Genomic DNA, 57,671 nt, shown 5'->3' on the forward strand with positions numbered 1-57,671 from the left:
GCCATTGCCTGACTTGTACATGCCAATAGTTCCGCCAGTATAAATAAGTAGTACAGATTTTAAATGTGTCATAATTTAAATAATGTATTAGCATTGTGAGTGGTCCTTTCGGCAACTTCTTCTATGTTAATCTCATGAATGTCTGCCAGTTTTTGTGCCATTAAAGGTAAAAATGAGCTTTCATTACGCTTGCCTCTATGTGGTGTAGGAGCGAGGTAGGGACTGTCGGTTTCCAAAATAAGATGTTCTAAGGAAAACTCTTTTAGAGTCTTGTCCAGTCCGCTATTTTTGAAGGTAGCTACTCCTCCAACCCCTAGCATAAAGCCTAGCTCTATGGCTTTTTTTCCTTGTTCGACGGTGCCAGTAAAGCAGTGAAAAACGCCTCTTAACATGTCGTCATTCACCTCTTCAATAACTTCAAATACCTCATCAAAACTTTCTCGTATGTGAATGGCTACTGGCAAATTGTACTTCTTTCCCCACATGAGTTGTTGATGAAACGCCTCTTTTTGAATGTGTAAAGTACTTTTGTCCCAATACAAATCGATGCCTATTTCGCCCACCGCGACATATTTTCCTTTGTCTAAATGAGCTTTGATGATCTCCAATTCCTCCAAATAGTTTTCCTTTACATCGCAAGGGTGAAGACCCATCATTGGAAAGCAATGTGAAGGGAAATCTGCACATAGTTTATGCATAGCATCAATGGTTTCGCTACTGATGTTGGGGAGCAACATTTTGCTTACGCCTTTGTCAATGGCATTTTGAACAACTTGATGTCTGTCTTCATCAAATTGACTGCTAAACAAATGGGTATGTGTATCAATCAGATTCATGGGGGCAAAATTAGGATAATTTATTTAGCTTTGAACGATGTCTAAACCAATGAAAATATTAGTTATTCGCTTGAGTTCTATTGGTGATATTGTATTGACATCTCCTGTTGTTAGAGTATTGAAAAAGCAGCTTAATGCTGAGGTTCATTTCCTTACAAAAAAGGCATTTGCAAAATGGCTATGCCATAATCCATACATAGATAGGATTCGCCATTATGAGGATGGCACAGAGCCTTTGCAAACTGAAGGCTATGATTTTGTGGTGGATTTGCATCATAACTTACGTACTCTAAAAATAAAACGGGCATTGAAGCTACCGTCTACAAGTGTTAATAAATTGAATATTAGAAAGTTTTTATTGACAACTTTTAAGATAAACCTCATGCCTCCTATACATATGGTAGATAGAAACATAGCTACTGTAGAGCATTTGGGCGTAAAAAACGACATGCAGGGCTTAGATTTTTTTATTCCTGAGACAGAATCTTTACCAAAGGCCTTTCAATTAAAAGACCCATTCGTTGCTGTAGTTATTGGGGGGCAACACTCTACTAAGATACTACCAACCTTCAAACTCATTGAATTGTGTAAGCAACTAAACCGAAAGTTTGTTTTGGTTGGTGGGTCTGAGGATGCTGAACGTGGTAGAGAAATTATAAGTCAAACGGAATTTGGACTAAATGCTTGTGGAGAATTATCGCTTACCCAATCGGCATTATTGGTGAAAGGGGCAGAATTTGTAGTATCACACGATACAGGAATGATGCATATTTCAGCAGCTTTAAAGAAAAAGATTTTTTCTGTTTGGGGCAATACGGCACCCCCTTTTGGGATGGTTCCTTATCTTCCTGACCCTGAGTCAGTAATTGTAGAAAATAAAGAACTAGGCTGTCGCCCTTGTTCAAAAATTGGCTATTCGAAATGCCCAAGAGGACATTTTAAATGTATGAAAGAAATAGATTTATCGCCTATTAAGTAAATAAGGCTTTCAGTTCAGAAGCTTCTTCTGGCTTCATTCTTCCCGATAAAATAAGACTTAATTGTCGTCTTCTCAAAGCCCCTTCAAAGCGTTCTTTTTCCAATTCAGATTCTGGTGCGATAGATGGAACAGCAATAGGACTTCCTAATTGATCTACAGCTACAAATGTATAAATGGCTTCATTGCATTTTTGTCTGCCTTTAGTCGATTGGTTTTCCATCCACACATCTACAAATACTTCCATAGAGGATTTGAATGCTCTGGAAATTTTAGCTTCTAATGTAACAATACTTCCTCTAGGAATTGGTTTTTCAAAGGATACGTTATTGACTGAAGCAGTTACTACGATTCTGCCACAATGGCGATGTGCAGAAATAGCGGCTGCTATATCCATCCAATGGAGCAGTCGACCTCCCATTAAATTATCTAAATTATTGGTATCGTTAGGAAGAACCATCTCTGTAAGAGTGGCTAAACTTTGTAAAGGTTTTTTAGAAGACATTGTTTAGTGTGTTGAAAGAAGCCAAGCGCTAGGGTTGGTCTTCTTAATTTCTCGTAAAGCCAAAATTGCATCGGATGAATTTACGAATCCATCATAAGATACTCTGTAAAGTCCAGACTTACTTTTGCCTACAATTTTGGAAGTTGAAAAGTTTGATTTCTTTAAGCTTGAAATCATTTTGTTAGCATTTCTTTCAGAAGAAAAAGCCCCTGCAATAATGAAGTGTTTTGGAACCTCATTTACTTCTTCAACAACAGTGGTCATAGAATTCTTTGCTTCATAAAAAGATAATACAGCCTCTTCAATGTTGTTGGTTGGACTTTCTACATCGAATGTAGATGAATGGGTAGTTACAGTTTCTGCCACTTCCACAACTGTTGAGTTTGACGACCCAAAAGGGGATAGGTTAGCATAGACAGAGTGTATCTTGCCTTTATTAGAAATGCCTAAAGCACTCACCATCAAAAGTGGAATGAGGACTGCTGCTGCTCTAAGCCAAGGCTTTTTGTTGCTTGGTAAATGAGCTTTATCAATATGTTTGATTTTCTCCTCAAAACGTTCTTGAACAGAAGTGCGCTGAATAGCTGGATATTGAATGGTAGAAAAGCCATAACTATCAAGCAAGTGATTCCTTGAATTTGATTGAACAAACAACACTTTATTTTCAGAAGTTAGCAATAATGTTCCAAGCTCATCAATGAATACCTTTTTATGTAGTGATAAAGATTCATTTAAATTAAGGACGTATTTGTCCAGTTCTTTTTTAGCTTGTTTGAAGGTTAGACCTTCTCCAACTGCAATTTCATTAACAAGTAGTCCGTCGTTATTTTTAAGACTTCTATTGAAAACAATAGACTTCTTTGGAGCAAACATATGATTCGTTCTACTATCGATAAAAGCAGATTCGTAGTTGGCTACAAAGCCGCCAAACTCTGGGATAATCACGCAGTTATGTTCGCAAAGTAAATCTGAAATATGCTTGTTAATGTTTGTTTTCATCGTGTTGCTAAAATATTATTTTCGATAAGTCTACCCAAATCTTTCAATAATTTTTTTCAAATCTTCTTTAGTATCTACCGAATAGGTGTCAAAAGGCGTTATTTTAACCGTAATATTATAGCCATTTTCTAACCATCGCCATTGTTCTAATTTTAACTCAATTTCTTTTGGAGACGGCTTCAGTTCAGATATTTCTTTCAGTATATCAGAACGAAAAGCATACAGTCCTATATGTTTGTAGAAAGTATTCGCCTTGAATGGGCTACTGACGATTCTATCAAATGAAACCGCCATTTCATTTTCATCAAAAAGAACCTTTGGCTTATTGTAATTTTGTAGTTCTTCAGCTTCTTCAATTCGCTGAGCTAGGGTAGATATCTGCGTATTGGCGTTTTCAAAAGTATCAATAAGTTGGTTGATCTGTTCTGCTTCAATGAAAGGCTCATCACCTTGAATATTTACCACAACATCAAAGTCATTTGAAAACCCTTCAAAAACTTCTTTACATCTGTCAGTGCCGCTGAGGTGTTTATCAGAAGTCAGTTTTACCTTACCTTTAAATGATAGAACTTCATGTACAATTCGTTCATCATCAGTCGCAACAAATACATCATCTAATCTTGATTTTTTAGCTTGTTCATACACGCGTTGAATCATGCTTTTGCCAAGTATATCGGCTAGAGGTTTTCCTGGAAATCTACTGGACTGGTATCTGGCAGGGATTATACCAACTGTTTTCATATCTTAAGACTAAATTTTACAGAAAGGGAACGAGGAGGCATCATGTTTGATGGTCTGGTTTGATATTCTCTGTTTAGTAGATTGTTAGCGATTAATGACAGAGATAGTTCGTTTGAAAGTTGATAAATTAACCTGGCATCAACAATGAAGTCGCCATTTTTTAATTTTTCTCTTGATTCAGCTATTCCAGGCACTACCGTTTCAAAAATAGGGGAGACAAAGATATAGTCGATATTTTGCATGAAGCTGTTGTATCTAAAGCTTGTACCAAAAGACACTTTTTCTCTTTTAAATTCGATGTCTAATTTGGCAATGTGCTTGTGTCTATATTTTAGAAATAGGGTGTTGGAGTCTAGCGAACTGGTATTGTAGTAGTTTAGTTCCAAACCGTAAATATCTTCTCCATATGGTTTCTCAGGGTTTTTTGGAATAGCATCAATGTAAGTGTATCCACCTAATAGGTTGATTTCTGTATTGTTTATTTTACCACTAGCAGCAGTTGAGAATTCGATACCTGATATTTTTGTGTCACCAATGTTTATGGATTTAAAGCCAATGCCTAAACTTTCACTACTAACTTCTTGCCACTGTCCAAAGCTAAATTCCATCATGTTTTCATATTCCATAATAAAGGCAGCTACATCAATATATCCTTGCCATTCACTTATTTGATAACCCTGCTTTATGGCTATTTCTGAACTCCATCCTTCTTCTGGCTTTAGCTCAGGATTTTGAAACACGTATATTCCTCCTGAAACCTCGGTTTCAATAAATAATTCTGCAATACTTGGAAATCTATACCCTTGACCTATTGACGATCTCAAAAAAGTACCTTCACCAATTTGGTAATTTACACCTGCTCTGAAAACAGGTTTCGCTGCTTTGAATGAATTTATCGAGTCACCATCTATTAAATACAGTTCACTAGTTTCTAATTTAAATTGCTCGTACCTGGCTCCGAAGGATAAATTAATTCGATTTCCAAACTTTTTATCCAATTGGGTGAAAATAGCATTGTTTAATCTGAAGTTTTTTCCATTGAACAAATCGGCTTCGGCATCAACGTATTCGTTCATCAATCCGCTAGTCCAATTAAGCCTAAGAGGTTCTATAGTTTTTTGATATTGGTATTCAGTATAATAGGTGGAGGACTCATTATCTTGACCGTCAGGGTCATCTTTAGTGTCGTTATCGTTTATAACTCTCATGTAGCGAGTTCTTAAATTATGTTTGTCACCATTATTTGGATTCACATAGGTTATGAAAGGGTCAATATTGTAGACATCTCCACTAGTTTTTGTTACGGAACTATCCAAAGGAATATAGGCTTCGTCATAACTTTGCCAAATTAGCGCTGAAGCTGTTTCGTTGAACAGAAAATTAGCATTAACACCATACGATAGCCCCTCTATTTTTTGATTTTTATAACGCGTATTAAAATTAAAACGTTTTCGACTTGTTTCCTCATCATACCTATATCCTTCATCTTCCAAAAGAAAACCGCCTAATACTAAGTCAAGATTGCCAACCTTTTGTTTATGTAAAAAGTCAACACCATGTATAGTTCTTTTATTATCTCCCCACCAGTTAAGACTTTCACGACGGGCATCGTCATAGTAGCCAATATGAAAATTCACTTTTGTTTCTGGCCTATTAGTAGGGTATGCTGTTCGAATATTTATAACACCATTTAAAGCAGAAGAGCCATAAAGCGCTGAGGATGCTCCTTTAATAATTTCTACTTGATTGATGTTTTCTGTAGAAATTAAATTCCATTGAGCTTGACCGGCATCGCCAGAAATTAGAGGCATATCATCTACTAATACTTGAACTCTTGTTCCAGCACCATAGCTCCATCCACTTCCTCCCCTTATGTTGGCTTGTCCATCGGTAATATTTACACCTGGCACTTGATCAATCGCTGTTTGAATATTTGTTGTGTTTTTATTGGCAATAAAAATGGGTTTAATTACTTCAACAGAAACTGTAGTTTCTTCAAGGCGTTGCTCGAACTTGCCCGCCGAAACAACAACAGTTTCTATAAGTTTAGCATTATCTGACATTTTGATTGTCTCTTGCCTAGACTCTCCATTTTTCAGCTGAATGTTTCTTACTTCATCTTCAAAGCCTATGTAACTAAAGGCAATAGAGTGTTTTTGTTCTGTAAGTGTAACCTCAAACTTACCGTCAATATCTGAAGTTGTAACACCTTTGTTATCCAACAGTATATTAACCCCAATGAGAGGTTCAGAATTAGACTCATCAACAACACTTCCATAATAGACTTGTGCATACAGTTGAAAACAATTCAAAAATAAAAGCGTCAGTATAAACCTAATCAGGGTCATTAAATTAAAGTTTAGATTTGCAAAGTACAAATTTATTGCCATGACACAAGAACTCATATTCCATATTGGTCTCAATCAAATTAAAGGGATTGGACCGGTCAACACTAAAAAAATAGTTGCCTATTGTGGAGGTTTGGAAGCGGTCTTTCAAGAAAAACAATCTAATTTAGAAAAAATACCAAATATTGGTCCAGTCTTGGCTAGTCAAATTAAAAAAAGTTCTGTTCTTTCAAGAGCCGAACAAGAGTTGATTTTCATTCAAAACAACAATATTAGATGTTTATCATATTGGGGAGAAAATTATCCGCAAAAATTAAAACATTGCAAAGATGCTCCGACATTACTATTTATGAAAGGAAAATTTAATCTTGATAATCCAAAAATAATTAGTGTTGTTGGAACAAGAAACGCGACCTCTTATGGTCATTCTTTTTGTAAAGAGTTCATTCAAGACTTAGCGCCTTACGCTCCACTCATTGTGAGTGGTGTAGCTTATGGTATTGATAAATTTGCTCATAAGGAGTCCGTAAAAAACAATCTTCAAACAGTAGGTGTATTGGCGCATGGCTTGGACACCATCTATCCAAAATTAAACAGAGATTTGGCTTCTAAAATGATTGAGAATGGGGGCTTACTTACGGAGTTTGTCAGTCAAACAAAGATTGTGAAAGAAAACTTTGTAAGAAGAAACAGAATCATTGCGGGCCTTTCCGACGCTACGGTTGTAGTAGAAAGTAATGTTAAAGGGGGCGCAATGATAACTGCACGAATGGCAAACTCTTACAACAGGGAGGTGTTCGCAGCGCCTGGCAGAGTCAATGATAAGTACTCATCAGGATGTCATAATCTCATAAAAAACAATGAGGCACATCTAATAACATCTGCAGGAGATTAAATAAAAAATTTGGGTTGGAACAACGTCGATTCCCCTACTCAGCAGTCGCTATTTAGTTGCAGCCCAGAAGAAAACGATTTATTAAACATCATTACATCAAATCAAGGGATACATATTGATAAAATTCATGCCTTAAGTAAGATGCCATTTCAAAAAGTAAATGAAATGCTTATGAAATTAGAGCTTGAAGGCGTAATAAGTGCAAAGCCTGGAAACATCTATTTCAATTAATTTGATTAAATTTGGTGTGAACATATTAATAAAACCCATGAAAAAACTAACACTACTTATGTTGGCTATGCCTTTTTTGGTATTTAGTCAAAACTATATGAGGTGCGGAAGCGACCTTGTTAATCGTCACCATCAACATATAGATCATTCATACTCAGATAGGCAGCAACAAATATTTTCTCAGGCTAAAGAGTGGGCAGATGCTAATCAACGAAGTATTTCGCAAACAGATGAGGTATTACAAATTCCTGTTGTAGTACATGTATTGTATCAGAATGAGGAAGAAAACTTGAGTGATGCAGTTATCAAATCCCAAATATGATGTGCTCAATGAAGATTTCGGAAGAACAAATGCTGATACAACAGAAACAAGAGCTGTATTTGACACCATAACTGGCAAAGCAAAATTTCAATTTTATTTGGCAACAGTTGACCCTCAAGGAAATACAACTAATGGAATTACCAGAACATCAACAACGGTTTCATCTTTTATGACTGTTCAGGAAGTGCAAGGTGGCCAGCTAATGGAGTCGATGAAAAAACCAAGCAGTGGTGGTATTGCTCCGTGGCCAGTTGAGGATTATTTGAATATTTGGGTGTGTGACATTTCTTTAGATGGTCAAATTGCACTTTTAGGATATGCTACACCGCCTAATAATTTACCAAATTGGCAGGGGGATCCCCCAACAGACCCACAATATGATGGGGTAGTAGTTCATTATGCTGTTTTTGGAAGAGATGCTGCGCCAGATATGGGAGGAGGTCAAACGGTCAATTTTTTAGGTCGGGTTGCTACACATGAAACAGGCCATTATTTTGGACTAAGACACATATGGGGCGATGGCGATTGCTCTCAAGAAGATGGAATTGACGATACGCCCAACGCCGCTCAAGATGGACAAAGTCAATGTAATCACAATAGCAATACATGTACCGATAGCCCATATGACTTTCCAGATATGGTAGAAAATTATATGGATTACTCAGATCCATCTTGCCAAAATATGTTTACCAAAGGTCAAGTTGATTTTATGTATTCGGTAATCCAAAATAACCGTTCTAATTTGCCAGATACAACAAATAATGGTGGAGGATCAAAGCCTGACACAACATCTATTGAAGCGTTTAATTCGGCAGACTTGTTTATTTATCCAAATCCAGCCAATGATAAATTTACCATCGATTTAAGTAAAGTAAATGAAATTACACATATCCAATTTATTGATGTTACAGGAAAAATTGTTTGGGAAAGAAAACATTTACCAACTGATGGCTCAACTCAAATTAGTGTGTCAACAATTGATTTTTCTAGAGGAGTTTACTTTTTAAATACCACTAGAAAAACGGAAGTAAGCTCTCATAAAATTGTTCTCCAATAGCACTCTTTATTTTTTCATTTTTCAAAAAGGCCTTTATTAAATTTTTATAGAGATCTTTTGATGTTTAAATATTTAAAAAAAAAAAGCAATTGAATATTGAAAAATTATACTTTTGTCAACACTAATATTAATCTAATGTCTACAAAGTACCAAGAAAAAATAGACGCGTTTATGGCGGATGTTATCGCTAAAGACGCACATGAGCCAGTTTTTATTCAGGCCGTACAAGAAGTGGCAGAAGCCATTATTCCATTCATGGAAAATAATCCAAAGTATAATTCCTCAAGATTATTGGAACGCATAGTAGAGCCAGAGAGAACAATTATATTCAGAGTTCCTTGGCTTGATGATGAAGGAAATACGCAAGTAAATAGAGGGTTTAGAGTAGAATTTAATTCAGCGATTGGACCTTACAAAGGAGGATTGCGTTTTCACCCATCAGTGAATTTAGGAATTCTTAAGTTTTTGGGTTTTGAGCAAGTCTTCAAAAACTCACTTACAACTCTTCCAATGGGAGGCGGCAAAGGGGGCTCAGACTTTAACCCTAAAGGTAAATCGGACAATGAGGTGATGCGTTTTTGTCAATCATTCATGACTGAACTCAGCAGACACATTGGACCGAATACAGACGTTCCAGCAGGTGATATTGGAGTCGGAGGAAGAGAAATCGGCTATTTGTTCGGGCAGTACAAACGATTGAAAAATGAATTTACAGGTGTTCTTACAGGTAAAGGAATCAATTGGGGAGGCTCTTTAATTCGTCCTGAAGCGACAGGTTATGGAACAGTATATTTTGCGCAGAACATGTTAGCTACTAAAGGCGATTCTTTTGAAGGTAAAACCGTTACAATTTCGGGTTCTGGAAATGTGGCTCAGTTTGCATGTGAAAAAGCTACTCAATTAGGAGCTAAAGTGGTAACCCTTTCAGATTCTTCAGGTTATATTTACGATAAAGACGGTATAGATACTGAGAAACTAGCATTTATAATGGAACTCAAAAATGTAAAAAGAGGTCGTATAAAAGAATATGCCGAGCACTTCAACTGTGAATTTTTCGAAGGACAAAGACCTTGGGAAATTCAATGTGATATCGCATTACCCTGCGCTACCCAAAACGAACTCAACGGAGAGGAAGCAGCAAAGCTACTTGCTAACGGATGTATCTGTGTTTCAGAAGGAGCTAATATGCCTTCAACTCCAGAAGCAATAGAAGCATTTCATAAAGCGAAAATATTATTTGCACCTGGCAAAGCGTCTAATGCCGGCGGTGTTGCAACTTCCGGACTTGAAATGTCACAAAACTCTATTCGTATGAATTGGACTAGAGAAGAAGTTGATGAAAAACTCAAGCGAATTATGAACGATATTCACGAGTCGTGTGTGAAGTATGGCGCTGAAGGAGAATTCGTTGACTACGTAAAAGGTGCTAACATTGCTGGCTTTGTAAAAGTTGCTGATGCAATGCTAGACCAAGGCGTTGTCTAAATAATTTTACCAATAATTTAAAGGGGAGGCAACTCCCTTTTTTTAATTCAACAATATGTACGGAAAGTTAAAAAACCAGTTAGAGACCGAATTACAAAACATAAAAGACTCTGGTTTATATAAAGAAGAACGTATTATCGTTACTCCGCAAGACGCTGATATTTCGGTAAGTACAGGAAAAGAAGTCATAAACTTTTGTGCAAACAATTACCTTGGATTATCATCAAATAATGAGGTCGTTGAAGCAGCAAAACGTACTCTTGATACTCATGGTTTTGGCTTATCCTCTGTCAGATTCATCTGTGGAACTCAAGACATTCATAAAACATTGGAGAGAAAGCTTTCAGAGTTTTTAGGTATGGAAGACACCATATTATATGCAGCTGCTTTTGACGCTAATGGCGGAGTGTTTGAGCCATTATTTGGAGTAGAAGATGCTATAATCTCAGATTCACTAAACCATGCCTCTATTATAGATGGTGTTCGATTGTGTAAAGCCGCACGTTATAGATATGCAAATAATGATATGAATGACCTAGAGCAGAAGCTCATAGAAGCACAATCTCAAAGAAATCGAATTATTGTTACTGACGGTGTCTTTTCAATGGACGGATATATTGCGCAATTGGACAAAATATGTGATTTGGCTGAAAAATACGATGCTTTAGTGATGGTCGATGAATGTCATGCCTCAGGCTTTGTTGGAAAAAATGGACGTGGTACTCATGAATACCATAATGTTATGGGTCGTGTGGATATTATCACTGGCACATTAGGTAAGGCACTCGGCGGTGCAATGGGAGGGTTTACATCTGCCAGAAAAGAGATAGTAGATATGCTTCGTCAACGTTCAAGACCCTACTTATTTTCAAATTCATTAGCGCCGTCTATTGTTGGTTCAGCCATAACAGTTTTAGATTTGATTAGTAATTCTACAGAGCTAAGAGATAAACTTGAAGAAAACACATCTTACTTTAGAACTAAAATGACAGAAGCAGGTTTTGACATCAAAGAAGGGGTTCACCCAATTGTTCCAGTGATGCTATATGACGCAAAAACCTCTCAAGTAATGGCCGATAAACTTCTAGAAGAAGGAATCTATGTTATTGGCTTTTTCTTTCCAGTAGTTCCAAAAGACCAAGCACGAATTCGTGTACAGTTGTCGGCTGCTCATACCAAAGAACATTTGGACAAAGCCATAGCTGCATTTACTAAGGTTGGAAAGGAAATGAAAATTATCAACTAAATATGGGTAATAAATTTTTGTTGGATTAAAATAAAAATCCTACTTTTGCCACCCCTTTAGATTAAGGGGTTTAAAATGAACGTTATTAACTAAAACGATCAATAGTGGACACACTAAGTTATAAGACAGTATCGGCAAACAAGGAAACATCCAACAAAGAGTGGGTTTTGGTAAATGCTGAAGACATGGTATTGGGTAGATTAGCTTCTCAAGTTGCTTCTATACTAAGAGGAAAGCACAAAACAAACTTCACACCTCATGCAGATTGTGGAGATTATGTAGTAGTTGTCAATGCTGATAAAATTCGTTTGACTGGTCAAAAGTGGACGGATAGAGAACACTTTAAGCACACAGGATATCCTGGTGGGCAGAAAAGAATCTCACCAAAAGAATTATTTGACAGAGATCAAACGTCCTTAGTAAAGCAATCAATTAAAGGAATGCTTCCAAAGAATAAGCTTGGAAGAACCATATATTCAAACTTGTTTGTATATGCTGGAACCGATCACAAGCAAGAAGCACAACAACCAAAAGAAATTAAACTTAAATCATAACGATGGATACAATTCACACCATTGGTAGAAGAAAATCAGCAGTTGCTCGAATTTATTTGAGTAAAGGCAAAGGAAACATTACTGTTAACAACCGTGAAGCAAAGACTTACTTTAGTACGGCAACACAACTTTACAAACTTAACCAACCATTCAGCTTAGTTGAATTGGAAGGAAAGTATGATGTGAAAGTTAATGTAAACGGTGGTGGTTCAACCGGACAAGTAGAAGCTATTCGTTTAGCAATCTCTCGTGCACTAATCAAGATTGACGAAGAAAATCGTCCTACTCTAAAAGCAGAAGGACTATTAACTCGTGATCCAAGAATGGTTGAACGTAAAAAACCTGGACAGAAGAAAGCTCGTAAGAAATTCCAGTTCAGTAAGCGTTAATATCTTAGGATATTGTTTAGTATCAAAATCTCTCAGACTATATTTAATATACTACTGATAGATTGCGAAGAATTATGAATGTAAACAATTTAAAAAAAATGTCAAAAACAAATTTCAAAGACTTATTAGAATCTGGTGTTCATTTTGGACACTTAACTAGAAAATGGAATCCTAAAATGGCTCCTTATATCTTTATGGAGAAAAACGGAATCCATGTAATCGACCTTAATAAGACGATTATGAAACTTGATCAAACATGTGCTGCACTTAAGCACCTTGCAAGGTCAGGAAGAAAAATCATGTTTGTTGCTACTAAAAAGCAAGCTAAAGAATCTGTTTCAACTCATGCTCAAAGAGTGAATATGCCTTACATTACTGAGCGTTGGTCAGGTGGTTTGCTAACGAATTTTGCTACAATTCGTAAAGCAATAAAGAAAATGAATTCAATTGATAAGATGAAGACCGACGGTACTATCGATACCCTATCTAAAAGAGAACGTCTTCAAGTATCAAGAACAAGAGATAAACTAGAAAAAAACCTTGGAAGTATTGCTTCTATGAGTAGAATTCCAGCAGCTTTATTTGTTGTAGATATTCACAGAGAACACATTGCTATAGCTGAGGCAAAAAAATTAGGTATACCAACATTTGCAATTGTCGATACTAATTCTGACCCTAACTTAGTTGACTTCTGCATCCCTGCTAACGACGATGCAAGCCGTTCAATTGAGAAGATCGTTTCTTTAGTAACTGACGCTATACAAGAAGGCCTTTCAGAAAGAGAAACAGCTTCTGCAAAGAACGAGGAAAAGCCAAAAGCTAGTAAAGAAAAAGAAGTAGAAACTACTACTAAAGAAAAGTAATAACACTAAATTTTATTTGAATTATGCCAAAGATTACTGCTGCTGATGTAAATGCACTAAGAAAGCAAACAGGTGCTGGAATGATGGACTGTAAGAAAGCTTTAGTTGAAGCTGAAGGAGACATGTCTAAAGCGGTTGACATTTTAAGAAAGAAAGGTCAAAAAGTTGCTGCTAATAGAGCGGATAGAGACGCTGTTGAAGGTGTTGTTATTTCGGCAACTGATGGAAACTTTGGAGCATTAATTGCTCTTAATTGTGAGACTGATTTTGTAGCTAAAAATGAAGGATTTATTTCATTAGCACAATCATTCTTAGATGCTGCAATGTCAAACAAGCCATCTAACCTGACTGAATTGAAAGGATGTGTTGTTGACGGAATGACAATTGAAGAGAAAATTACTGAGCAAACAGGTGTAATTGGTGAAAAGTTAGACTTATCATCATACGAAACTGTAGAATCTGCACAAGTTTCTTCGTACATACACGGAGGAAACCGTCTAGCTACATTAGTAGGTTTGTCTAAATCTGTAGATGACCAAGTAGGAAAAGACATAGCAATGCAAGTAGCTGCTATGAATCCAGTAGCTGTCGACAAAGATTCAGTATCTCAAGAAACTATAGACAAAGAATTAGAAGTAGCTAAAGACTTAGCAAGACAAGAAGGTAAGCCTGAAGAAATGCTAGAAAAAATTGCTATGGGTAGACTTAATAAATTCTTCAAGGAGAATACCTTGTTAAATCAAGAATTTATTAAAGAATCAAAAACGTCAGTGTCACAACACTTGAACAAATTTGATAATGAACTAACAGTGACTGAATTCAAAAGAGTCGGTCTTGGCGTCTAGTTAAAAAACTAATGATTTAAGAGAGTGTTTTTCACTCTCTTTTTTTTGCCTTAAATTTGCTAACTATGAAATATAAAAGAATTCTTTTAAAACTTAGTGGAGAAGCCTTAATGGGAGATAAACAATTTGGTATAGATACCGAGAAACTGACCTCCTATGCAAATGAAATTAAAAACGTTGTTGATCTAGGAGTAGAAGTTGCTGTTGTAATTGGTGGCGGTAATATATTCCGAGGTATACAAGTAGAAGGAGAAGGCTTGGATAGAGTTCAAGGCGACTACATGGGTATGCTTGCTACCATTATTAATGGGATGGCCTTACAATCTGCACTAGAAAAAGCAGAAGTAGAAACGCGATTACTTACTGCTATAAAAATGGAGCAAATCGCAGAGCCTTTTATTAGAAGACGCTCAATGAGGCATCTACAAAAAGGCAGAGTTGTTATTTTTGGAGGAGGAACAGGTAATCCTTATTTCACTACAGATACAGCAGCTACACTAAGAGCCATTGAAATCGAAGCCGATGTTATCCTTAAAGGAACTCGCGTAGACGGAATATATAGTGCTGACCCTGAAAAAGATAAATCAGCAGTTAAATACGATAATATTTCATTTAAAGAGGTGTACGAAAAAGGCTTGAACATTATGGATATGACGGCTTTCACTTTGTGTAATGAAAATAAATTACCTATTGTTGTCTTTGATATAAACAAAAAACAAAACTTGCTTAAAATGTTGCAAGGTGAGTCAATAGGGACTTTAGTTAATTTTTAGATTAAAAAAAATGGAAGAAATTCAATTTATTATGGATTGCGCCAAAGAGAAAATGGATGGCGCGATAAAGCATTTAGAAATCGCTTTTTCAAAAATTAGAGCAGGAAAAGCTTCACCTCAAATGCTAGACAATGTAAGTATTGATTACTATGGTGCACAAACACCTCTAGCTCAAGCATCAAACATTAATACTCCTGATGCAAGAACAATTTCTGTTCAGCCTTGGGATAAATCAATGTTGGAAGTAATGGAGAAAGCCATTATTGACGCCAACCTAGGTTTCAATCCTATGAATAATGGTGAAATGATTATCATTAACGTACCGCCATTAACAGAAGAACGTCGAGTTCAGTTGGTAAAGCAAGCCAAAGCAGAATCTGAAAATGCTAAAGTGAGTATTCGAAATGTAAGAAAAGATGCCAATGATGATTTGAAAAAGTTAAGTGGAATATCCGAAGACATTCTGAAAGACTCAGAATCAGACGTTCAGAATTTAACAAACGATTTTACGTCTAAAATTGAGGCCTTTTTCTCTTCCAAAGAAGCAGAGATTCTGACAGTATAATCGTATTTAAGAATTCATTAAAAAAGCGCGACAAAATGTCGGGCTTTTTTTTGTCTCAAAATATTAATCAGTACTTTTACACTCCCTTTATATTTGATATGTGGTTAACTATTGCTAAAGTAATTTTAAGATTTCGTTCAGTTTTCATTTGGCTGATTTTGGTGACCACCTATTTCATGATTCAGCAATCTTCAAATGCTCGACTGTCTTATTCGATGGCAAACCTTTTGCCAATCAAATCAACGGAACAATTAGATTATAATTTTTTCCTTGATAAGTTTGGTATAAAAGACAATATAATGATTGTTGGAGTAAATGCCGACTCATTCTTTCATTACAATAATTTTCAGTCATGGGAAAAGTTGCAGAATGAAATAGAAAAAATTGACGGTGTTAAGTCGGTATACTCCATTTCAGATGCAGTAGATCTGCAAAAAGATAAAAAAGAAAAACGATTAATTATTGAGTCTTTATTTGACTCTATTGACAGTCAATCACAATTAGATGAGGCCTTTAATAAATTAAAAACATTACCCTTTTTTAGAAATACGCTATACAACGACAGTGCTTCTGTAATGCTATTGGCGCTTGATAATGATTTTATTACAAGCGATAAGCGTATTAATTTAATTGATAGCATCATTGAATTAGGAGATATCTATGAGTCCGAAACATCCAAAGTCATTAGATACTCAGGCTTACCATACATAAGAACGGTCAATTCTGAACTCATCAAGAAAGAAGTGGGTTTATTTATTTTCCTAGCTTTATTTGTTACAGCTTTAATTTTGTATTTCTTCTTCAGGTCGTTAAAAGCCATGTTGATTTCTGTAATGGTAGTTACTATAGGCGTTATATGGTCTTTTGGTACACTTGGAGTTCTAGATTATAGAATTACAATTCTAACCGCACTAATACCGCCATTATTAATTGTTATTGGCGTTCCAAATTGCATCTTTTTAATAAACAAATATCACAATGAATATAGACGACATGGAAATAAATCTAAGTCGTTAGTTCAGATGATTAGAAGGGTAGGAAACATCACTGTTCTTACTAATGCAACTACCGCTATGGGTTTTGCGACTTTTGTGCTAACATCTAGTAAAGACTTGCGTCAATTTGGACTAGTAGCGTCCTTAAATATTTTTGCAGTTTTCATCCTATCATTATTGCTAATCCCAATAATTTTTAGTTATCTGAATCCTCCAAAAGCAAAACATACAAGTCACTTGGAAAGAAGGTGGTTGAACAAACTTATCAAACGAATAACCTTCATTGTGTTAAATAAAAGAACTGCAATTTATATTTCTACCATAGCCATAGTTGCAGTAAGTCTTTTTGGACTGTTCAAAATGAATATTGCGGGTAATATTACAGATGATATGCCTAGTGAATCATCTCTTTATCAAGACATCAAATTTTTTGAAAAGCATTATAAGTCTGTATTGCCATTTGAAATAGTCATTGATACACACAGAAAAAACGGTATTACTAAATTATCTACCCTAAAGCGTATAGATAAATTAAGCGATACTTTGAGCCTTTACAAAGAATTTTCTAGACCAGTATCCATAATAGATCCTATAAAATTCTCAAAGCAAGCTCTCTATAACGGCAATATAGACTTTTACGAATTGCCAAATTCTCAAGAAAAAAGATGGCTTTTAGACTACACCATAAAAAGCGAATCCCCAAACGAATGGATGAATTCCTTTGTTGATGAAAATAAACAAATAGGGCGTGTTAGTTTGTACGTGGGAGATATTGGCACAAGTCGAATGAAAGAAATTAAGTTGAAACTTCGTGAGCAAGTTGACAAGATTTTTGATCCCGAAAAATATAATGTAGTCCTCACTGGAACAAGTATAGTGTTTTTGGAAGGCACTTCCTATTTAGTAAAGAATCTATTTACTAGTTTAATGCTGGCGGTTTTATTAATTTCCATCTTTATGGCATGGATGTTTAATTCTTTTAGAATGGTAGTGGTTTCACTTATTCCTAACCTTATACCGCTCATAATTACAGCCTCAATAATGGGATATTTTGGCATTTCGATAAAACCGTCTACCATACTCGTTTTTAGTATAGCCTTTGGTATTTCTGTAGATGATACCATTCATTTTTTAGCAAAATATAGACAAGAGTTAAGACATAGAAACTATAACATCAAGGACTCTGTTGTTGCGGCTATTAAAGAAACAGGTGTTAGTATGTTTTACACTTCAATTGTATTATTCTTTGGATTTTTTATCTTTATAGCATCTCAATTTGGTGGCACAATAGCTTTGGGCTTGTTAGTTTCGATTACATTACTCATTGCATTACTTTCTAATTTGATAGTTTTACCAGCCTTGTTGTTGAGTCTAGAAAAATCATTAATTGTAGAAGCATTAAATGATCCTTTATTAGATGTATTTGACGAAGAGGAAGACATTGAGTTAAAGGAATTGACCTTAAATAACAAATAATGAAAGGAATAATTTTAGCTGGAGGTTCAGGGACACGACTGCACCCTTTAACGTTGGCGGTTAGTAAACAAGCATTGCCGGTTTATGATAAACCGATGATTTATTATCCACTTTCGACACTAATGTTTTCTGGTATTCGAGAAATACTTATCATTTCCACGCCTAAGGATTTACCAATTTTTCAAAGGCTATTAGGCGATGGCTCTTCATTAGGCTGTCGTTTTGAATACAAAGTGCAAGAAGTTCCAAACGGATTAGCTCAAGCTTTTGTTTTAGGAGAAGAATTCATTGGAAACGACAAAGTATGTTTAGTACTAGGAGATAATATCTTCTATATAAAGCGTAAAATCGTTGAAGCATGTGTTGATGTAGAAGGAGCAAAAATATTTGGTTATCACGTCAATGACCCCGAACGCTATGGGGTTGTGGAATATGATGAAAACAATAATGTAATTAGTATTCAAGAAAAGCCAAAAGTACCTAAATCTAATTATGCTGTTCCAGGATTATATTTTTACGATAATGATGTAGTAGAAATTGCAAAAAATATAATTCCATCAGCCAGAGGTGAGTATGAAATTACGGATGTAAATTCAGAATACCTAAAGAGAGGGAAGCTGAAAGTTCAATTGTTAGGTAGAGGCTCAGCCTGGCTAGATACAGGAACTTTCAGGTCTTTAATGCAAGCCAGTCAGTTCGTGCAGGTAATTGAAGATAGGCAAGGGCGAAAAATTGGCTGTATTGAAGAGGCCGCTTACAAAATGGGTTTTATCGATGATGAACAGCTTAAGAAATTGGCAGTGCCTTTACTGAAAAGTGGATACGGCAATTACCTCTTGTCATTAATAAAATAATTATGAAATCAATAGATCAGTTAAGAACGTTAGTCGAGCAGGAGTTGTTAAGCTTGAAATATCCAAGCACACCAGCCGATTTATATGCTCCAATAGATTATATCTTATCGTTAGGAGGTAAGCGTATGCGTCCTATACTCTTGTTGCTGTCTTATCAATTGTATAAAAAAGATATTAAGGCAGCATTGCGACCTGCTATTGCTATTGAAGTCTTCCATAACTTCACATTACTGCACGACGATATCATGGACGAAGCACCTGTTCGCCGTGGACAAAGCACTGTGCATACAAAATGGAATGAGAATGTTGCTATACTTTCAGGTGATGCCATGCTCATACAGTCCTATCAGTATTTGTCAGAACTTCCGAAAGAAAGTTTGATTGAATGCCTATCAGTATTCAATACTATGGCACTAAAAGTATGTGAGGGGCAGCAGTACGATATGGATTTTGAAATACAAGCAGAAGTAGATTTGAAGTCGTATTTGAAAATGATTGAATACAAAACAGCTGTTTTACTTGGTGCCTCATTAAAAATGGGAGCGATAATGGGAGGTGCAGATAAAAAAGATGCTGAAAATCTCTATGAATTTGGACGTAAAATTGGCATTGCTTTTCAGCTCAAAGATGATTTGCTAGATATCTTTGGCGATACTAATGCTTTTGGAAAACAATTGGGGGGAGACATCATCGCCAACAAAAAAACATGCTTATACCTCAAAGCACTATCTCTTTCTGATGGAAGCGAAAAAATGGAGCTTGTAAATTTATACAGTTCAGAAACCATAAATTCAACTGAAAAAGTAGAAAAAGTAAAGCAGATTTATGCCTCTCTTGAAATAGAGACACACATCAACGCGCTTATCAATGAGTATTACGAAAATGCTATGAAGTCGTTGAGTGCTATCGACAAAGATATTCTTGAACTTGAAAAGTTTGCAGCACTTCTGAAGATTAGAGAAAGCTAAAACGTAAAATTCTATCTGAAAAATTGCTTACGATTAAGGCTAAAAAATAAATAAAATTCAATAGTTTTGCCATAACCATAAAATCTGATGGCAAATAAATTTTCTTTTCTAGGAGCTATTCATACCAACATGATTGAAATCATGTACGATAATTATGTTGAAAATCCTGAATCTGTAAATGAAGAATGGCGAAACTTTTTTACTGGATTTGATTTCGCTAGAGAAGTGTATTCTGATGAAGACGAAATTCCAGAAACCTTCAAGAAAGAATTTCAAGTAATAAATCTAATTGACGCTTACAGAAAAAGCGGCCATTTATTCACCCATACTAATCCAGTACGTGAAAGAAGGCAATATACCCCAACACTTGATATTGAAAACTTTGGGCTTAACCAATCGGATTTAGATACCGTCTTTCAAGCAGGTACTCAAATAGGTGTTGGTCCATCTTCTTTGAGAGATATAGTAGAACACCTAAAGGTCGTTTACTGTCAATCTATAGGAGTGGAGTATATGTATATCCGTAAACCTGACCAGGTGGAATGGATAAAAAACCGTTTACATAAAAATAGTAATACTCCCAATTTTAAGTTAAACGAAAAGAAGCAAATACTCCGCAAACTTAACCAAGCAGTAGCTTTTGAAAATTTTCTACACAAAAAGTTTGTTGGTCAGAAACGCTTTTCGCTAGAAGGCGCCGAATCGTTGATACCTGCTTTGGATATTCTCATTGAGAAAGGTGCAGAGTTGGGAGTGGAAGAGTTCGTAATGGGGATGGCACACCGAGGAAGATTAAATGTCCTTGCCAATATTTTTAACAAGACATACAGAGATATTTTTTCAGAATTTGAAGGTAAAGAATATGAAGATAATTTATTCTCTGGCGACGTAAAATACCATCTTGGCTTTACTTCGGAACAAGTTTGCAACAATTCAAAAAAGGTAAAGATGTCGCTTTCGCCAAACCCCTCTCACTTAGAGGCGGTTGACCCTGTTGTTCAGGGAATAGCACGAGCGAAAATAGACCAACAATATAAAGGTGATAATTCTAAGGTAGTACCTATCCTCATACACGGAGATGCCGCACTAGCCGGTCAGGGTGTTGTTTACGAGGTAATACAAATGGCACAATTGGACGGTTACAAAACTGGTGGAACCATTCATATTGTCGTAAACAATCAGGTAGGCTTCACCACTAATTATCTAGATGCCCGTTCGAGTACTTACTGCACGGACATAGGTAAAGTAACTTTATCCCCTGTTTTTCACGTTAATGGCGATGATGTAGAAGCTGTTGTTCATGCTATGCAAATTGCTACAGAGTACCGTCAGAAATTCAATAAAGACGTATTCATTGATTTGCTATGTTACAGAAAGTACGGACATAATGAAGGCGATGAGCCACGTTTTACACAACCTAAGCTGTACAAGGCTATTAGCAAGCACCCTAACCCTAGAGAAATATACAACCACAAACTGATTAATGAAGGCGTTGTAGGGGCGAATATCGTTAAAGAAATGGAGCATGAGTTTAAGCAGTTGCTTCAAGATAGATTTGACGAATCAAAAGAAATCGAAAAGGCAGAAATTACGCCTTTCATGAAAGCCGAATGGCAAGGCTTTAGAAAATCTAAAGACGCTGACTTTGTTAAGTCACAAGATACCGCAGTAGATTTAGAAGTACTTAAAGAAGTAGCTTCCAAGCTGTACAATGTCCCTGAAAAGGACAACCTATTTAAAAAGACGCAGCGTTTGCTGAACGACCAAAAGAAGATGGTAGAAGACAGCAACCGTTTGGATTGGGGAATAGCTGAGCTTTTGGCATATGGTACACTCTTATATGAGGGTCATCCTGTTCGAATTAGCGGTCAAGATGTTGAGAGAGGAACTTTTTCACACCGACATGCCGTTTTAAAAGCTGAGGAATCAGAGAAAAAGATAATCCCTCTTAATGCCGTTAACCCTAATGTGAAATTTGAGGCTTATAATTCACTCTTATCAGAATATGGTGTGTTAGGCTTTGATTATGGTTTTGCTATGGCGAGTCCCAACTCATTAACCATTTGGGAAGCACAGTTTGGTGATTTCAGCAATGGTGCTCAAATTATGATTGACCAATTTATCTCGTCAGCCGAAGACAAATGGAAGACCTATAACGGACTAGTAATGCTCTTGCCGCATGGCTATGAAGGGCAAGGTGCAGAACATTCTAGTGCACGTATGGAGCGATACCTACAGATGTGTGCTTTACATAATATGCAAATCGTTAACTGTACCACACCGGCAAACTTTTTCCATGTTTTAAGGCGACAGCTTAAACGAGAATTTAGAAAGCCTTTAGTAGTGTTTACGCCAAAAAGTTTGTTGCGTCATCCATTGTGTGTTTCCACGCTTGAAGACCTGTCCACTGGACGCTTCCAAGAATTGTTTGACGATGAGGTCGTTAAACCATCAGAAGTTAAAAAGGTCGTATTCTGTAGTGGAAAACTATACTATGAGCTTTTCCAAGAACGCGAAAAGTTAGGGCGAAAAGATGTAGCTTTAATCCGATTGGAGCAACTGTACCCTTTACCAGAACAAAAGATAAACGACGTACTCAAGAAGTACGATACGAAACAATTGATATGGGCTCAGGAAGAGCCACGAAATATGGGGGCTTGGACTCATATTTTAAACCGACTAAGACATATTCCCTTTGAATTAGTTTCTAGAAGGGCAAGTGCTGCAACAGCTAGTGGTTCACCTAAGTTTGCAGCTACAAGACAACGATTAATAATTGAAGAAGTTTTTAAATAGAATATTATGCTATTAGAAATGAAAGTTCCTAGTCCGGGAGAATCCATCTCCGAAGTTGAAATTGCTCAATGGTTGGTAGAGGACGGTGACTATGTAGAAAAGGATCAAGAAATTGCTGAGGTAGATTCAGACAAAGCTACTTTAGCCTTACCAGCTGAAGAAAGCGGTACTATAAAATTGGTGGCTGAAGAAGGCGATACGGTGGCTGTAGGTCAAGTCGTATGTATCATTGATACGGATGGCGTTGGCGAAGCCAAGCCAAGCGCAACAACTAAAGAAGCAAGTCCAGTTTCAGCTCCGGTGCAGGCTACTAAACCTGTGGATGCCAAAGCCACACCACTCGCAAAGGCTATCATTTCTCAGAACGATTTGTCCGCAAAAGACGTTAAAGGCACTGGTGAAGGCGGTAAGATTTTAAAAGAAGATGTTATAGAAGCTATGGCATCTGTAAAGACCGACGGTCCACGTGGCACTGAGCGTAAAAAAATGTCAATGCTAAGACGAAAAGTGGCTCAGCGTTTGGTATCTGTAAAGAACGATACTGCTATGCTAACTACTTTCAATGAGGTAGATATGTCGGCTATTTTTGCTATTCGTAAAGAATACAAAGAGATTTTTAAAGAAAAATACGGTGTAGGTTTAGGTTTTATGTCTTTCTTCACAAAGGCCATTACTACTGCACTTAAGGAATTCCCAGATGTAAATGCTCAGATTGATGGTAAGGAAGTCATTTACCACAACTATGCTGACATCAGTATTGCAGTAAGTGCCCCAAAAGGTTTGATGGTGCCTGTTATTCGTAATGCAGAGCTTATGAACTTTAAAGAGGTTGAAAGCGAAGTAAAGCGATTAGCTATTAGAGCAAGAGATGGAAAAATTACGCCAGACGAAATGCTTGGCGGCACCTTTACCATTACCAATGGTGGAGTGTTTGGCTCTATGCTTTCAACACCTATCATTAACCCCCCACAATCGGCGATTTTAGGGATGCACAATATTGTAGAACGCCCTATGGCTGTGAACGGTAAAGTAGAGATTAGGCCCATAATGTATGTGGCACTTTCCTATGACCACCGCATTATTGACGGTAGAGAATCGGTTGGCTTCTTGGTAAGAGTAAAAGAATGCTTGGAAGACCCAACGACTCATTTACTTGGCGGAGACGCTAAGAAGTCTTTAGGACTATAAATTCAAAAAGCCAGTGTTTAGCTGGCTTTTAGTATTAAAAAATATTTTTTAATGCATAAGATGCACGTCACCGAGTTTTACTTGGTTGTGTTTTGCACCATTGTATTTTGCCTTCCATGAGTATACACCTACTGGGCAAAGTTTTCCTTTAAAGGTACCGTTCCAGCCAACATTTACATCATTGGAGTAAAAAATAACTTCACCCCATCTGTCCATAATCCAAAATTCAAATGAATCGGTACAACCCATATACGGAACAAATTCTTCATTCAGTTGGTCACCATCTGGGGTAAAGGCGTTGGGAGCATAAAAAGGGATACTGCTCGTCGGTTTTATTTCTCTGTTAAATGAGTTTTCGCAACCAAACTCATTAATGAGTTTTAGATTAATTTGGTATTGACCCACTTCATCATAGGTATAGCTCGTTACGGTATCTGCCGAACTGACAAAGCCATTGCCAAAGTCCCACACTAAAGAATCGTAATCTGTAGAAAAATTAATGATTTGAATGCTTTTATCACAATGCCCTATCTCATCAGGTTCGGTCATAAAGTTAGGACTTGGCACATCCAACACATTAAGGTAATTGGATAAGCTAAGGCTAGTACTACAACCTAGTTGAGTAGTCACTTCAAGTGTAACACTATAGCGTCCAGTATTGGGCAGGTTCACATTCGAAGATATTCCATTAGACGTTTGCCCATTTACCGTCCATTCCCAAGCTACTATTGGGTCATCGCTTTGGGGTGTACTGGCATCGTTCAGTTGAAAGCTAGCAGGGGGGCAAGAGGAATCATTTGGTGTGCTAAAACTGACGATTGGTAAAAACTTACTTTCTACATTTATTTCATCTGTAAAGTTACAGCCATCTGGACTAACCACACTTACACTATACACTCCTTCGCTATCAACAGAGATGCTTTGTGTGGTCTCATTAGTATTCCACAAATAAGCAGTGGCTAGACCACCAGCATCTAAAACAACATCGTTCATGCCTTCACAAAAATCAACATCTGGTCCTAATGAAAAATTAAAATCATCTATACTAATGGTAACGCTAACGGTATCTCTACTGCCACAACTTCCATCACCCATAACGGTGTATGTAGTGTTTTCAGTAGGTGTAGCAATAGGACTATCCGATGAAGGGTTATCCAAAGTGCTTGCCGGTGACCATTCGTAGTTTAGTCCACCACTTACATTTAAAGCGATAGATTCGCCAGGGCAAATGGTGGTTGGATTGGTAATGGTAAAAGTAGGTTCATTTACAGCATCGGTATATATCTCAATATCACCATAAGACATTTTTTGACTTCCATTGCTCCCCGTTCCTGTGTAATCAATGTCGATGTATATACTGCTCTCTTGAACGTAGTCAGTACTCGAGGGGTCCATGGAGTTTCCTTCTACCGGAATACCTGTAAGTCCATAAATATAATCTTGTCCTGCAATATTGTTATATCCTGAAAAACGCAAAGCATCACCTGAAGCCCAAATAATTTTTTCGCAATCAAAACCACTGGAAGTTTGTCTATTTCCTAAGGCGACACCACCTGCTGTATTGTCGGCATCGGAAGGGTAATTGTAATTGCCAACATAGTATTGTTTTGACATATTCCATGTGCCAGAGTTATTGACGTATTCAAACAGTCGAGAGCTGTGTGCTCCAGGCGTAAATAAATCGTTCCACCCGCCAAAAGCTCCCCACCCGCCTTGTACTTTTTCACAGACGTACATTTTGCCATCAGAACTCATCGTAATATCTGAAATAGGGTAGGATGCGCCAACTACTGTAGATACAAAAGACCCCATATTATCTTCTAATTCGAAACATAAAGATTCGCTACCACTAAAATCACCTGTATTGTCCAAACTTACAGACCAAACGGAATTATTAGGTGAACTAGCATCATTTAAAGAATTGTCTTCAGTCCATCTAGAAAAGAACACTTTAGTAGTGCCATTTTCTTCATGTACAGCAATTCCCCAAAGAGCTTCGCCATGCCCACTAAAGGTGCCGAGAGGGGTGTTATCTGCATCGAATGGGTCGAAAGTAGAAAGTAAATTGCCATCCATATCAAAGCGGTAAATGTTACCATCTTCAAAATTCGTAATGAACAATTGATTGTTCCATTTGTCATAAGCAATATTTCCTAATCCATTCCCTTGGTTGGGAATTTCATTCGCGCCATTTCCAGTAAATATAAAGGGAGTAACTACCCAAGTGTTTGCGTCCATTTTATAGACCCCTCCATCGCCTGCAGAGCCTGCAGAAGTAGAGGAAGAACCGCCAGATGAAATTGCTTTTGTGGCTGTGAAGTATACATTTTTCTCAGCGTCTATAGTAATACCAAATACATCGCCCATATTGGTGCCTTTCCACGAGTCAGCAGCAGCGGGGTCAGCAGGGGTATGAAAAGTTGTTGCCCAATTCAGCCCTAAAGGAGCAGAAGCATTATTCTCAGTATCATAAATGGTGAAAGAATCATAAGTACCAGCAGCACCACTCCAATGGGTAATAATCCCCATTCCATTGGTAAGTGGTTGTGCCAAAGAAGAAAATGAACACATAACTACCACCACAAAAGCACTGAAAGTGTTAAGGTTAAACATACTAAATTTTGGTTAATGAACTTGCTCATAAAGATACAAAAAATTCATATAAATATGAATATTTTTAAGGCTTTAAAATTTCCCAACTTACAAGTTTAAAGCCAAAAAAATTTTATTTGCTAGAGAAAAAGTAACGAATATCTAAAGTGAAGTAGTTCCCAGAAATATTAAGGTGTTTAGAATCTTCAGCCGATGGTGCTTCGGTGTTAAAAGCGTTTGTGCCATCGTCATATTCTGGAAATGAACGGGCTGTGTTGTTCCATGGCCTATGGAAACTAGCACCAAAATAGAACATGCCTTTTTTTTCTGTTCGGCACTCAACACCTAAGTTTGCAATAAATGCTGTTTGCATCTTTTTTCGTCGTGAAGTGCTCAAAAAGTAGAATGGATTATTTTCGCCAAAGCTGATAATATCTGAAGGGAAAACGTTATAAGAATTTCCGAAAGATGCATTTAGATAGTATTGCTTTGCTATTCGAACATAAGACAATAACTGTATAGGAAATTCGTAGGAACGTAAAGTGAACTTAGTATAATCGTCTAGACTAATGGAGCTGTTTCTTAGAGTAAAATTATAGCGTCTATTTACAAGGTTTAGCCCACTTTCTAAGGAAAAAGTATTACTGAAATTATACCTTACGACCATGCCTAAAGATTGTCCAAATCGAGGTAATAGTTCAGAACTGTAACCGTCTTGCCAATTGGCAGATTCATCGCCTGCATTGAAATAGGCAGCAGGTATTATAGGTTTAAATTGTAAGCCGAAGGTAAACTCATCGATAGTATTTTGTGCCTGCATTAAGAATGGCAGAACACAAAAACTTATGAGGAGTTTTTTAATCATTATCGGCTACAACTTCAACAATTTCTTCTGGCATTTCTCTTTTCAACATGCCTTCTATTCCAGATTTTAGGGTAATTGTAGAGGATGGGCAGCCACTACATGCCCCTTGTAATGAAACGGTTACAATTCCTTTTTCGAACTTTTTCAGCGAAATAAAACCACCGTCTTGCTCTACTGCTGGTCTTACATATTCATCTAATAAGTCAGCAATTTTTTTCTCTATATCAGAAAATTCTCTGACCAATTCTTCTTTATGAGTAACAGTCTTACTCTTTTTAGGAGAGGCATTCTCGTTAATCACGGTGCCACCATCTACTAGGTAGTCACGCATAAATTCTCGCATCTCTACAATAATATCATTCCATTCAATGCCATTATCTTTTTTGGTAATAGATATAAAATTATTGCTTAAAAATACTTTGTCAACAAATGGAAATCCGAAGAGCTCTAGTGCAAGGGGTGAACTGCTTGCTTCTGCTCTATTGTTGAACTCGTATATGTTTTGGTCAACTAAAATTCTGTTAGCAACAAATTTTATTACTAACGGGTTTGGCGTTGATTCAGCGTATAGTGAAGTGGGTGTTTTGGTCATTTATTGTTTTTATGCAAAGTTAAGGCATTCTTTTATCTTTGAAAATAAAATCCATGGCATTAATAAAGAGCGTAAATGGTATAAGTCCTGAAGTGGGCAAAGATGTGTATTTAGCTGAAAATGCTACCCTTATTGGCGATATAGTTATGGGTAGTAAATGCAGTGTTTGGTTTAATGCTGTTGTTAGAGGTGATGTTCATTACATTCGTATTGGCGATAAGGTAAATATACAAGATGGAGCTGTTATTCACTGTACTTATAAAAAACACCCTACCGAAATAGGTAATAATGTATCCATCGGACATAATGCTTTGGTGCACGGCTGTAAAGTAATGGACAATGTATTGATAGGAATGGGTGCTATTGTTATGGACGGAGTAACGGTTCATAGCAACTCTATAATAGCTGCAGGAGCAGTAGTTTTAGAGGGCACTACTGTAGAAAGTGGATGTATATACGCTGGAGTACCAGCAAAGAAAGTGAAGGAGCTTAGTCAAGAACAAACAGCAGTGCTAATCGAAGGTATTGCTGATAATTATGTGATGTATTCCTCTTGGTTTACGGTTTAAGTTTGACTTCTTCTAGTCGAATGTCTTCTCCAAAAAAGAATTTTGCCGATTGATCGAAAGAATGGGTATAGTCAGACACAAAAAAGTGATGCTCTGCTTTTTCATTGCTCAACAGACTTTTCTCTTCTAAAATGGTCTTGATGTGTTTTGCAACTTCAGATGCAGAGTCAATAATTTCGACTTTGTTGTTATAAAAATTCTCAATTAAGTTTTGTATCAAGGGGTAGTGAGTACAAGCTAAAATTAAAAGGTCAATGCTATTTAGCTCTTTTTGATTCAAGTAATTATGAATAATAGCTTCGCTAATTTTACCTTTTATAAAGCCTTCCTCTATCATAGCGGCAAGCAGTGGAGTGGCTAAGGACTTAACATTTGCATTCTTGTTTTTAGCACTAATTTTTTGTGGGTAAATACCAGAATTAATAGTGCCTTTTGTCCCAATAATACCAATTTTAGATAAGCGATTTGAAGATGTAATTCTATCCACAACAGGATCTATGACGTTTACCACTTCAATATTAGGGCATGCTTTAATAACTGTTTCGTGAGCCAAAGATGAGGCAGTATTGCAAGCAATAACAATCATTTTACAGCTTTTATTCTTTAGAAAGGTTGAAATATTATGTGAAAATTCTTTTACTGACTCTTCTGACTTTTCTCCATAGGGCAGATGTTTGGTATCACCAAAATAGAGTAAACTTTCATTAGGTAAGAGTTTGCGAATAGCCTTAGCTACAGTTAGCCCACCAATACCAGAATCAAAAATGCCTATTGGGTTATCTTTTTTCACCTTTCTATGATAGCACAAAAAAACAGTTTGAATGAATCCAAACTGCTTTAAGAGTGTATGTTATTTTATTATAGTCCTAATTTTGACTTTACGAGCGAAAGTACATTTTCACTTTCAGCAGCATATAAAAAGCTTCCTGATCCAGAGTCAAAGATAAAGGTGTAATTTCCATCTTTTGCCACATCGTCAATAGCTTTCATTGCTCTATCTCTTATCGGAGTAAATAGTTCAGCTTCTTTTTCACTCAAAGACTGTTGAGCATTTTTTTGGAACTCAACTACACGTTGTTGAATGCTTTCAATTTCACGGATTTTATCCTCTTTAATCACATCAGTATAGCTTGTTTCGTTTTGCTGATACTCAACGACCTTTTTTTCATATTCTGCTTGCATAGCAGATAATTGAGATTCTAGTCCTTTAGCATACGTTTGTAATTCTTCTTGCATTTCAATGCTTTCTGGCATCATAGATAGAAGCTCATTAGAGTTTAGGTAGCCAAATTTTTGAGCTTGTGCAGATAGTATAAATCCTACACAAACTATAAGGGTTAACAGTACTTTTTTCATTTTTTTAGAGTTTTAATTATTATTTATATCCTAACATTTTTAGGATGTCATCACTTTTATCAAGGTCCGGATTACTAAATAGCATTATCAGATTGCTTGACTTATCAAAGATAATATCATATCTTTTTTCGTTTGAGAAATCTTGTATAGCGTTGTATACTTTATCTTGTATAGGCTTTACAAGTTCCGTTCTTTTTTTGTATAAATCTCCTTCAGGGCCAAAGCGTTTTCTTTGTAATTCTTTAGCGTCCTTTTCTTTATTTATGATTTCACTCTCTCTTTTGTTTTTCATTTCTTGAGTGAGTAGTATTTTATCTGCTTGATACTTTTTATATAGCACATCAATTTGCTGATATACTTCTTCAATTTCAGATTGCCAATTGACAGATAGTTTTTCTAATTGATCTTCAGCAGAAGCATATTCAGGTATTCTTTCAAGAATATAATCTGAATCAACATAGACAAACTTTTGTGCTTGACTAGCAGAGGCAAAACAAAGAAGTGCTATTAAAATTAACTGTTTCATAGTAGTGTGCTAAAATATTAAAATTGTTGATTAATTGAAAAGTGAAATTGACTACCATTTGCAGATGGTGAGCCTATTACTTCATCAAATCCATATCCCCAATCTACTCCCATTATACCCATCATTGGAATCATCATTCTAATCCCAACTCCTGCGGAACGCTTTATATCAAACGGATTAAAGGTGTTTGAATTGTTCCATGTGTTACCAGCTTCTAAAAATGCTAAAGCAAATATAGGTGACTGTGGATTCAATGATAACGCATATCTAAGCTCCAAAGTATATTTGTTGTAAATGGTTGCACCATTTGTTGGGGATAGTGAATTGTTTTCATATCCTCTCAGAGCAATTACTTCTCTTCCGTCAACGGCATAACCGCTAAGGCCATCACCACCAACATAAAATCGTTCAAATTGGGATAATGATTCATCACTATTATACTTGCCAATAAGTCCGTATTCTAAGTTAGTTTTTAATACTAACTTATCTGCTAGAGCAGTAAACCAATTCGCACCAATATTCCATTTGTGATATTCTACCCACTGACTTGCATCAAGTGGATCTGTACTGCTTTCTTCTGCATCAAATAGCGAATAAGGAGGTGTCATTTGAACGGATAGTTTCATATTTGATCCTCTTCTTGGAAAAGTAGGTTGATCAACGGAATTTCTTCCTAGTACAAATGAGTAAGACATATTGTAATATGTACCATCCACAAAGTTTCCGAAGTTGTAATTGTCAACTAAGTATTTCTTTAAACTTATGTTTTGGTACAGAGTGAAAAAGTCATCAGGCCACTTTAATCGTTTGCCTAAACCTAAGGAAAGCCCTGTTACTTTAAATGCGCCGCTATTATCCTCATCACTATCTATGCCGTTTGAAGTGATTGAATGGTAAGCTCCTGCTGTTAGTGAGTTAGGTTTTTTACCTCCTAGCCACGGTTCCGTAAAGGAAACATTATACGATTGGAATAACCTACCGTTTGAGGTTGCAGAGATGCTGAATCGTTGTCCATCACCTGATGGAAGTGGCAGCCAAGCCTCTTTGTTGAAAATGTTTTTTGCAGAAAAGTTGTTAAAGGATACTCTAAATGTTCCTATAACTCTATCTGCACCATAACCACCTTGTAGTTCAATTTGATCTGACGATTTTTCTTCTACGATATAGGTAAGATCAACTGTGCCATCCTCTTGATTAGGTTGAACATCAATATTTAATTTTTCTGGGTTGAAATAGTTCAAGGTAGCAATTTCTCTTTGAGACCGCATGATATCTGAACGGCTAAATAAATCACCTGGTTTTGTGCGAATTTCTCGCATTATAACATGGTCATTAGTTTTAGAGTTGCCACTTACAGATACTCTGTTTACACGTGCTTGCAAGCCTTCATAAATTCGGACTTCAATATCAATGGTGTCGTTTCTAATTTCTGTTTCTACTGGTGTTACTTGTGAAAAAAGGTATCCATTATCTAGGTAAATAGAGTGTATGTCTTTACTATCAGGACTTCCTAACACTCTACTTTCTAGTACGCTTTGGTCAAAAATATCACCTTTTTCTATGGCTACGATTTCAGCAAGTTCTTCATTGGTGTATTTTGTATTTCCAACAAAATTGATGTCGCCAAAGTAGTAGGTCTTACCTTCAGTTATATCAAGTTTTACATTAAGTAAATTTTCTTCTGGATCAAAGGTTATGCTATCGTTGTTTATCTTGGCATCTCTTAAGCCTTTTTCGTTGTATTTTTCAATGATAAGTTGCTTGTCATTCTTGAAGGCTTCTTCTAAGTATTTAGAAGATTTAAATAGTCTATAAAACTTCTTTTCTTTAGTATCTTTCATCAATCGCTTAAGACGTTTTTCAGTAAACACTTCGTTTCCTGCGAACTCAATACTTCCAATTTTTACTTTATCTCCTTTTTCAATATCTAGAACAAGTATAACATGATTTTTAGTAATCGTATCTTCAATTTCATTGATTTCTGTGGTAACGTTTAAAAACCCTTTTTCTTTGTAATAATCCGAGACAATATTCTTGGTGTTGATTATCACATTTTTGGTAATGATTTTACCTCTTGCTAACTTAATTTTCTCTCTAATGGCATCAATTTCTGATTTTTTAATTCCTTTAAATTTGAATTTAGATAGTCTTGGTCGTTCTTCTAAATAAAGAGTAAGGAATATAGTGTTGCCTTGTGTGTTGTTGACCTTGATTTGAATATCAGAGAATAAGCCTTGTTCCCATAAAATTCGGCTAGCTTTTGTAAGTGCATCACCGGGAACTTCAATTTTAGAGCCTATTTCTAGATTGGATATTTGAATTAGTGTTTTATGATCTAAAAATTTTGTGCCTTCAATGGTTATGCCTCCAAGAATGTATTCTTTTGGGGCAGAATAATCGAAACTTGCAGAGCTATTAGAAATGTTTATCTGGGCTATACTCAACTGAGTTAGCAATAGGGTAAAAATTAATATAGAGATACTTTTTTTAAGCATTTTCTTTTTCTATTTGTTCACTTGTTTTGCCAAATCGTCTTTCTCTAGATTGAAAATCTATCAAGGCTTTATAAAGGTTTTCACGCCTAAAGTCGGGCCACAAAATCTTAGTGAAATATAATTCTGAATATGCAATTTGCCACATTAAAAAATTACTTATTCTCAGTTCTCCACTAGTCCTTATTAACAGTTCTGGGTCAGGTATATTGTGTGTATATAAGTGATTTTTAACACTTTCTTCATTTATGTCGTTAATACTCAAATCGCCATTCTGAACTTTTTCAGCAATTTTATGAATTGCATGAACGATTTCTTTTTTTGAGCTGTAGCTTAGTGCCAACACTAATGTCATTTTATTGTTTTGAGATGTTTTCTCAATAGCTGTATTGAGGTTATTCAAGCATTTTTTTGGTAAATCGTCCAAGTTACCGATAGCTACTAATCGAATATTATTATTCATTAGTGTTGTTGTCTCTTTGGTAATGGTATTTACCAAGAGTTCCATAAGTGCATTTATTTCAGATTTTGGACGACTCCAGTTCTCTGAGGAAAAGGCATATAGCGTTAAGTATTTTAGTCCAATTTCTGCCGCCCCTTCAACAGTATCTCTTACTGCCGTTACGCCTACTTTATGTCCAAACACTCTAATTTTGGATTGTTGCTTTGCCCAACGACCATTGCCATCCATGATGATGGCAACATGATTTGGTAAAGTGTCTTTGTTAATATCGGTCTTGTTAGGCATCTATTAGTATTGACAGACCTTTGGTTTAGTATAAATTCTGTAAGAAATGGTTAAGCCAGCAAAATAGTACCAATCTGTCCAATCATTTTCGTTAGCACGTTGTCTATTGGTATTTCCAGTCCATGTTGTAATATCAGCGCCTGGGTTTGCGGCAAGAAATTCTTGCAGTGCATTACTTCTATCAGAAAGGGTGGCGGCATCAATGTTTTCCATTGCTAAATATTGTGGGTCGGCATATATTCCACCAACATCATCAAGGTAGTCTGTAAATACCTTTCTTATTCCGTATTCTAAAGCAATACTGAGGTTTTCGCCTAAGCTTGCTTTTAGTCCAACGCCAACAGGAATGGCTACCTGTATAAGCTGATAGGGGTCTTTTTCTGGATATCGTGTTGAATATTGTCCTTCAGTTCCTAGCGGCTGTAAATCTAGCCATGGATTGTTGGAGTCATCACCATCTCTATCAAAGGGGTTTTGGGTATCAGTTTGTCTTGCTTGTGGGTTAAAATTGAATAGTGAAAGCCCTGAGAATATGTAAGGGGTAAAGGGGTATCTTTTATTTCCTGTTTCGTAGGGGAAAAAGTTAAACTCAATAACTCCTGACAATTCATAAATAGAAGATTTGAAGTGTAAATTTCTATTGAACTTTGAAGTATCTATATCGTTTAGTTTGTCACTTCCTCTGATTTCACCAATAGATAAACCTCCTCTTAAGGCGAAACGTCTGTTGATATTTGTTTTGTATTGAATTGCACTAGCTGGTTGGGCTAACCTAAAATGTTGGTCATTTAAATCTCCCAAGTAGTAAGAGCTACCTAGCATTAGACCTACTTCAGAGTAGGGGTCTATGGATTGGGATTGAGCATTTAATGCGATGGAAAATGCTATAACTACTAATATGAACAGTCTTTTCATTTAAAATTGTGTTACGATATATGAGTAACGCACAAATATAGGTATTTATGATAAATAAGGATTAGTTTCTTTTATCCTTACCCCACATTAATTTTTCTCTAATGGTTGAGATAAAGGATTGTTTTTCAAATTGAATCAATTTAACCTTGTATTGTGCTTTTTTAATAGTGAGTTCTAATCCAGGTCCGATGGCTCTTGAGCGGCTGTCTAATGCTACGAGTGCTAGTTCGTCTTTTTCTGATACTTTCAGCGTTATTTTTGATTTATCCGAAACAATTATTGGTCGAACATTGAGGTTATGCGGAGCAATAGGCGTAATTATAAAATTATTTGTTCCAGGTAATACAATTGGACCTCCACAACTTAGGGAATATCCTGTGGATCCTGTTGGACTAGAAATGATTAAGCCATCAGCCCAATAGGTATTTATAAATTCATCGTCGAGATAGGCGTGTACTCGAATCATCGAAGAGGTATCTTTCTTCAAAACAGTTACTTCGTTCAGTGCAAAGTTAGTGTCGCCAAACAGATTATTTTCGCTATTCAACTGTAATAATGTTCTGTTTTTAATGTTGTAATCTCCTTTCAAAAGGTGATTTATAGCGTATTCTATTTGATCTGTTGAAACGCTTGAAATAAATCCAAGAGTACCAGTATTAATCCCTAAGATGGGTATGCCAGAATCTCTTACAAGGGTAATAGATGCAAGTAATGTGCCATCTCCGCCAATACTCAGTATGATGTCTGCATTTTCTTTTAATTCTGTCGGAGTATCAAAAGTAGAATACTCTTTTTTAAATTTTATGTTACTCAGAAGCTCAGAAAACTGAGTCTCGATAATTAAATCAATGTTTTCTTTTTCGAGCTTATTTATCAAATGCTGAACATATATTGCTTTTGCTTCATTAAAAGTAGTTCCAAATAATGCTATTCTCATGATTAAAATGGATTTGAAAAATGAATAAATAAGCCCCATTCATTGAGGTGGTTTCTACTGTATTCTAGTCTTATCAACTTATCGTAATATGTAACTATATCTAAACTCACACCTTGACTTACTAATAAGGAATTGTTAAGACTATTTTCATCGGAAAACTGATTGTCTATTACGCCTCCTATATCAGCAAATATACTGAAGTAAACAGAATAAAAGGCTTTTTTGAATTGTTCCATTTTAAAGTATGGAATTTGTAGATTAGTTTTTGGAATCAACTCGTATTTCAAAGCTGTTTTTGTCATTGCAAAATGCTCACCATCTAGCACATAGTATTCATAACCTCTTAGATAGTCCTCAAAACCTAGAGATTCATTTAACACATAGGGTAAATTTGTATTTGTCTGGAGCTTCGCTTTAATACTATTCCCCAAATAGACTCTAGGTTTTAGTGTAAAATGATGTTCTGTTTTTGCGATAATACTCAGGTTTGTGAAATCTGTATATGCACCAGTGTAGAATCCAACCAATACTTCATAGAAGGAACCTTTTATGGGATATGTTAGGGAATTTCTCTTTTCATTTTCGTAGTGATACTCAACTTTTGAGTATTGAAATCGGTTATCGCCATCTGGCAAAAAGGTGCTGTTAAGATTTAAAACTTCTAGTGGACTTCCTATCAAGGAGTGTTGAATATTAAATCGATGTACAGTATTTAATTTCTTTTTGTATTGAAGACTAACAGAAGCGTTCCAGTTTCTTAAATAGTCGTTTTCTAAATTGGTGTAAAGCAATTTATTGTCTAAGGTTTTGTAGTGAAACTGTTTCATTCTAAACAGTTCAAAATTTAGCATTGCCCCTATTGTCTTTGCAGTATTAAAGTAAGGAATGTTATATTCAAAAAGGTAATGTTCCTTATATCCCTTTCGGAATTTTATTTTAAGAAGTTCGTTCCGACCTCTAAAGTTATACCAATTGAGAAATACTCCATAGTTTAATCTAGAGTAATCGGTGAAATTTGAGGCTTTCAAACTGTCCCAAAAGACGTTGAAGTTTCGTTCAGATATTTCTAATATGGGATAAGGCCAGACGTACCAACGTTCTACTACTTTTATGACTACGTCTATCTTGTTTTCATTGTAAGTGGGGATGAAGTCTATAAAGTTAAATAGCCATTGACTGCTTATGTTCAGTTCACTTTGTGCAAGTTTTTCTGAAAATGATTCGAGCGTTAAGCTATCGCCAATTTGAAAGGATAACTCTCTAAGGATAGTGGATTTTTTAGTTGTTTTATTACCCTCAATATCGATTGAATTTAGGTAATATTTCTCCTGTGCATGTAGCAGAAAAGAACTAATTAATAAACTAAAGATAAGTAATAAACGCATTAGGGATTGAGATACCTCATTAATGAATCAAACCTATCTGAAAGGTTATCTGTGTTTTCAGAATAATTATAACTAGCAGCTACATTATAATTGTAGCGTTCAAATGTTTGAATCACCGCTGCAATATCAATTTTGTTAAGTTTAAGCGTTAGCTTAATATTGTTTTTTTCATCAACATCGGTCACATAAGCACTCAAAATCTTCAGGTTGTTACTCTCTACAATTTGAGCGATTTCACTCATAGAGTAGTCTTTTTTATTCATTTCAAGAATGATAACACCGCCACTTTCTTGGATAGCGACAATAGATGCTAGTGCTTCTATTACCGATTGCTGAGTAATAGCTCCAAAGTATTTTCCATCTCCTATAATTGGCAAGAGGCTTAGCTTATGCTCATCCATGTATTTAATAATTTCAAAAACGTCTCTTCCTAAGGGCATGCAGAGTAATTCAATTTTATCAGAAATACTGTTGATTTTATTCCCTTCATCATACATATTCCAGATGTCCCCTTCTGAAATAACCCCAATTAATTTATTGTCTTCGACTACTGCTAAATGTGAAAGGCGAAATTCTTGCATAACTGACAAGGCTTGCTCTCCAGTCATTTCTAGAGTAACAGTTTGAATTTCTTTCGATATGAGTTTTTTCGAAATCATTTGATATAGCAAACATAGTATTTTTACCTTTGTTGAGCTTTAAAAATTTCTAATCAATGACAAAGTTAAGTGTTAATATAAATAAAATTGCTACCATTAGAAATGCTCGCGGTGGCCTACTGCCAAATGTGCCATTGGCTGCTCAACGGTGTGAGGAGTTTGGGGCAGACGGCATAACCGTTCATCCTCGTCCGGATGGTAGACACATTACCTATACTGATGTACGAGAAATAAAACCATTGGTTACTACTGAATTCAATGTTGAGGGTTATCCAAATTCTTCTTTTCTTGATTTAGTGAAAGACGTAAAACCTCATCAAGTGACCTTAGTTCCTGACGCCCCTGATGCCATAACATCTAATGCCGGTTGGGATACCATAAAATATGAAAGTATGCTTGCTGACATTATTTCTGACTTAAAGTCTTGCGGTATTAGGACCTCTATCTTTGTGGATACTGAACTAAAGCATATTGAGGGAGCAGCTAAAATTAATACAGACAGAATTGAGTTATATACAGAAAGTTATGCTAATGAATTTTTGTTAGATAAGTCGTCTGCGATTGCACCTTTCATTGATGCCGCAAAGTTAGCTCACGATTGTGGTTTAGGAATCAATGCTGGTCATGATTTAAACCTTGAAAATTTAGCCTTTTTCGCATCTAATATTCCTCATTTGGATGAAGTATCCATAGGACATGCCTTAATTTCGGATGCCCTATATTTAGGCTTGGAGGATACTATTAAACGCTATAAAAACTGTCTAAAGTGAAGTTGTTTTCAAGAGTTTTAGGAGAAGGTCAACCCTTGCTAATTATCCACGGCTTGTTTGGTATGTCTGATAATTGGCAAACACTAGCCAAGCAATTTGCTGCTTTTTTTGAAGTGCATTTAATAGACTTGCCTAACCATGGGCGTTCTCCGCACACAGATGAGTTTTCATATTCTCACATGTGTGAAGATATTAAAGAGTATATATCAGATTCTAATTTAGAAAATGCGATTTTAATTGGTCATTCTCTTGGAGGGAAATTGGCTATGAAAATAGCCGTAACAGAGCCGCAATTAATTTCTAAGTTAATAGTAGTTGATATTAGTCCACGCTTTTATCCTATTCACCATGATAAGATAATTGAGGGTTTACAATCTCTTGATTTTGCCACTTTAAAGTCACGTTCCGAGGCAGACAAAGTGTTATCTACATACATAGGTGAAGCTGATGTAAGGCAGTTTTTATTGAAGAGTATGTATTGGAAAGAAAAGGGTGTTTTAGATTTTAGATTTAATCTGTCTTCTATTTCAGCCAATATTGCTAATGTTGGGGAAGCTTTAGCTGAGGGTAGTAGTTATGAAAAGCCTACTTTATTCTTAAAAGGTGAACACTCAAACTACATTGGAGAACACGATGAAGACCTTATATTTACTCATTTCCCAAATGCAGATATTGAAAACATTGAAGATAGCGGACATTGGCTGCATGCTGAAAATCCCACTCAATTTTTCGAAACGGTAATGCGTTTCCTTATTTGAATTACTGAACTATAATTTTAATTTTCTTATTGTCAATTTCTAAGAAATAGAACCCAATATTTAAATTGTAATCTAAACTATAAGTATTCACTCCTTCAGAGATTTGCAATTTATCGTTGACTATTGTTCGCCCTTGAGTGTCAATAATTTTAAAGTTTTTGGTTGAAGAATTAGTTGAATAAAACTCTAATTTGAAACTACCATTATTAGGGTTAGGATACAGTGTATGTTCAAACGTTTGGAAATCCTGAATAGATGTTGGTGATGTACATGCAAATTCACAGGCAACTTCAGAGTTATAAGTTCCTGTTCCATCCATGGGGTCTATACAGGCCTCGTCAATACAATTGAAAGACGGTTCTACTTGATTTTCTATTTCATTCATTCGCTCATTAAACTCTTGAAAGAACTGATTAGCAATATTAGCATCATGAATTATCATAGTGTTTTCATCGTTATTAGTTTCAGCAGTACCCGACCAGTTGTGAGAACCCGTTATGACCAGTGGGTCAGAATCTGTATTTGCATGATCTACGATACAATATTTGTGGTGAAAGCTAGCACCAAATCCTTGATGTGAAATTACGTTTACACCTTCATTTAATAAAAACTCATATTCTGAACCCTGCGTATTTATCTGTTCTATTATCCCATTTACCTCAACACCGCTTTCATGTTCTTCAGCAACGGTAGTTCCAAGTTGATTGTTGGTAAAAACTAATAGAGCAAAGTCGATTTCATGATCAGCAGATTTTAATGCATTAGAGATGTTCAAGGTTGTATTGTCAGTAGGAGAAAAATACACTTCAAAATCGTTGCCGTTCACTATAAAATGATGAGGTGTGTTATTAGTTTTATTGCTTCCAAATTTTGCGTTTTCTTCGTCAGGTTCGTCGCCATCAGAGCCCCACATTTCATTGAATTCTAATTCATAAGCTCTAGCTACGGACTGGTCCTGCACCATGATGATATGGTTAGGGTCATCAAAAATCTGACTAGAAGTCCAGTTTGTTGAGCCAGAAAGCACCCATGCACTGTCTGCTACATCAGCATCAATCACAATAAATTTATTGTGCATAATTCCCATTCCTTCAGGACGTTCAATCCATGGAATATTGTTATTTAGTGTTCCTAAAGCAGCTGTCGTTGTTGATTCGCAAGTGATATACCTTACTCTAACTCCTCTTCCGTAGGCATCATTAATCGCGTTAGTAATCATGTTGTCGGAGTGGTTGTAAACGGCAATATCAAGTGTAGAATCTGCTTTGTCAATGTAGGCTTTAATGCTATCGTTGGTATATACACCTGAGAATTGAGCATTTTCAATTGTTGCTACTGTTGTGTCTACGGGATTATTAAAACATAATCTTATTTCTCCTGAGGATGTTGATTGAGTGGCAAAAGCAAATACAGCGGAATATGCACTGTCGACGCCCTCATATGATAACGCCTGAACATAATATATGCTTCCCGCCTCAAGATTGTCTAAAGAAATAGCATGATTAAAAACATATCCACTATCAGAATTTACAGTGCCTAGCTCAAGATCTGTTGTTAGTCCGTAACTTAATTCTGAACCAGCAACACTGTTAGTTGTAAAATTTACAATAAAGCTTGTGGTAGTAATATCACTTTGTGTCAATGGTGAATTGTAACAAATACCACCGTTGAATTCAAAATCATTTTCGTCTCTTACTAGTAACTGATAGCCATCAAATCCAGTAAATGAATATTGCGATGATATAGCAGTTAATTTAACTGGGCAGGATGGAATTAGAGTATTTTCTATCTCACAATCAGCTTTTACATAAATCATTCCGTTCTGACCTGCTACACTAAAATTGTGTATCCCAACGCTAAACAGTTGACCAGCATTTTCAAATACAACTTCTTCAATACTTACAAGCTCGGATTCAGTCTCCTCTCCAATTGAATTTGGGGTAATAGTTTGAGGTGTAATACTGTATCCGCTACCATGATTTATAAGGTTGCTAACAGGCTGAATTTCAAGTAGACCATTGTAGTCAACTAGTATACCAGTAACTGTAATGCTATCGCCTCTGTTAACACCTTCTGTGTTTTCGGGGTCATAGATTGCAATTCCAGCAGTTGCATCTTCAATGTAGCGAATGGGGCTTCCGAGTTCGTCGCCATTTGTTACGACCCCACTTATAGTTACTTCAGAATTTTCAGCTTGTTGTCGAGCTGTTGCAATATCCATTTGAGCAAATACGCTTGTTTGACAGATAATAGCAGCAAGTAGTAGATATATTTTTTTCATATTAAGATGTTATTTAAAATGTAAGTTTAGCTGATAGATTTATTCGTCTTCCCATTCCAAAGAATACACCAGCAGATTTTGCATCAAAGTCGGTGTAGTTTGCATTGTATGGGTCGTTGTTTTGTGCGTCAGAAATGTATACTTCATTTAGAGCATTTAGCACACTCATTCTGAAATCTACTTTTGTTTTTTTGTTAAGTTTTAGTGTGTAGCCTGCGTGAAAATCTACTAGAGAATAGGATGGTATTTTCCAGGATTCTCTTCCAGCATTTTCGCCGTCTAAAGACAAAGGGTCAAAATCGGAATAATAATCATCAAAATAAGTTCCTCTAACTTTTAAGTAGATGTGGTCTAAAGGCTCGTATCGAAGGCTCATCCCAAATTGTGTTTGAGCGGCATCTCCTACATGCACTCCTGTTGCGTCAAAAGATTCTATTACTTCATCGCCAAAGTCATCTATAACAGGCTGGTTATTATCATCATAGAAACGAACGCTGTCTTGAGATTGCCATGTCCAATCGCCAAGAGACATTAATCCCTCAACGGTAAGTTTATCATTTAACCTGAAAGCTAAATCCATTTCAACACCTTTGTGTAGGGCATCCATACCATTAATGTTGGCTCTGATAGGTTCATCGTCAATAAGAATAGTTACACCGCCATTTGAAGGCTTATTTTCCCACATGGTGTAGTAGCCATTAAGGTTAGCTGATAGTTTTGAAGAACGGTAGGAGTATCCTCCCTCAACTGCTTTTACAATTTCGTTTTCTATATCACGGTACAAGTTGTTAGAGTAATCGTAAATATTATTGAATCTTGGAGCTTTCGAAATATACCCAATGTTAAAGAACACATTATTATTAAGGTCAATATTATAATTTGCTCCAGTTTTGATTGTATATCCTCTTATCCATTTCCATGATGTTTCAGCTATTCTTGCTTCAGCAGAATTCATAGTATAGGCTATGCCATTGTGTATGATGGTATCTTCCGCCATGCTTTTTATTGCTCCAATAATACTGCCATTTTCATCATAAATAACTTCCGTTTGTACAGAAGTACCAAGAGCTTCTACATAAGTGGTATCATCTAGCACTAAGTCTTTCTTTTTAAAATGATCAATTCGTTTGTAGGCAGAATTAGAGCCAGAAATATTCAAAAATGCACTAAGATTTCCTTTGCTGTATTCTAATTGAGAAAATAAGCCTGACCATTTTACAATTCCATCGTTATTGTAGCGAACTTTATCGCCTACTCGTTTGATTTGAGATGTTTGTAATTGATTGTCGCTATCAACAACGTAGTCGCCACCTAATAAATCATATACTTCTCGGTAGTGTTCGCCCTTGTAATAGCGTAAGTCAATGCCCCCAGAAAGAGTAAACTCATCATTCATTTGGTAGTTCATTGTAGAAAGAGCGCCATACCAATAATGGTTGTTGATTGAACTAAGAAGATAAGTGTTTGACGACTTTTCTGTATCACTGTATAATGGGTCTATATTATTTCGGTTAAAGTCGTATGCTTCTTGAAAATTATATTGCCCATCTTCATCATAGTTATCAGAATTCCCGCTAAGACTGGTACCGCCACCATTACCTATTGAGGCATATGCAATGTTCGAAATGTAAAATTTATCGCTAACTGCCCAAAAATCTCTTAGTGAAAATTGAGGTTTGTGGTAGTAATTCTTTTTGGTGTTTAGAGTTTCAATATTATTAATAGTGTCGCCATTACTATCCAATTCCCAACGGTTTAAATTCCCCCAGTGTTTGTTGTAGCCAATGCCTTTGTCATAGATTTCACCAAACAAAGTGTCGTTAATTCCTAAGTCTGAAGCGTATTCTCTTGAATAGGTAGCTATATCACTTTTGTAAGAACGTTGTCCGTGTTGTTGAGGTGCTCCCAAAGCAGATAAGCTAAGCGTATGTTTGCCTAATGATTTTTGAAGCTTGGCATAATAGAAAAAGCCTTCGCTGAAGGTCTCCTCAACAAAGCCATATCCTCTTTTGTATGAACCAGCAAAAGTAAAACCCCAACCATTTTCTGATTTTCCAGAGTTATACCCAAAGGATGTTCTTATTTTACCATATGAATCAACCTCTTGCTTTATACTTCCACCTTTTCTACTTTCAATACCTTTTGTCAATAGATTCATAGTTCCTCCAACAGAAGGAATGGCAATTTTTGAAGCTCCTAACCCTCTCTGTACTTGGATGTTTCGAGTAACAGCATCAAGACCGAACCAATTGGACCAATATACCCAGCCGTTTTCCATATCATTGACTGGTATACCATCAATCATTACGGCAACGTTTCGTTGATTAAACCCTCTAATAGTAATTCGTGCATCACCGTCACCACCACCTTGTTGAGTGGCATATACGCCTGGAGTAGAATTTAACACCATAGGAATATCTTGTGAAGCTAACTCTTCATTTATTTTCTTTAAGGGTATTGTTGAAAATGCTACGGGCGTTTTTCGGTCAACAGCAAGGTCAGCTACGACTTGAACTTCATTTAGTACGATTGTGTTTAATGAGATGTTGAGGTAGATTGGTTTACCTTCAAGCTTTAAGCTTTTGGTGTATTTATCATAGCCAACATAAGAGGCACTTAAGTCTAACGATTTGGCGTCTGAAAAAATAGTGAATTTACCGTCAAAATCGGTGATTATTCCTTTGCCGTCAAAAGCAATAGTAGCACCAAAAAGAGGTTCGTTAGTAGTGTTGTCAATTACAGTGCCACTAATCTTGGTTTGGCTGAATGGGCTAAAGCTTAAAAGCAGGCAGCACAAAAGAAAAAATGATTGCTTCATAGTTTAAAATAAAAGTGCCGGTGTAAACACCAGCACTTTGAAATAGTTAAGTTATTTAATGATAATAGCAGAGGTTCTGACTGAATAATCGTCAAACACCATGCTTATATTGTACAGCCCTTTTGAGAGGTTAGAAGTATTAAAAATAGTATTCTCTCCAGAATTAATGAATTCTACTTTCATTTGTTGTCCAAGAACATTTATTAAGAACAATTCTTTGATACCCTTAGTTGCTTTCAGCGTTAATGATTGTCCGATTTTAGCAGGGTTTGGGTAAATTATAAAAGATGTTAAATCGTTATCTTGAATTGATGAAGGTGTGCTTTCGCAATCGCAATCGTGAGAGCCTAATTCAGTCCATGTGTTGTTAGGCAATGAGTCCCACTCAGCAGTTGGGTCAAATAAAATAGGGTTGGAACCAACACCTTTTTTTACTGTCCTTTTTCTAACTAGGGTATGGTTTTTTGTCCACCAAGCACCACCGTTAGCATCTGTAAAACCAGCAGTAACATCATCCGTCCAAGCATCACCTGGATCTTCACTGATTTTTCCAATTAAATCGACTAAGACGCCATTTTTAATAAGACCAATTGCATCATTACCATTCATGTATAATGGCGATGGATATTCTGGGGCTAATTGGTCAGCCATATTATAAAGTTCAATTTCAATATAGCCAAACTCATTAGTAGAATTTGTATCACTGTTTGTAATTATCCAAGTAGAATATGGACTTAATGAACCTGAAAGTGTCATCTCATCACTTCCGCCACTTCCGTCAATATTACCATTACCATTGGCATAGCGAACCACTTTGTATGCACCTAAGTCTACCGCAGATGAAGTAGGGTTGTATATTTCAATAGCTTTGTTGTTTGATGAACCTTCAACATACTCAGAAATAAATATCTCGCTACAATCTTGAGCGATAAGACTAAAAGAGAATAATGAGGCTACAAAGAATAAAATTTGTTTCATAATGAATTGATTAAGTTAGGTGCTTCAAATTTAATGTAATTTTAAATAAAATGGTAGTAACATCGGTTAAAAAATAACGTTTTAAAATTGAAAAAATACTATTCTGTAACAATTAAATATTATGACATCACATTCACAATTTAATTATATTTACAAATTATTGAATTTAGCATGTCTGACAGCTTAGTAATTATACCAACTTATAACGAGAAAGAAAATATTGAACGAATTATCCGTAAAGTTTTTTCATTTGAAAAAGCGTTTGATATTTTAATTGTCGATGATGGTTCTCCTGATGGTACAGCTCAAATTGTAAAATCACTTCAAACCGAATTCAAGGGGCTGCATATCGAAGAAAGAACAGGAAAGCTTGGTTTAGGAACAGCCTATATTCATGGGTTTAAGTGGGCATTGAAAAAAAAATTCGACTTTATTTTTGAAATGGATGCTGACTTCTCACACGACCCCAATGATTTATTAAGGCTGTATGCTGCTTGTCAAGAAAAAAATAATGATTTAGCAATTGGATCACGATATACAAATGGTGTTAATATTGTAAACTGGCCAATGAGTCGTTTACTGATGTCTTTCTTTGCCTCCAAATACGTAAAGTTTGTAACTGGCTTACCAGTTAATGATTCAACAGCAGGATTTATTTGTTACAGACGGTCAGTTTTAGAAACTATAAATTTGGATAAAATCCAATTTGTAGGTTATGCATTTCAGATTGAAATGAAGTTCAAGACGTGGAAGTCAGGCTTTGATATTATAGAAGTTCCGGTTGTTTTTACTGACCGAAAAGAGGGCTATTCTAAAATGGATACTTCCATATTTTTTGAAGCCTTCATCGGCGTTATTCAGATGAAAATTAGAAGTTTATTTACCACACTCAAACAAAAACCTCATGCCTAGCACATTAATTCGAAATGCCCAAATCGTTAATGAGGGTCAAATTTTTCGTTCAGATGTGTTAATAAAAGATGGTCTTATTGCTCAAATTGGTGAGTCCATTGACTATGTTGCCGATACCATTATTGATGCAAATGGCAAACACCTTATCCCTGGTGTGATTGATGATCAAGTTCACTTTAGAGAACCAGGACTTACTCATAAAGCAGAAATTTATACAGAGTCTAAAGCCGCTGTTGCTGGAGGTATCACATCCTTTATGGAGATGCCTAATACCAACCCTCAAACTCTTACTCAAGAATTACTCGAAGAAAAGTACAAAAGAGCAAGTGAGGTGTCATTAGCAAATTATTCCTTTTTTATGGGTGCTTCAAATGATAATCTTGAGGAAGTCCTAAAAACCAATCCTAGAAATGTTGGGGCGGTAAAAATATTTATGGGCTCTTCCACTGGAAATATGCTGGTTGATAATAGAGAGGTTTTAGAGAAAATATTCAAAGAGTCTAAAATGTTAATTGCTGTGCATTGTGAAGATGAAGAAACCGTGAAAGCAAACGCTGAATTAGCAAGGCAACAGTTCGGCGAGGACGTTCCTATTGAACAACATCCAAAGATAAGAAGTGTGGAAGCGTGTTATAAATCCTCTTCCATGGCTATAGAGCTTGCCAAAAAACACAATACTCGATTACATGTTTTTCATCTTTCAACAGCCAAAGAGATAGAGTTGTTTAGAAATGATATTCCTCTTGAAGAAAAACGCATAACGGCTGAGGTGTGTATTCACCACTTGTGGTTTGATGATAGTCAGTATGCAGAAAAAGGAACACATATAAAGTGGAACCCTGCTGTTAAAAGCAAATCGGATAGAGACCAACTTTTTCAAGCTTTACTCGATGATAAATTAGATATTATTGCTACGGACCATGCCCCACACACTTTGGAAGAAAAAGACAACACCTACTTTAAAGCACCCTCGGGAGGTCCTTTGGTTCAACATGCATTATCTGCTATGTTGGAGTTTTATCATCAGGGTAAAATAAGTTTAGAGAAAGTGGTTGAAAAAATGTGCCATGCTCCTGCCGTATGTTTTCAATTAGAGGGTAGAGGCTTTATTAGAAAAGGCTATGCGGCTGACCTAGTGTTAGTAGACATAGATAATCCATGGGAAGTTTCAAAAGAAAACATTTTATATAAATGTGCTTGGTCACCATTTGAAGGCACAACCTTTAATTCAAAAGTGACTCATACTTGGATTAATGGTCATCTGGCATATAAGGATGGTCATTTTGATGAATCTCAAAAAGGACAACGCTTATTATTTGACAGGGTATAAAAAAAGAGGCAAACGCCCCTTTTTTTAAAAGTGTCTTTTAAGAATTACTCTGCAGCTTCTTCAGTAGCAGTAGAATCCATTTCAGCTTCTTCAGCAACCACCTCAACTGTATCAGCAGTAGCAGTAGTTTCTTCAGTAGTAGTTTCTTCAACTACTTCAGCTTTTTCAGCAGGTGCACCACAAGCAACTAGGCCCATAACAGCAATCGCTAGAACATACATTAAATTTTTCATTGCGTTTTTTTTTAATTGTTATAACAAGTCACAAATATAAGGTTATATATGTATTAATTAAGTTGTTTAACTTTGAAAAATGAAATATTTTTTATTCGCATCATTATTATTGTTTGCATTTTGCACAAACAAAGAGCAAAGTACTCAAGTTTCAATCAGTACAGAGGACATGAAAGAAATTCTAAAAGAAAGGCAATTGCTCATATCAACACTTAATACGTATCAATATGATGGCGTGATTTCGGATGAAAAAATAGACTCTATACTGTCCTCTACATATTTAAAGCAGGGCTATACGGAAGAAGAATTCCAGTCCAGCTGGAAGTATTACCTTAAGGATGGCAAGGATGAATTGTATGATATTTATGGAAATATTTTACAAGATTTTGAGCTAATGCTGGAAGAGTCTAGGAACTAGTTTTTTCCGATAAAAACCATGTGCTATATTTCTTAATGCTTTGTCTTATTGGAATAAATTTGTAAGAGAGAGTTTTGCTAATCTTTGCGTTAGAATAACTGCTATTTACCATAGATTTATTAGCAGTTTCCTTAGTGATTAAGGGGGACTTTCGTGTGACTAAAGATTTAACCCACTCTAATCGCCAAGCTAATTCCTTTATAAAAGGGGTGACTTTTATATGTGGTTTTGGTCGGTTCAAACTTTCAGCAATCCATTCGAAAACTTGACTATACGCTAAGTTTTCTGAGTTTAAGATAAAGCGTTCATTTACAATTTCACTTTCAGAAAGTTGAATGATTACATTGGCTACATCAATAACATCTACATAGCCAGTGCTTCCAGTCGTAAAATACTTCAAACCATCCCATACTTTTTCGAAAAGCTGAGAGCTTCCTTTCGACCAATCGCCAGGGCCTAAAATTACTGATGGGTTTACAATAACGGCGTCAAGCCCTTCTTGTGTGCCTCGCCAAACTTCTTGTTCTGAGAGGTATTTACTAACGGAATAAGCCGTATTGTGAGGATTAGGCTTCCAGTAATTATCTTCTGTTTTTTCAATATCTGAATCCGAATTTCCTAGTGCTGCTATTGAGCTAACATAGGCTAATTTGGACACATTAAATTTTATAGATGTATTGACAATATTAGCTGTTCCTTCAACATTGAACTGCATCATTTTCTCAATATCTTTTGAGTCGAACGACACCAGTGCAGCACAATGAATAACAGTGTCACAGCCTTCAATGGCATTTTGAAGCGACAAAATATCTAATAAGTCACCATCTACCCATTCAATTTTCTGCAATAATTCGCTTTGATTGTAGTAGTTAAATATTTTTTCAACGATTGAGAAAGAGCTTGTTTTGCGTTTTAAAGCTCGAACGCTCTTGCCTTCTTGAGTTAATTTTAGGAGAATATGTGCTCCAACTAATCCTGTTCCACCTGTAATAAAAATCATCTTCAACAAAGGTAGAGAAAAAATAGTCCTAAAATTTCACATTATTTATATTTGCTCAAATAATTATACATCAATGAACTTTGTAGAGGAATTAAAATGGAGAGGTATGATACACGATATCATGCCTGGAACTGAGGAGCAATTACAAAAAGAAGTTACTACAGCTTATATAGGTTTTGACCCTACAGCTGATTCTTTACACATTGGTTCATTGGTGCAAATAATGATATTAGTTCACCTTCAGCGTTGTGGACATAAGCCCATTGCTTTAATGGGCGGAGCCACTGGTATGGTTGGTGATCCTTCTGGAAAATCTAAAGAAAGAAATATGATTTCCGAAGAAGTTTTACAGCACAACTTACAAAGTGTTCAGAAGCAAATGGAACGGTTTTTAAATTTCGATTGCGGCGATACTTCGGCAGAGATTGTCAATAATTACGATTGGTTTAAGGACTTTAGTTTCTTAGATTTTATTCGAGAAGCAGGAAAACATATTTCCATCAATTATATGATGGCGAAAGACTCTGTTAAATCTAGGTTAGAAACAGGTATGAGTTTTACGGAGTTTAGCTACCAATTGGTTCAAGGCTATGATTTTTATTGGTTGTTTAAGAACAAAAATTGTAGGATACAATTAGGCGGTTCTGATCAATGGGGAAATATTACAACTGGAACAGAATTCATAAGAAGAAAGGATGGCGGTGAGGCTTTTGCTGTTACTACGCCATTGATTAAAAAAGCCGACGGCGGAAAATTTGGAAAGACAGAAGAAGGAAATGTTTGGTTAGATAAGCGACTCACTTCTCCTTATAAGTTTTATCAGTTTTGGTTAAACTCTTCTGATGAGGATGTTAAAAATTACATTCGTATTTTTACTCTTCTAACGAAAGAGGAGATTGAAAAATTAGAGGCTCAGCATGAGGAAGCACCACATATGAGAATACTGCAAAAGACCTTAGCTGAGGACATTACTATTCGCGTACATTCTAAAGAAGATTTAGATGCTGCTATCAAAGCTTCAAATATTTTATTTGGAAAATCTACTTCAGAAGATTTACTGTCATTGGATGAAGATACTTTTCTTTCCGTTTTTGAAGGAGTGCCACAGTTTTCTATTAGTAAAGATGATTTGAGTTCGGATATCTTTGATTTTCTAGCAGAAAAAACTCAGGTGTTTTCTTCAAAAGGCGAGGCAAGACGTATGATTCAGAGTAATGCTGTTAGTATCAATAAAGAAAAAATCACAGCAGAGAAAGTGCTATCTGAAAATGACCTCATTTCCCAAAAATATTTATTGGTACAAAAAGGCAAGAAAAATTATTTCCTTATAACTGTTAACTAGGGTAGTGACGAATGGTGTAGATTAATCTTTATCTCGCCATCTTCAATGATATAACCAAAACTGTATTCTACTTTCGTTTCATCGCCATTTCTGTCGGTGAAGTAATAGTGTCCGACAGCAAATGCTTGTTGGTTTTTGAAGATTATACCCTCATTTTCAAAGCGTACTTTAGTCCAAGGTTTTAGAGCAAAACCATTGTCCTCAGAAATATGTCCACTAATAAAATAAGAGATAATATCTGGATGATTCGTTCTAAAAGCTTGTTCTTTAGCCATAGTAGGCTTCATTAAGATTTCGTTGGCGTACATTTTGCTTACAAACTCTTTTGCCTCTAGTTTATTTTTTCCAATCTGAACTACTCCTTTTCCCCATTCATTTTGGGCTTGTAAAATATCTTCTTTTAACATACCCGCAAGATATTAAATTCTTAATTTTTTAAAGCATTTTTTCGAAGCAGTAGTAAATATCTTTATGAGGCTTAAGATTGATGTGTCCAAGTTGTTTGTAGCCAATCCGTTTGTAAAAGGCGATGGCTTTTGGATTATTGATATAGGTGTCTAAACGCATAGAAATATGTTTGTTTTCTAGAGCTAATTTTTCAGCATATTTCATCATTTGCTTTCCTACACCTTTGTTCCAAACAGAAACTTTAGCACACAGACGGTGAACTACCATGAAGTTGTTTGTTTTGTCTTGCCAATCTATGTCTAGGTATGTAGGGTCTTGTTTGGCATCAATTTTTATACCTGATACAATTTCATCATTAATGATACCCACGTAATAATCTCCAGTTTCTAGGTCTTTTTTTATGACTTCTCTGTTAGGGTAGCTTTCGTCCCATTGATCAATACCTAGTTCTATCATGCCCCTTACACATGAATCATAGACCTCCATAATTTGATTCAGTTCGTTTACTTTGGCTTTTCTGATAATCATTATTGAATAAGTAAGTTACAACCTCTTATGTCTGAAAGTTCGAAACGACCTTTTAGCTCAAAAGAGAGTTCATTAATTGTTTTTCCTAAATCTTGTGTAGCTATAAATGAACAGGAATTGATATTGGCTAAGTCTATGATATTTATGCCTCCAGTTTGTTGGTGATCCAAAATGGTAAAAGGGTCTTGAGTGTCGCGAATGATTACTTTCATCCAAGGTGGTGTTTCAAAAATTCCATTGCTTTTGGAATATGCCTGAGAAAGCAATTCCGTCATGCCATATTCTGAGTGAATAGTGTTCAGCTGAAAAGCTTTTTTAAGAACCTCATGAAGTTCTGATTTTATCATTTCTTTTCGTTGTCCTTTCATTCCTCCAGTCTCCATTACTATGACGTTTTGCAGTTGTTGAGGAAACTGTTCAGCTAAATCTAATAAAGCGTAACTCACACCGATAAGCAAAGTTTTTCCATCAGTTGGCTGAGCTAACAGCTTTGCTAAATCTTCAAGATTATGGAGGTAGAATCCGCTTTCTTGGTGTTGGCTATCCTTTATAAGATGATTGCACATAAAAACTAATGAAGAACCTTCTCGTTCAAGATATGAGGGAAGTAGTGCTAGTATGCGATAGTCTTTTGGCTTACCGTAAAAGTGACTAAACCCTTGCATAAAACTTTCAGTATATATATTGAGGTCAGTGAGGTGGTGTTGGCTTACCTCTTGTCCCGTAGTTCCGCTACTAGTAAATGTTTTTTGAATAGTGTTAGTGTTTGATACAATCGAGTGGCTTTTGAAAAACTCTATGGGTAAGAAAGGAATATCATGAATTGATGTAATGCTATTAATGTCGGTTTTAAGTAAGCTCAAATACCGTTTGTAGGGTTCACAATTATTAGCTTGAAGATGAAATACCTTTAGAGCTTTCTCTTCAAACGATAACTGTTTTTCAAATACCCAATTCATATGGCGAAAATAAAAAAAAGCTCCTCTTATTATGGAGGAGCCAATCAATTAAATAATATATTTTGAATTTAGAATCCTAGCTTTCCAAAGAATTTGCTAATACCTGCGGCAAATTCTTTTGGTATTTCAACTAACATAGAACTGAATGTTAGTTGTTCATTTACGCCGATAGCAATAGCGATGGATATAATTAAACCAATCAAAGCATATGAGAAATCTTTAATTAGTAGCTTGAAAGCCATAGCGGTGCTATTTTCGCCAGAATTACGGATAGCCATAGCTACCTCTCTACCACCTAATAGACCGATAAACACCCATGTTGTACTTATTGGCACTTTGGAGTATATTTTGAAGTAGAATAAAATAATGCAGTATATGAAATCAATAATGGTAGCAAATCGCACATCAGTAACAACTGATTTTTCAGTAACAATTTTTTGAATTCGTCCACCTTTATAGTAGAGTAGTAAACCTAAGCCGATAAATACAATACCAGCAAAACCTGCAAATTGTCCAAAGCTCATGCTTCTTGGGAGGTAAACAGCAATATTTGCGGCATCTTGCATTAGCCATACAGACCATAATGTGCCACTTGTAATCCATTGAGCAATGGTCCATCCAAACTTAGCTTCACCGGTAAATTTCTTTTTAGCCCATTGAGATATAAGCATAAAAATTATGAATCCCATAAAGAAGGCTAGCACATAACCACTCATACTCTTTGCAAGTACTTTACCTACTGCAGCAGGAGCGGCAGCAAATGATGTAAGTAGAATGAATGTTGTAGAAACAGGCATTCTCAATCGAGTAAGAATTAATAAAAATACTGGAGCAGCTATTTGCAGAAAGTGAAAATTAGTTGGACTTTTTTCAAAACCTTTAGCCAAGAGTCGACCATGACTCACATCGCCATCAAAAACAAACCATGAATAACCAACAGTAGCTAGGAAAATACCACCAATAAATATCCAAAGTACCCACCATTTCTTTTCTTGGTTAGACGCGATGAATGTACCCAGTGTTTGAATACTATCATTCGCAACAGCTGCATAGGCAGCAAATACGAAGCCAACCCACATGCCAATTTGAGGGTAAGGAGTAGAAAACATTGCTAAAACAAAAGCAAAAACTACGAAAGTCAGGAATTTTCTTTCGTCTTTATGAATCCACAGGTTAGTGGGGTAACTAGATTTTTTGAAGAAGTTTTTGGGCATTTTATTAGAAATCAACCCATTATGACTGCAACAGAATACACAGTAATCATTATAATTGTATATAGTGCTTTGCTAATATCTATTTTTGAATCCATCTAACTAAATTTAAAAAACAAATATATATTTACTAAATTATGTCAGTAGATGTAGAGTGTTATATAATTGTTAAATTAACATTAAATAAAATTTCGTTAAAAATCATAAGACCACTTAACACTAAAGTATCTTCCAGGATTATATTTTCGAAATGTAGCATTTTCAACACCAAATGATCTTGTACTCATTTCTTTTTCATCATCCAATAAATTTTTAATGCTTATTGAAATTTTTGATTTACTGTTTATTTTTGATGATAATTTAAGGTTTAAACTATTAAATGACTCAGTATAAATATCAGGAATTTTATTCATACTTACGATTGATAATGTTGGCCCTTGAACATTGTAAAAAATACTAGCTTCTGTATTTAAATCTTCAAATTTGTAACTCAATCCAGCGTTTATTAAAAATGGTGCTTGACCCTGCATTTCTCTAACTAGTTCATCTCCAAACCAACTTTTATCTATTTCTTCACCTACTCTTAAGTTATTTTGTCTAGAATTCAATTCTTCATTAATAATTACTACTTCGGATTTAATAATTGAAGAATTTACATTGACATAACAATTATTCAGAAATGAAAATTTGGCTCGAGCTTCAAATTCAAGTCCAAAAATTTTCGACTCTGCTGTATTTCTTGGTTGAATATTATCTGGGTCAGAAGAAAAAGATGTCATTTCTATTGGATTGTCTATTCCTTTATAAAATCCGCTTATCGAAATCGTTTGATTATTTTTTCCAAAATATTCATATCTGACATCAAAGTTATGTATATCAGAAGAGATTAAATCTATATTTCCGATATAAGTTATTCCAGAAAGCACATCTAATATTTGCGCATTTGATTTTTCTTTGAAAGATGGTCGAGCAGTTGTTTTAAAAATAGTTCCTCTTAAGTTTGAGGATTTATTTAATGTATAAATAACGCCTAAAGATGGAAAGAAATCAAAATTTGATAAAACATTCTCATTATTATATTCAACTCCTGATTGATTTACACCAGTGTAAAATTGATCATATTTTTCAATTCTTAAACCAGCTATTGATTTCAGGTTTTCACTTAACTGAAACTCTTCAGAAAAATATGCAGCTAAATTTGACTTAATCCCTGAGTACTTGTTAGAAGGTTGATATTCTCCTTTTATATAAAATCCTGATTCAGTTGATATGTCATATAACTGAGTCGTGAGTAATTCATTTGGATCGCCGGTTAAACCTGAAGCAGCAGTGACGTTTTGAGGTGTGATTAAATAACGTAAAATTTCATAATCACGAAATTTAAAAGTATAGTTAAATCCAAATTTCATTTTTGCATCAAAGTTGAAAATTTCATGATTTTTGATGATACCAATTTTAGAAGCAACATTATATTCGTTAAGATTTCTCCACATTCTTGATGGAGTCCCTGCATTAGAAACATCTATAGTATAATTGCCGTCATTTATTTCATATGCAGTTTCACGAATATCTTTGTCTCTAATTTTAGAATATGTTGGTGAAACTTTCCATATAAGTTTAATATCTCCATTTTTATAATTATGATTGCCTTCAATTAAAATATTTGAAAGGGATCTTTCTGTATATTCTAAATTTTCTTTTTTTATGGAATTAAAATTACTTTCATAATTATTTTCAACGAAAAATCCAGATTTTGACTCGCCATTTTGAAGATGTAAAAGATTCAATTTTATTTTTGAATTATATGTCTTTACAGCAGCTCCTGCCATCGCACTAACTAACACTTCAGTTTTTCCAATATCACCTATTTGTTCTTTATTTAACACTAAATTATTCTGAGTATTATCATCGTTTTTCTCAAATTCGTTTTGTTCAACATCTTCAAAAAAACTTGAGCTTTTCTTGTAAGATAAAGCTCCAATATAGCCCAATCTTAAATCACCAATATCTTTTTGGTTGCCACCAGAAATACCAAAGCTGCCATCAATTAAATTATTCATTCTTTTTGTGGCTAATTCACTATTAAAACTCTTTGTTGCATTAATTACAAATTCTGTGTCTGACAATCTAATATCTACAATATTATCTAGAAGTGTTGGGCTTATTGGCAGATCTCTATCTCCATTATCAAATCCTAAGATGTCGGTATTGCTTCCATTGTATGATAAAAAATTATTATTTGAATTAAATGGGTTATAATGGATTTTATTATTGTAGCTTAATCCAAATGATAAGTTGAGTTTTGAAGTTTCTGGGAATGCTTTTGTATTTAAGTTCACGACACCACCAGTAAAATCAGCATGTAGATCAGATGTAAATGTTTTTTTGACAATTATATTGTCAATTATACTTGTTGGAAAAATATCTAGTTGGATAGAGTTTCTATCCGGGTCTAGTCCAGGAATATCTAATTCATTTAGTGTTGTTTTTGTATACCTGTCCCCCAGGCCTCTAACATATACATATTTACCTCCCTGGACCGAAACACCTGGGACTCTCTTAACTGCTACTGCTGCATCACTGTCACCAATTTTTTTAAAGTTTTCAGATGAAATACCATCAATAACATTTACAGATTTTTTTTTGATTGTTAAAATTGCAGCTTCAGAACTCTTGATTGCTTCAGCTGATACAACTACTGTTTCGACATTAATTGCTGAATTTTTTAGTCTTATTGATCCTAAAAATGTCACATCACCCTCTACAACTTTAACATTCGAAATGGTGGTAGAATTATAGCCAATAAATGAAACAACTAAATTATAATTTCCCGGAGCAATTGAAATTTCAAAGTTACCATCAAAATCGGACGACGACCCATTAGTTGTTCCTTCTATACCAGCGCTTGCAGCGAACATAGGCTCTCCAGTTTCATCATCTATAATCAAACCTCTAATAGTTCCATTTTGAGCAAAAAGAGATTGAATAAGAACTGTAAATGAAAATAATAATATTTTTTTTAAAATCATGATATAAAAAATCTCACCAAATCTATTAAAGATTTGGTGAGATATAAAAAGTTAAATGTTAAAATATTAACAAGTTTTTAATACGTTCCAGCAGTCCAACCTGTAAATTGAGACTTATCTGCACCACCCGAATTACCTAGAGTAGCATTAAAATTAGTATTGTTGCCAGTTTGATCATCACAAATGTCTTCTGGAGTTAATTTACAAGCATTATCAGATCCATCTGTAGCTGGTAAATGTGATACATCAAATACTAAGCCAGAGAATGTAAGATTTGCAGTTGAGCTTCCACCATCAATTTCAAAATCTGAACCGCAAGAAAAGTTGTAAAATAAAACATTACTCATTGAACCCATTGCTTCTTTTCTAAAATCAGCATATTCTCCGTTAATTGTTTCATCATTATAACCCATCATAGTTGCTCCATTAATAGTAAATAAACCGTCCCATGCTCCTTCTGGGCCATCTATTTCGAAAGCATGATCAGATTCTGAATCAGCTATACCTACAATGTTTGTTATTGTTCCATTGTAAGATTGATCAATATCAATTGCGTCATCTCCTTGGCTATGTACTGCTAGGTGTGAGGCGTTTACACTGCCACCAAAGAATTCAATACCATCATCGACATTTGCAACAACTTCAACGTGATGAATTTCTGTTCCTGTTCCTACACCACCCAGTGTCAATCCATTAATTTCATTACCTTCTCCTAGTAGCGTTCCACCATGACGAATTTGAACATATTTAAATACACCAGAATTATCTGCATCATTAGTTCCACCGTATAATCCATTTGTATCGTCTGCAGGAATTCCTTCAATTTGAACCGCTTCAGCATCTGCTGAAATACCAGCATTACCTAATATAATCACACCGCCCCATAATCCTTTATATGAAGGATCAAGATTAGCAAATCCAGGATATGATGAATGATCGTTAGTTATTTCATCAGCTGAAGAAGTGAATATAATAGGTTGAGCAGCTGTTCCATTAGCAAATACTTTACCACCTCTTGCAACAATAAATGCACAAGCATTAGCTTCTTGTCCAGCATTTGCTTTAATAACAGTTCCTGCTTCAATTGTAAGTTCAACACCACTTGGAACCACAACACGTCCGTCCAATGTGTAAACATTGTCAGATGTCCAAG

At 35.6% G+C, this 57,671-nt stretch carries 54 protein-coding genes (2 of these 54 cut by a window edge); 25 read left to right on the forward strand and 29 right to left on the reverse strand.

Going from position 1 to position 57,671, the window contains the following annotated elements:
- Together ISP73_02090 and ISP73_02095 are read right to left on the reverse strand one after the other, a co-directional pair.
- On the reverse strand, nucleotides 1–72 hold the start of the coding sequence (locus ISP73_02090) for an asparaginase (protein MBL6657374.1). Its footprint begins 933 nt before the window's first position; the window shows 72 of its 1,005 coding nt (coding positions 1–72); it begins with the start codon at nucleotides 70–72; its stop codon lies beyond the left edge, outside the window.
- Complete coding sequence (locus ISP73_02095) at nucleotides 69–836, reverse strand: TatD family hydrolase (protein MBL6657375.1); 768 nt, start codon at nucleotides 834–836, stop codon at nucleotides 69–71. The genes ISP73_02090 and ISP73_02095 overlap by 4 nt, the downstream gene beginning before the upstream one ends.
- A 37-nt stretch (nucleotides 837–873) precedes the next feature.
- Between ISP73_02095 and ISP73_02100 the strand changes: the two genes are divergently transcribed.
- Nucleotides 874–1,815, forward strand: coding sequence for a glycosyltransferase family 9 protein (locus ISP73_02100; GenBank protein MBL6657376.1), 942 nt, complete (start codon nucleotides 874–876; stop codon nucleotides 1,813–1,815).
- Here the strand turns inward: ISP73_02100 and ISP73_02105 are convergent.
- From ISP73_02105 to ISP73_02120, 4 genes are read right to left on the reverse strand one after another with little or no spacing between them, the layout of a single operon-like run.
- Nucleotides 1,808–2,317, reverse strand: coding sequence for an acyl-CoA thioesterase (locus tag ISP73_02105; GenBank protein MBL6657377.1), 510 nt, complete (start codon nucleotides 2,315–2,317; stop codon nucleotides 1,808–1,810). The two genes, ISP73_02100 and ISP73_02105, sit on opposite strands and share 8 nt — an antisense overlap.
- A gap of 3 nt (nucleotides 2,318–2,320) precedes the next feature.
- A complete protein-coding gene (locus tag ISP73_02110; GenBank protein MBL6657378.1) occupies nucleotides 2,321–3,316 on the reverse strand; it encodes an SPOR domain-containing protein in 996 nt (331 codons plus the stop codon).
- Between the two features lie 30 nt (nucleotides 3,317–3,346).
- The gene (gene kdsB, locus ISP73_02115) at nucleotides 3,347–4,057 is read right to left on the reverse strand and encodes a 3-deoxy-manno-octulosonate cytidylyltransferase (protein MBL6657379.1); all 711 of its coding nucleotides are present in this window, start codon (nucleotides 4,055–4,057) and stop codon (nucleotides 3,347–3,349) included.
- Nucleotides 4,054–6,405: a TonB-dependent receptor gene (locus ISP73_02120; protein MBL6657380.1), complete on the reverse strand. Its 2,352-nt coding sequence runs from the start codon at nucleotides 6,403–6,405 to the stop codon at nucleotides 4,054–4,056. The genes kdsB and ISP73_02120 overlap by 4 nt, the downstream gene beginning before the upstream one ends.
- 40 nt (nucleotides 6,406–6,445) lie before the next feature.
- Here ISP73_02120 and dprA point away from each other — a divergent pair, with 40 nt between their 5' ends.
- The 17 genes from dprA (at nucleotide 6,446) to odhB (ending at nucleotide 23,907) form a co-directional block, all read left to right on the forward strand.
- Complete coding sequence (gene dprA, locus ISP73_02125; protein ID MBL6657381.1) at nucleotides 6,446–7,300, forward strand: DNA-protecting protein DprA; 855 nt, start codon at nucleotides 6,446–6,448, stop codon at nucleotides 7,298–7,300.
- Between the two features lie 9 nt (nucleotides 7,301–7,309).
- Nucleotides 7,310–7,531, forward strand: coding sequence for a hypothetical protein (locus tag ISP73_02130; GenBank protein ID MBL6657382.1), 222 nt, complete (start codon nucleotides 7,310–7,312; stop codon nucleotides 7,529–7,531).
- Nucleotides 7,532–7,568: 37 nt separating this feature from the next.
- Nucleotides 7,569–7,853 (forward strand): hypothetical protein, encoded by a 285-nt coding sequence (locus tag ISP73_02135; protein MBL6657383.1) that lies wholly within the window; start codon nucleotides 7,569–7,571, stop codon nucleotides 7,851–7,853.
- Entirely contained in the window at nucleotides 7,828–8,910 is a 1,083-nt protein-coding gene (locus tag ISP73_02140) for a T9SS type A sorting domain-containing protein (GenBank protein ID MBL6657384.1), read from the forward strand. The genes ISP73_02135 and ISP73_02140 overlap by 26 nt, the downstream gene beginning before the upstream one ends.
- 135 nt (nucleotides 8,911–9,045) lie before the next feature.
- Entirely contained in the window at nucleotides 9,046–10,395 is a 1,350-nt protein-coding gene (gene gdhA, locus ISP73_02145) for an NADP-specific glutamate dehydrogenase (protein MBL6657385.1), read from the forward strand.
- 55 nt (nucleotides 10,396–10,450) lie between these two features.
- Complete coding sequence (kbl, locus tag ISP73_02150; GenBank protein ID MBL6657386.1) at nucleotides 10,451–11,641, forward strand: glycine C-acetyltransferase; 1,191 nt, start codon at nucleotides 10,451–10,453, stop codon at nucleotides 11,639–11,641.
- Nucleotides 11,642–11,745: 104 nt separating this feature from the next.
- Complete coding sequence (gene rplM, locus ISP73_02155; GenBank protein ID MBL6657387.1) at nucleotides 11,746–12,195, forward strand: 50S ribosomal protein L13; 450 nt, start codon at nucleotides 11,746–11,748, stop codon at nucleotides 12,193–12,195.
- A gap of 2 nt (nucleotides 12,196–12,197) precedes the next feature.
- Nucleotides 12,198–12,584, forward strand: a complete 387-nt coding sequence (rpsI, locus tag ISP73_02160) for a 30S ribosomal protein S9 (protein MBL6657388.1) — start codon at nucleotides 12,198–12,200, stop codon at nucleotides 12,582–12,584.
- A 98-nt stretch (nucleotides 12,585–12,682) separates the two neighbouring features.
- Nucleotides 12,683–13,447 (forward strand): 30S ribosomal protein S2, encoded by a 765-nt coding sequence (rpsB, locus tag ISP73_02165; protein MBL6657389.1) that lies wholly within the window; start codon nucleotides 12,683–12,685, stop codon nucleotides 13,445–13,447.
- Nucleotides 13,448–13,470: 23 nt separating this feature from the next.
- The gene (locus tag ISP73_02170) at nucleotides 13,471–14,292 is read left to right on the forward strand and encodes an elongation factor Ts (GenBank protein ID MBL6657390.1); all 822 of its coding nucleotides are present in this window, start codon (nucleotides 13,471–13,473) and stop codon (nucleotides 14,290–14,292) included.
- Between the two features lie 56 nt (nucleotides 14,293–14,348).
- Nucleotides 14,349–15,065, forward strand: coding sequence for a UMP kinase (locus ISP73_02175; GenBank protein MBL6657391.1), 717 nt, complete (start codon nucleotides 14,349–14,351; stop codon nucleotides 15,063–15,065).
- A gap of 10 nt (nucleotides 15,066–15,075) precedes the next feature.
- Complete coding sequence (gene frr, locus ISP73_02180; protein ID MBL6657392.1) at nucleotides 15,076–15,630, forward strand: ribosome recycling factor; 555 nt, start codon at nucleotides 15,076–15,078, stop codon at nucleotides 15,628–15,630.
- Between the two features lie 98 nt (nucleotides 15,631–15,728).
- The gene (locus ISP73_02185) at nucleotides 15,729–18,101 is read left to right on the forward strand and encodes an MMPL family transporter (protein ID MBL6657393.1); all 2,373 of its coding nucleotides are present in this window, start codon (nucleotides 15,729–15,731) and stop codon (nucleotides 18,099–18,101) included.
- Entirely contained in the window at nucleotides 18,101–18,955 is an 855-nt protein-coding gene (gene rfbA, locus ISP73_02190; GenBank protein MBL6657394.1) for a glucose-1-phosphate thymidylyltransferase RfbA, read from the forward strand. The genes ISP73_02185 and rfbA overlap by 1 nt, the downstream gene beginning before the upstream one ends.
- A gap of 2 nt (nucleotides 18,956–18,957) precedes the next feature.
- Entirely contained in the window at nucleotides 18,958–19,923 is a 966-nt protein-coding gene (locus tag ISP73_02195; protein ID MBL6657395.1) for a polyprenyl synthetase family protein, read from the forward strand.
- Nucleotides 19,924–20,010: 87 nt separating this feature from the next.
- Nucleotides 20,011–22,719 (forward strand): 2-oxoglutarate dehydrogenase E1 component, encoded by a 2,709-nt coding sequence (locus tag ISP73_02200; GenBank protein ID MBL6657396.1) that lies wholly within the window; start codon nucleotides 20,011–20,013, stop codon nucleotides 22,717–22,719.
- 6 nt (nucleotides 22,720–22,725) lie between these two features.
- Nucleotides 22,726–23,907, forward strand: coding sequence for a 2-oxoglutarate dehydrogenase complex dihydrolipoyllysine-residue succinyltransferase (gene odhB / locus ISP73_02205; GenBank protein MBL6657397.1), 1,182 nt, complete (start codon nucleotides 22,726–22,728; stop codon nucleotides 23,905–23,907).
- A 48-nt stretch (nucleotides 23,908–23,955) separates the two neighbouring features.
- On the opposite strand, the gene ISP73_02210 is transcribed toward odhB, so the two are convergent.
- The 3 genes from ISP73_02210 to ISP73_02220 form a co-directional block, all read right to left on the reverse strand.
- Nucleotides 23,956–26,520 carry a gliding motility-associated C-terminal domain-containing protein gene (locus tag ISP73_02210; GenBank protein MBL6657398.1) on the reverse strand — a complete coding sequence of 855 codons (2,565 nt, stop codon included), beginning with the start codon at nucleotides 26,518–26,520 and terminating at the stop codon, nucleotides 23,956–23,958.
- Between the two features lie 112 nt (nucleotides 26,521–26,632).
- A complete protein-coding gene (locus ISP73_02215; GenBank protein MBL6657399.1) occupies nucleotides 26,633–27,319 on the reverse strand; it encodes an outer membrane beta-barrel protein in 687 nt (228 codons plus the stop codon).
- Between the two features lie 37 nt (nucleotides 27,320–27,356).
- Complete coding sequence (locus ISP73_02220) at nucleotides 27,357–27,956, reverse strand: NifU family protein (GenBank protein ID MBL6657400.1); 600 nt, start codon at nucleotides 27,954–27,956, stop codon at nucleotides 27,357–27,359.
- Nucleotides 27,957–28,009: 53 nt separating this feature from the next.
- Between ISP73_02220 and ISP73_02225 the strand changes: the two genes are divergently transcribed.
- Entirely contained in the window at nucleotides 28,010–28,525 is a 516-nt protein-coding gene (locus ISP73_02225) for a gamma carbonic anhydrase family protein (protein ID MBL6657401.1), read from the forward strand.
- Here ISP73_02225 and ISP73_02230 read toward each other — a convergent pair.
- From ISP73_02230 to ISP73_02270, 9 genes are all read right to left on the reverse strand, one after another.
- Entirely contained in the window at nucleotides 28,515–29,315 is an 801-nt protein-coding gene (locus ISP73_02230) for a glutamate racemase (GenBank protein MBL6657402.1), read from the reverse strand. The two genes, ISP73_02225 and ISP73_02230, sit on opposite strands and share 11 nt — an antisense overlap.
- A 68-nt stretch (nucleotides 29,316–29,383) precedes the next feature.
- Nucleotides 29,384–29,881, reverse strand: coding sequence for an OmpH family outer membrane protein (locus tag ISP73_02235; GenBank protein MBL6657403.1), 498 nt, complete (start codon nucleotides 29,879–29,881; stop codon nucleotides 29,384–29,386).
- A gap of 19 nt (nucleotides 29,882–29,900) precedes the next feature.
- Entirely contained in the window at nucleotides 29,901–30,407 is a 507-nt protein-coding gene (locus tag ISP73_02240; GenBank protein MBL6657404.1) for an OmpH family outer membrane protein, read from the reverse strand.
- A 17-nt stretch (nucleotides 30,408–30,424) separates the two neighbouring features.
- Nucleotides 30,425–32,902: an outer membrane protein assembly factor BamA gene (gene bamA / locus ISP73_02245; GenBank protein MBL6657405.1), complete on the reverse strand. Its 2,478-nt coding sequence runs from the start codon at nucleotides 32,900–32,902 to the stop codon at nucleotides 30,425–30,427.
- The gene (locus ISP73_02250; GenBank protein MBL6657406.1) at nucleotides 32,895–33,647 is read right to left on the reverse strand and encodes an isoprenyl transferase; all 753 of its coding nucleotides are present in this window, start codon (nucleotides 33,645–33,647) and stop codon (nucleotides 32,895–32,897) included. Before ISP73_02250 ends, bamA begins: the two co-directional genes overlap by 8 nt.
- A 3-nt stretch (nucleotides 33,648–33,650) precedes the next feature.
- The gene (locus ISP73_02255; GenBank protein MBL6657407.1) at nucleotides 33,651–34,562 is read right to left on the reverse strand and encodes a hypothetical protein; all 912 of its coding nucleotides are present in this window, start codon (nucleotides 34,560–34,562) and stop codon (nucleotides 33,651–33,653) included.
- 61 nt (nucleotides 34,563–34,623) lie between these two features.
- Nucleotides 34,624–35,499 carry an NAD kinase gene (locus tag ISP73_02260; GenBank protein ID MBL6657408.1) on the reverse strand — a complete coding sequence of 292 codons (876 nt, stop codon included), beginning with the start codon at nucleotides 35,497–35,499 and terminating at the stop codon, nucleotides 34,624–34,626.
- A 2-nt stretch (nucleotides 35,500–35,501) separates the two neighbouring features.
- A complete protein-coding gene (locus ISP73_02265) occupies nucleotides 35,502–36,884 on the reverse strand; it encodes a hypothetical protein (GenBank protein MBL6657409.1) in 1,383 nt (460 codons plus the stop codon).
- A complete protein-coding gene (locus ISP73_02270) occupies nucleotides 36,884–37,543 on the reverse strand; it encodes a CBS domain-containing protein (GenBank protein MBL6657410.1) in 660 nt (219 codons plus the stop codon). Before ISP73_02270 ends, ISP73_02265 begins: the two co-directional genes overlap by 1 nt.
- Nucleotides 37,544–37,599: 56 nt before the next feature.
- On the opposite strand from ISP73_02270, the gene ISP73_02275 reads away from it, so the two are divergent.
- Both ISP73_02275 and ISP73_02280 read left to right on the forward strand, forming a co-directional pair.
- On the forward strand, nucleotides 37,600–38,313 hold the full coding sequence (locus ISP73_02275; GenBank protein MBL6657411.1) for a pyridoxine 5'-phosphate synthase: 714 nt from the start codon (nucleotides 37,600–37,602) through the stop codon (nucleotides 38,311–38,313).
- Entirely contained in the window at nucleotides 38,310–39,071 is a 762-nt protein-coding gene (locus tag ISP73_02280) for an alpha/beta fold hydrolase (GenBank protein MBL6657412.1), read from the forward strand. The genes ISP73_02275 and ISP73_02280 overlap by 4 nt, the downstream gene beginning before the upstream one ends.
- Before the next feature lies 1 nt (nucleotide 39,072).
- Here ISP73_02280 and ISP73_02285 read toward each other — a convergent pair whose 3' ends face one another.
- Genes ISP73_02285 through ISP73_02295 form a run of 3 tightly spaced genes read right to left on the reverse strand, consistent with a single transcriptional unit; the run spans nucleotide 39,073 to nucleotide 45,148 of the window.
- Nucleotides 39,073–41,352: a T9SS type A sorting domain-containing protein gene (locus tag ISP73_02285; GenBank protein MBL6657413.1), complete on the reverse strand. Its 2,280-nt coding sequence runs from the start codon at nucleotides 41,350–41,352 to the stop codon at nucleotides 39,073–39,075.
- A 13-nt stretch (nucleotides 41,353–41,365) separates the two neighbouring features.
- Entirely contained in the window at nucleotides 41,366–44,170 is a 2,805-nt protein-coding gene (locus tag ISP73_02290) for a TonB-dependent receptor (protein MBL6657414.1), read from the reverse strand.
- 51 nt (nucleotides 44,171–44,221) lie between these two features.
- Nucleotides 44,222–45,148: a lamin tail domain-containing protein gene (locus ISP73_02295; protein MBL6657415.1), complete on the reverse strand. Its 927-nt coding sequence runs from the start codon at nucleotides 45,146–45,148 to the stop codon at nucleotides 44,222–44,224.
- A 171-nt stretch (nucleotides 45,149–45,319) separates the two neighbouring features.
- Between ISP73_02295 and ISP73_02300 the strand changes: the two genes are divergently transcribed.
- Both ISP73_02300 and ISP73_02305 read left to right on the forward strand, forming a co-directional pair.
- Nucleotides 45,320–46,060: a polyprenol monophosphomannose synthase gene (locus ISP73_02300; protein MBL6657416.1), complete on the forward strand. Its 741-nt coding sequence runs from the start codon at nucleotides 45,320–45,322 to the stop codon at nucleotides 46,058–46,060.
- The gene (locus tag ISP73_02305) at nucleotides 46,053–47,390 is read left to right on the forward strand and encodes a dihydroorotase (GenBank protein ID MBL6657417.1); all 1,338 of its coding nucleotides are present in this window, start codon (nucleotides 46,053–46,055) and stop codon (nucleotides 47,388–47,390) included. Before ISP73_02300 ends, ISP73_02305 begins: the two co-directional genes overlap by 8 nt.
- A gap of 44 nt (nucleotides 47,391–47,434) precedes the next feature.
- On the opposite strand, the gene ISP73_02310 is transcribed toward ISP73_02305, so the two are convergent.
- A complete protein-coding gene (locus tag ISP73_02310) occupies nucleotides 47,435–47,623 on the reverse strand; it encodes a hypothetical protein (GenBank protein MBL6657418.1) in 189 nt (62 codons plus the stop codon).
- Between the two features lie 79 nt (nucleotides 47,624–47,702).
- Between ISP73_02310 and ISP73_02315 the strand changes: the two genes are divergently transcribed.
- Complete coding sequence (locus ISP73_02315; protein ID MBL6657419.1) at nucleotides 47,703–48,041, forward strand: DUF4296 domain-containing protein; 339 nt, start codon at nucleotides 47,703–47,705, stop codon at nucleotides 48,039–48,041.
- On the opposite strand, the gene ISP73_02320 is transcribed toward ISP73_02315, so the two are convergent.
- Complete coding sequence (locus ISP73_02320; GenBank protein MBL6657420.1) at nucleotides 48,031–49,041, reverse strand: NAD-dependent epimerase/dehydratase family protein; 1,011 nt, start codon at nucleotides 49,039–49,041, stop codon at nucleotides 48,031–48,033. The two genes, ISP73_02315 and ISP73_02320, sit on opposite strands and share 11 nt — an antisense overlap.
- Before the next feature lie 73 nt (nucleotides 49,042–49,114).
- Between ISP73_02320 and ISP73_02325 the strand changes: the two genes are divergently transcribed.
- Nucleotides 49,115–50,383 carry a tyrosine--tRNA ligase gene (locus tag ISP73_02325; protein MBL6657421.1) on the forward strand — a complete coding sequence of 423 codons (1,269 nt, stop codon included), beginning with the start codon at nucleotides 49,115–49,117 and terminating at the stop codon, nucleotides 50,381–50,383.
- Here the strand turns inward: ISP73_02325 and ISP73_02330 are convergent.
- From ISP73_02330 to ISP73_02355, 6 genes are all read right to left on the reverse strand, one after another.
- Nucleotides 50,380–50,790, reverse strand: a complete 411-nt coding sequence (locus ISP73_02330) for a hypothetical protein (protein MBL6657422.1) — start codon at nucleotides 50,788–50,790, stop codon at nucleotides 50,380–50,382. The two genes, ISP73_02325 and ISP73_02330, sit on opposite strands and share 4 nt — an antisense overlap.
- Before the next feature lie 28 nt (nucleotides 50,791–50,818).
- Entirely contained in the window at nucleotides 50,819–51,319 is a 501-nt protein-coding gene (locus ISP73_02335) for a GNAT family N-acetyltransferase (protein MBL6657423.1), read from the reverse strand.
- Entirely contained in the window at nucleotides 51,319–52,278 is a 960-nt protein-coding gene (locus ISP73_02340) for an acyl transferase (GenBank protein ID MBL6657424.1), read from the reverse strand. Before ISP73_02340 ends, ISP73_02335 begins: the two co-directional genes overlap by 1 nt.
- Before the next feature lie 68 nt (nucleotides 52,279–52,346).
- Nucleotides 52,347–53,492 carry a hypothetical protein gene (locus ISP73_02345; GenBank protein MBL6657425.1) on the reverse strand — a complete coding sequence of 382 codons (1,146 nt, stop codon included), beginning with the start codon at nucleotides 53,490–53,492 and terminating at the stop codon, nucleotides 52,347–52,349.
- A 191-nt stretch (nucleotides 53,493–53,683) separates the two neighbouring features.
- Nucleotides 53,684–56,518, reverse strand: a complete 2,835-nt coding sequence (locus ISP73_02350) for a TonB-dependent receptor (GenBank protein MBL6657426.1) — start codon at nucleotides 56,516–56,518, stop codon at nucleotides 53,684–53,686.
- Nucleotides 56,519–56,595: 77 nt separating this feature from the next.
- Nucleotides 56,596–57,671: the 3' portion of a hypothetical protein gene (locus ISP73_02355; GenBank protein MBL6657427.1), read on the reverse strand. The gene runs 136 nt beyond the window's last position; 1,076 of the gene's 1,212 nt are visible here — the last part of the coding sequence; the start codon falls outside the window, past its right edge; it ends in the stop codon at nucleotides 56,596–56,598.

The organism is Flavobacteriales bacterium (assembly GCA_016779935.1).
In the GTDB taxonomy this organism is placed as follows: domain Bacteria; phylum Bacteroidota; class Bacteroidia; order Flavobacteriales; family UBA7312.

Excerpts from the sequence above, each read along its gene's own strand:
- ISP73_02095 (MBL6657375.1), bottom strand. The coding sequence starts at position 836 with ATGAATCTGATTGATACACATACCCATTTGTTTAGCAGTCAATTTGAT.
- ISP73_02100 (MBL6657376.1), top strand. The coding sequence starts at position 874 with ATGTCTAAACCAATGAAAATATTAGTTATTCGCTTGAGTTCTATTGGT.
- ISP73_02105 (MBL6657377.1), bottom strand. The coding sequence starts at position 2,317 with ATGTCTTCTAAAAAACCTTTACAAAGTTTAGCCACTCTTACAGAGATG.
- ISP73_02110 (MBL6657378.1), bottom strand. The coding sequence starts at position 3,316 with ATGAAAACAAACATTAACAAGCATATTTCAGATTTACTTTGCGAACAT.
- kdsB (MBL6657379.1), bottom strand. The coding sequence starts at position 4,057 with ATGAAAACAGTTGGTATAATCCCTGCCAGATACCAGTCCAGTAGATTT.
- ISP73_02120 (MBL6657380.1), bottom strand. The coding sequence starts at position 6,405 with ATGACCCTGATTAGGTTTATACTGACGCTTTTATTTTTGAATTGTTTT.
- dprA (MBL6657381.1), top strand. The coding sequence starts at position 6,446 with ATGACACAAGAACTCATATTCCATATTGGTCTCAATCAAATTAAAGGG.
- ISP73_02135 (MBL6657383.1), top strand. The coding sequence starts at position 7,569 with ATGAAAAAACTAACACTACTTATGTTGGCTATGCCTTTTTTGGTATTT.
- ISP73_02140 (MBL6657384.1), top strand. The coding sequence starts at position 7,828 with ATGCAGTTATCAAATCCCAAATATGATGTGCTCAATGAAGATTTCGGA.
- gdhA (MBL6657385.1), top strand. The coding sequence starts at position 9,046 with ATGTCTACAAAGTACCAAGAAAAAATAGACGCGTTTATGGCGGATGTT.
- kbl (MBL6657386.1), top strand. The coding sequence starts at position 10,451 with ATGTACGGAAAGTTAAAAAACCAGTTAGAGACCGAATTACAAAACATA.
- rpsI (MBL6657388.1), top strand. The coding sequence starts at position 12,198 with ATGGATACAATTCACACCATTGGTAGAAGAAAATCAGCAGTTGCTCGA.
- rpsB (MBL6657389.1), top strand. The coding sequence starts at position 12,683 with ATGTCAAAAACAAATTTCAAAGACTTATTAGAATCTGGTGTTCATTTT.
- ISP73_02170 (MBL6657390.1), top strand. The coding sequence starts at position 13,471 with ATGCCAAAGATTACTGCTGCTGATGTAAATGCACTAAGAAAGCAAACA.
- frr (MBL6657392.1), top strand. The coding sequence starts at position 15,076 with ATGGAAGAAATTCAATTTATTATGGATTGCGCCAAAGAGAAAATGGAT.
- ISP73_02185 (MBL6657393.1), top strand. The coding sequence starts at position 15,729 with ATGTGGTTAACTATTGCTAAAGTAATTTTAAGATTTCGTTCAGTTTTC.
- rfbA (MBL6657394.1), top strand. The coding sequence starts at position 18,101 with ATGAAAGGAATAATTTTAGCTGGAGGTTCAGGGACACGACTGCACCCT.
- ISP73_02195 (MBL6657395.1), top strand. The coding sequence starts at position 18,958 with ATGAAATCAATAGATCAGTTAAGAACGTTAGTCGAGCAGGAGTTGTTA.
- ISP73_02200 (MBL6657396.1), top strand. The coding sequence starts at position 20,011 with ATGGCAAATAAATTTTCTTTTCTAGGAGCTATTCATACCAACATGATT.
- odhB (MBL6657397.1), top strand. The coding sequence starts at position 22,726 with ATGCTATTAGAAATGAAAGTTCCTAGTCCGGGAGAATCCATCTCCGAA.
- ISP73_02210 (MBL6657398.1), bottom strand. The coding sequence starts at position 26,520 with ATGTTTAACCTTAACACTTTCAGTGCTTTTGTGGTGGTAGTTATGTGT.
- ISP73_02215 (MBL6657399.1), bottom strand. The coding sequence starts at position 27,319 with ATGCAGGCACAAAATACTATCGATGAGTTTACCTTCGGCTTACAATTT.
- ISP73_02220 (MBL6657400.1), bottom strand. The coding sequence starts at position 27,956 with ATGACCAAAACACCCACTTCACTATACGCTGAATCAACGCCAAACCCG.
- ISP73_02225 (MBL6657401.1), top strand. The coding sequence starts at position 28,010 with ATGGCATTAATAAAGAGCGTAAATGGTATAAGTCCTGAAGTGGGCAAA.
- ISP73_02235 (MBL6657403.1), bottom strand. The coding sequence starts at position 29,881 with ATGAAAAAAGTACTGTTAACCCTTATAGTTTGTGTAGGATTTATACTA.
- ISP73_02240 (MBL6657404.1), bottom strand. The coding sequence starts at position 30,407 with ATGAAACAGTTAATTTTAATAGCACTTCTTTGTTTTGCCTCTGCTAGT.
- bamA (MBL6657405.1), bottom strand. The coding sequence starts at position 32,902 with ATGCTTAAAAAAAGTATCTCTATATTAATTTTTACCCTATTGCTAACT.
- ISP73_02250 (MBL6657406.1), bottom strand. The coding sequence starts at position 33,647 with ATGCCTAACAAGACCGATATTAACAAAGACACTTTACCAAATCATGTT.
- ISP73_02255 (MBL6657407.1), bottom strand. The coding sequence starts at position 34,562 with ATGAAAAGACTGTTCATATTAGTAGTTATAGCATTTTCCATCGCATTA.
- ISP73_02260 (MBL6657408.1), bottom strand. The coding sequence starts at position 35,499 with ATGAGAATAGCATTATTTGGAACTACTTTTAATGAAGCAAAAGCAATA.
- ISP73_02265 (MBL6657409.1), bottom strand. The coding sequence starts at position 36,884 with ATGCGTTTATTACTTATCTTTAGTTTATTAATTAGTTCTTTTCTGCTA.
- ISP73_02270 (MBL6657410.1), bottom strand. The coding sequence starts at position 37,543 with ATGATTTCGAAAAAACTCATATCGAAAGAAATTCAAACTGTTACTCTA.
- ISP73_02275 (MBL6657411.1), top strand. The coding sequence starts at position 37,600 with ATGACAAAGTTAAGTGTTAATATAAATAAAATTGCTACCATTAGAAAT.
- ISP73_02285 (MBL6657413.1), bottom strand. The coding sequence starts at position 41,352 with ATGAAAAAAATATATCTACTACTTGCTGCTATTATCTGTCAAACAAGC.
- ISP73_02290 (MBL6657414.1), bottom strand. The coding sequence starts at position 44,170 with ATGAAGCAATCATTTTTTCTTTTGTGCTGCCTGCTTTTAAGCTTTAGC.
- ISP73_02295 (MBL6657415.1), bottom strand. The coding sequence starts at position 45,148 with ATGAAACAAATTTTATTCTTTGTAGCCTCATTATTCTCTTTTAGTCTT.
- ISP73_02300 (MBL6657416.1), top strand. The coding sequence starts at position 45,320 with ATGTCTGACAGCTTAGTAATTATACCAACTTATAACGAGAAAGAAAAT.
- ISP73_02305 (MBL6657417.1), top strand. The coding sequence starts at position 46,053 with ATGCCTAGCACATTAATTCGAAATGCCCAAATCGTTAATGAGGGTCAA.
- ISP73_02310 (MBL6657418.1), bottom strand. The coding sequence starts at position 47,623 with ATGAAAAATTTAATGTATGTTCTAGCGATTGCTGTTATGGGCCTAGTT.
- ISP73_02315 (MBL6657419.1), top strand. The coding sequence starts at position 47,703 with ATGAAATATTTTTTATTCGCATCATTATTATTGTTTGCATTTTGCACA.
- ISP73_02320 (MBL6657420.1), bottom strand. The coding sequence starts at position 49,041 with ATGATTTTTATTACAGGTGGAACAGGATTAGTTGGAGCACATATTCTC.
- ISP73_02325 (MBL6657421.1), top strand. The coding sequence starts at position 49,115 with ATGAACTTTGTAGAGGAATTAAAATGGAGAGGTATGATACACGATATC.
- ISP73_02330 (MBL6657422.1), bottom strand. The coding sequence starts at position 50,790 with ATGTTAAAAGAAGATATTTTACAAGCCCAAAATGAATGGGGAAAAGGA.
- ISP73_02335 (MBL6657423.1), bottom strand. The coding sequence starts at position 51,319 with ATGATTATCAGAAAAGCCAAAGTAAACGAACTGAATCAAATTATGGAG.
- ISP73_02340 (MBL6657424.1), bottom strand. The coding sequence starts at position 52,278 with ATGAATTGGGTATTTGAAAAACAGTTATCGTTTGAAGAGAAAGCTCTA.
- ISP73_02345 (MBL6657425.1), bottom strand. The coding sequence starts at position 53,492 with ATGCCCAAAAACTTCTTCAAAAAATCTAGTTACCCCACTAACCTGTGG.
- ISP73_02350 (MBL6657426.1), bottom strand. The coding sequence starts at position 56,518 with ATGATTTTAAAAAAAATATTATTATTTTCATTTACAGTTCTTATTCAA.